This window comes from Vibrio sp. B7 (assembly GCF_963888765.1).
Taxonomy (GTDB): domain Bacteria; phylum Pseudomonadota; class Gammaproteobacteria; order Enterobacterales; family Vibrionaceae; genus Vibrio; species Vibrio anguillarum.
Genome location: NZ_CAWPKR010000002.1, coordinates 57672 through 112662 on the forward strand (window position 1 = coordinate 57672; position 54991 = coordinate 112662).

Genomic DNA, 54991 nt, shown 5'->3' on the forward strand with positions numbered 1-54991 from the left:
CCACACCCGCGCAAGTAGAAGCTGCGGTAACGGCGGCAAGAGTCGCATTTATAGAGTGGAAAAAACGTCCTTTTGTTGAGCGTGAGCAATATGTATTAGCCTTCGCTGAAAAAGTGAAACAGTGCAGTGAAGAGCTTGCACAGGTCATCGCCAAAGAGACAGGAAAGCCACTTTGGGAAACGCGTACTGAAGCGGCAGCGGTGGCGGGTAAAATCGCTATATCCATTCGAGCTTATCATGATCGCACTGGTGAAAACACACGCGAAGCAGCGGGTAATCAACTGGTATTGCGTCATCGTCCATTGGGCGTTCTTGCGGTTTTTGGTCCGTATAATTTCCCTGCCCACCTGCCGAATGGTCATATTGTGCCTGCACTTTTAGCGGGTAATACGGTTGTGTTTAAACCTTCAGAGCAGACTCCGTGGACTGGTGAGTTTGTGATGAAATTGTGGCAAGAAGCAGGCCTACCTGCGGGTGTACTTAACCTAGTGCAGGGCGCGAAGGAAACGGGTATTGCGCTTGCTCAGGCCAAAGGCATTGATGGCCTTCTTTTTACTGGCAGCGCCAATACAGGTCATTTACTCCATCGCCAGTTTGCTGGGCAGCCGGGGAAAATGCTGGCTTTAGAAATGGGCGGTAACAACCCAATGGTTATCTCTAAGCAGTATGGCGAGCTTGATGCGGCAGTGTATACCATTATTCAATCCGCATTTTTAAGTGCAGGCCAGCGGTGTACCTGTGCGCGGCGTCTTTATGTTCCAGAGGGAAATGAAGGCGATCGATTGCTTGAAAAGCTGGTCAGTGCCACTCAAAAATTGCGTATTGATCACCCCTTTGCTGAGCCAGCACCTTTTATGGGGCCACAAATATCACAAGCGGCGGCGCAGTTCATTCTTGCTGCTCAGGACAATTTACGCGCCTTGGGTGGCGTCAGCTTGCTGGCCGCGACACCTTTGCAGGCGGCGTTTGTCACTCCGGGCATTATTGATGTCACCGCAGTTAGCCAATTGCCTGATGAAGAGTATTTCGGACCATTGTTACAAGTCGTGCGTTACCAAAGCTTAGAGCAAGCGGTACAACTGGCTAATGAAACTCGCTTTGGTTTATCGGCAGGCTTAGTGTCGACCAATGATGCCGAATGGGACTACTTTGTCGATCATATCCGCGCTGGCATTGTAAATCGTAATCGACAATTAACCGGAGCCAGTGGTGATGCACCGTTTGGTGGGCCGGGAGCGTCGGGAAATTTAAGACCAAGCGCCTATTACGCGGCCGATTACTGCGCATACCCAATGGCATCAATGGAAGGTCGTTCGACTGAACTGCCTGCCACGCTCAGCCCTGGGGTTGAGCTATAGCAGTAAACTTTATCTAAAACCCCATGCCTACTAGCATGGTTTAAACCGAGCACAGACAAGGAGGCGTTATGACGCCAACCGTTTTATTTCAATCATTATGGAATGACTACATTCAGCGCCTTTGCCCTTCTGCCGACAAAGTCCATCACTTGCTTCAAGAAGACGAAGCGTTGATTAATGACCATATTGCGTTGCGAACCTTCAATGTTGCGCCATTAGGTATTGAAACGCTGGCTAAGCCTTTTCTTGCCTTAGGCTACGTTGCCTGTGGTGATTATGTGTTTGAAAGTAAGAAGCTGGTAGCGAAGCACTATGAACACCCTGATCCGACCCAGCCTAAAGTATTCATAAGCGAGCTGAAAGTGGAAGAGTGCTCACCTGTGCTCCAAGCCATTGTGGAGAAGCTGGTACATCAAGTCGATAACAATAAATTAAACAGCAGTGACTTTTTATATGGCGGTCGCCTGTGGCAACTAAGCTACAGCGATTATTTGCAGCTTGCCAATGAGAGTGAATATGCCGCTTGGTTAGCGGCGCATGGCTATGGCGCAAACCATTTCACTGTTAGTGTTAATCAACTGCAGGCGTTTAATGAAGTGAAAGCGGTTAATGATCACTTACGCCAAGCGGGTTTTACCATCAATGAAAATGGTGGAGAAGTGAAAGGTACACCTGATGTGCTGCTTGAGCAGTCGTCGACCATGGCCGATAAAGTACCGGTGCAATTTACGGAAGGGGTGGAGGTGATTCCCGGTGGATTCTATGAATTTGCCAAACGCTATCCAATGGCTAACGGTGAACTCTATAGCGGTTTTGTGGCGGCCTCTGCAGATAAGATATTTGAAAGTACAGACATGCAATAGCCTCTCATCTTTTTACTTTCGTATCGAAATATCGCCAAAGAAAAAGCCACCTGAGTTCCCCAAGGTGGCTTTATGCATTCAGTCTCAATCATTTTGATTGAAATTAACGAGTTCCGTACACCACGATAGTTTTACCGTGGGCAGAAATTAAATTCTGCTCTTCGAGCATCTTCAAAATACGTCCCACAGTTTCACGAGAACAGCCTACAATTTGGCCGATCTCTTGACGGGTGATTTTGATTTGCATGCCATCTGGGTGCGTCATTGCATCAGGTTGTTTCGCTAGGTTGAGTAGCGTTTGTGCAATACGACCCGTCACGTCTAGGAAGGCTAAATCACCCACTTTTTGACTGGTGACTTGTAGACGTCGAGAAATTTGTGCAGACAGACGCATTAAGATGTCTGGGTTCACTTGGATAAGCTGACGGAATTTCTTAAATGAAATTTCCGCAACTTCACAAGGAGATTTTGCACGAACCCAAGCAGTACGCTCTTGGTCTTCTTCGAATAGACCAAGTTCACCGATAAAGTCACCTTGGTTTAGGTAAGAGAGGATCATCTCTTTACCTTCTTCGTCTTTAATCAATACCGCTACCGAGCCTTTGACGATGTAGTACAGCGTCTCTGCTTTTTCGCCCGCATGAATCAACGTGCTTTTCGATGGGTATTTATGAATATGACAGTGTGAAAGAAACCACTCTAGTGTTGGATCGGTTTGAGGTTTACCTAGAACCATAATATCTCACTTCCTCTGCAGGGTACGCTTGCCGCTTTCCATATTGTAGCTAAGCCTAAAATAAGCTTACTAGGATAAGAGCACTTTCCAAATGCTGCAAGCTAACTTGTGTTTCGGTTAAGGATAGTATCCTTTTTCAGAAACGATTTCTTGATTTTAATCGTGTCAGTGGCATGATTTTTTAAGCAAAAATGTGCACATGATCACGGTATGAAAAGTAACCGTCAACTTGTCCGATCACTTAGCCAATTTTACCTGTTTCAATCAATTGCTGCAGGATCGGTCTGACGATCAATTCCATCGCAAAACTCATCTTGCCACCCGGTACCACAATGGTGTTGTGGCGCGACATAAAAGAGCCATCAATCATGGCGAGCAAATAGGGGAAATCAACATTCTTTATGCCGCGCAGGCGGATCACGACGAAGCTTTCATCCAAACTAGGGATGCCCTTGGCGTTAAGTGGGTTTGAAGTATCAACCGTCGGTACCCGTTGGAAGTTGATGTGAGTTCGTGAGAATTGGGGGGTGATGTAATTGAGGTAATCATCCATCGAACGGACGATGGAATCCATCACCGCTTCACGTGAATGGCCTCGATCACGAGTATCACGCACGTACTTTTGTATCCACTCAAGGTTAACGATTGGCACCATGCCTATCAAAAAATCGACATGCTGCGCGACGTTTACATCGCCATCGACTACACCGCCATGCAGACCTTCGTAAAACATCACATCCGAGTTTTCCGGTAAATCTTGCCAAGGAGTAAAGGTGCCGGGCATTTGATTGTAGGGCACAGCTTCGTCAAAAGAGTGTAGATAGCGGCGAACTTGGCCTGTGCCTAATTTCCCATATTGGCGGAAAAATTCTTCCAATGCAGGAAAATCATTGGCTTGTGGACCAAAGTAACTGATGTGCTTCCCTTGTTCGCGCGCTTTACGAATTTCCACATCCATTTCTGGCCGTGTAAAACGATGGAAGCTATCCCCTTCAACCCATGCTGGTTTAATGTTCATCATATTGAACATTTTGCGAAAGGCTTCTGAGGTCGTAGTTGTACCGGCACCGGACGAGCCGGTGACAGCGATAATTGGATGTTTTGCTGACATGACAAACCCTGTCTGTATGTAACGTACTTGTTATCGATGGCTGCAATATAGCACGAAAAGAGTAGATTGTTTTGAGCTGAAATTATTTACGCAATTGAATATCCACACTTTCATGCAACTCAGAATAGACGATGATCGCCTCCCCTGTTGCGAGCTGTTTCTTTATTTGCTCGATTTTTTGCTGCAATGGTACTTCCTGCTCTCCGTAATCAGTACCTTCGCGTAATACAAACGTTTCAATCAAATTATCCAGTGTTTCAGGCGCAATGTGCTGCCAAGGAATAAGCATGACGACCTCTTAAACTGTCATGGAGAAAAGGGTATCGATTTAAAGCGATATGTGATTAATCATGCGTTGCATTGATGGTCAATAGGGTTGCCGTGACGCAGGTTTTCGTAATAAGTTGGAAGTGCTTCTTCGAGCCAAAATTTAGGCTTAAGCGCGCTACCGCTGAGAAAACCGACATGGCCACCTTGGGTAAATAAGCGGTAATGGATGTTCTCTGGTAAGGAAAATTTGGGGATCACGGCATCCGTCATAAAGGGATCATCTTGCGCTTGAATGATTTGTAGCGGCACGCGAATTTGTGTCAGCTTTGAAAGGCCTGAGCACTGCTGGTAGTAATCCTGCGCATCTTGAAAACCATGCAAAGGCGCGGTGATGAGATCGTCAAATTCGTAAAGTTTTTTGATGTGTTTAATTTGATGGTTAGAAATACCTAACTCATTATGCAAAAGATGCTGTTTCTTTAGTGCATTTTTTTTCAATGATGTCAGTAAGTAAGCGCGATAAACCTTTGAAAATCCCTGTTCAATGCGTGTGGAACACGCTGACAGATCGAGCGGAGCGGAGACAACGGTTGCCGCGCTAACGATCGGGTCGTGATTATATTGCGCTAAGTAATTAACCAACATATTGCCGCCAAGAGAAATACCCACCGCCACGATAGGTCGATTCGGGCATTGCTTGCGTATGTATTCGAGCACAAAGCGTGCATCTTCAACTTCACCAGAATGGTAAGCACGTGCCAGATGGTTCGGTTTGCCGCTACAGCCGCGAAAATGCATCATGACCGATAACCACCCCTGCTGTGCGAAGGCGTACATTAAGCCATTGGCATAAGGGCTATGAAAACTGCCTTCTAAGCCATGAAACAAGATAAATAGGGGTTTATTTTGTACTCGCTCTGAGCGCCAATCATCACTCCAAGCAAGGTCTAAAAAATCACCATCAGGTGTAAACAGCGTTTGCCACAGCGGCTCAAAACGTGCGCGTTTGCGCAACAAACGAGGAAGCAGAGTCTGAAGGTGTGGATTTGTTAGTCCAGTAGCAGCGATAAATGGAGTCATAACCATAGCGTATTATTTTTATGAATTGCGACCAGTATACACCGAGCGAGCAATTGATGTAGTTACGGTTTTTGAGAATGGGGCGCCGGGGTTTTAAAAGCGAGATGCAAATGCTCACAGCCAAGCTGGCGACAGTAACGCAGCGTTAATTGTTCACCATGGTTATTCTGCAATGCCAATGCGTTGATACATTCCACGAGGTCAGCTTGCTGCTGCTTTTCAAGCTGCAGCTCAAATTGCAGCGCCTCGCGGTACAGCGTATCTGGCACCATGCTTTTCAAACGTCGTCTTAACTCTCGGTAACTGTGCAGCAGCGCTTCTGAACGGCCGATACATTGAGTGACATTTTGCCAGTCAGCATCGGCAACCGTCACTTGTTGCTCATCAAGCCATTTGAGTAGCAGCAATAAGTTGACGTTGCCGTGGAAGTTATTTTGTAAACTTAAGCACGCCTCTTTCACTTCTCGCACGCTGTAGTATTGCAAACTGAATTGCCATAAGCGTTCTAAGGTCAGTGATAATCGTACGTGCTCTTGGCTCATCTTAGCGACTGAATTCCTGCTCTAGTTGTTCGAGTGTCTCTTGTTCCGACATCCATTCCATTTCGATCGCTTCAAGTGCCGATTTACTGCGAGCTTGAAGCGCAATCACTTCGGTAAGTTTAGCTTTGTTTTCGGCTTCATACAGCGAAGTATCAGACAATTGCGCTTCAGTTTGCGCCAGTGCCGCGTTCAATGTGTCCATTTTCGCTTCGAGTTGTGTCAGTTTTTTGCGAATTGGTGCGGTTTGGATGCGAAATTCCGCTTCTCGGCGCTTTTGATCTTTTTTGGCTGCGGCACTGTTGCTGCTGTCTTTGGCAGGTTGCTGAGATTGAACTTCTCTACGTTCCGCTTTCTGTTGTTCTGTCAGCCACTTGTAGTAGTCGGTCAAATCCCCATCGAAAGGCGCGACTTGACGATCGTGCACCAAGTACAAGTCATCGGTGGTTGCGCGCAGTAGATAGCGATCATGGCTGACGATGACCATCGCGCCTTCAAAGGTTTGCAGGGCAAACGTTAGCGCTTGACGCATATCCAAGTCTAAGTGGTTGGTGGGTTCATCAAGCAGCAGCAAGTTCGGTTTTTGCCACACAATTAGTGCAAGCACTAAGCGAGCCTTTTCACCCCCGGAAAACGGAGCGATTTTTTCTAGCGCTTTGTCGCCTTGGAAACCAAAGCTACCCAGATAATTACGCAGCTCAAGTTCGTTTTTATCTGGGGCGATTTGCATCATGTGCTGCAGAGGGGTCTCTTCTGGATGCAGTGTTTCTAACTGATGCTGGGCAAAGTAACCAATTTTTACACCTTGCGAATAAGTGAGATCGCCGCCTTGCGGTTTTAACTCACTGGAGAGCAATTTAATTAATGTTGATTTACCCGCACCGTTACGCCCGAGTAATCCAATACGGCTTCCTGGTACAAGGTTGAGACGAATTTTTTCTAAAATTAAACGTTCACCATACCCGGCGTAGACTTCGTCCATCATCATGATTGGGTTAGGCAGTGCTGAAGGCTCTCGAAATTCGAAATTAAATGGGTTATCAAATTGAGCTGGCAGCACTTTTTCCATTCGTTCCAACGCTTTGATACGACTTTGTGCTTGGCGAGCTTTGGAGGCCTTGTAGCGGAAACGGTCGATGTAGCTTTGCATGTGCACCATCTGCTTTTGCTGCTTCTGGTACATGGCTTGCTGCAATATCAGTTTTTGCGCCCGTTGATTTTCAAACGATGAGTAGTTTCCGGTGTATTCATTCATGGTTTGATTTTCGATATGGATGATGCGTCCGACGATCGGATCAAGAAAATCGCGGTCATGGGAAATCAAGATCAAGGTGCCGGGATAGTTTTGTAACCAACGTTCAAGCCACATGACGGCGTCCAAATCCAAGTGGTTGGTAGGTTCATCAAGCAGCAGTAAATCCGAGCGGCACAACAGCGCTTGCGCTAAGTTTAAGCGCATCCGCCAACCACCCGAAAATTGCGTTAAACTCCATCCCATCTGTTCTTGGCTAAACCCCAAACCATCAAGCAGTTCAGAAGCGCGGGCGCGAATACTGTATCCGCCGATGGTTTCAATTTTTCCATGCAGCTCTGCAACCAAGGTTCCTTGGTCTGCCTCTTCAGCAACGCTGAGGCGTCGTTCTAATTCACGATATTCACGATCGCCATCGATGACATATTCAATCGCATTGCGATCAAGAGCCGGAGTTTCTTGGGCAACCCAAGCCAGTTCCCAGTGAGCTGGTTTACTGAAGGAGCCAGCGTCAATAGATAGCTCATCTTTGAGTAGGGCAAAGAGCGTTGATTTGCCACAGCCATTTTTGCCTACTAGGCCAACTTTATCGCCCGGCTGGATAGTTGCAGAGGCCTTTTCAAGGAGCGGTTTACCGCCGCGCAGTAATTGAATATCAGAGAAGGTAATCATAAAAATCTATTTTTCATATCGAGACGTTATCGCGTGGAATAGTAGGGGCAATAAGGATAAATGTCGATCATTATGCAAATTGCGTTATTATGCTTAATGACATATTGATAACTATTGGGAGCGCAGACAAAAATGTCCACCACCGTCATGCCTGACCAAATTACACCTAAAATATTGGTGATTTATGCGCATCCTGAGCCATTAAACTCCATCGCCAATCAAACCATGCTGCTCAATATTGCGTCACTTTCCCACGTCACAGTGCATGACTTGTATGCAACCTATCCCGATTTTTTTATCGATGTGCACGCAGAGCAGCAAAAACTACTTGAGCATGATGTGATTGTGTTTCAACACCCTCTTTATATGTATTCCTGCCCAGCGCTACTCAAAGAGTGGTTTGATCGCGTGCTTGCCAAAGGGTTTGCCTTCGGCGGACAGACGGCGTTGCATGGTAAATACTGGCGTAGCGTCATCACCACGGGCGGAAAAAAAGAAGCGTTTGATGAGCGGGGCTACAACAAATACCCACTGGATCAAATTCTCCAACCATTTGAATTAACCGCGGCTCTGTGTTGTATGAACTGGATGGAACCGTTAGTTCTCTACTGGTCACGTAATGTGAGTGATATGGAGCGCTATCAACACGCTGAGCATTATCGACACTGGTTGCAACACCCACTGGCCACACCCACACAAGGAGAGCTTGATGGCGTTAAGCGGTGATTTTTTACAAAGCAGCGTGGTGTTTTTAACCGCGGCTGTGGTAGCCGTACCGATTGCTCAGCGTGCAGGGCTGGGTTCGGTGCTCGGCTATTTGTTAGCGGGTGTAGCCATAGGCCCTTGGGGGCTCGGTTTAATCAGTGATGTGCAAGCCATATTGCACTTTGCTGAATTTGGCGTGGTGCTGCTGTTGTTTCTGATTGGGCTGGAATTAAACCCCAAAAAATTGTGGCAGATGCGTGGGCCGATCCTTGGTTTGGGTGGCGCGCAGGTGGTGGTAAGTACCTTAGTCATCGCCAGTATTGCTTATCTATTAGGCGTTAACTGGCAAAGTAGTTTAGTGATTGGTATGGGCCTTGCGCTCTCTTCGACAGCAATCGCATTACGCGTAATTGAAGAGCAAGGGCTAACGCGCAGTGAAGCTGGCCAGTCTGGTTTTGCGGTACTGCTTTTTCAAGATATCGCTGTCATCCCGATGTTGGCCTTTTTGCCTTTACTGGCAGGCAACGCCGGTGGAAGCTGGTTAGATGTGACTTGGATGTTGGGTGGCATTACCGCTTTGCTGGTCGGGGGGCATTTTCTATTGAGCCCGCTGTTTCGTTATATTGTAACCAGTGGTGTGCGTGAACTTTTTACCGTTGCCGCCTTATTGTTGGTGATTGGGATTGCACTGTTAATGCAGCAGCTTGGCTTGTCAATGGCACTCGGTACTTTCCTTGCTGGCGTGTTGCTGGCAGAAAGTGAATTTCGCCATGAACTTGAGATCGCGATTGAACCGTTTAAAGGGTTATTGCTCGGGCTATTTTTTATTGCCGTTGGAATGGCGGTTAATTTGGGCTTATTGGCGCAAGCGCCGCTGCAAGTGTTGGCGGCTGTATTAGGTCTAGTGGTGCTGAAAGGAGGAATCCTTTATCTCCTCGCACGTTTATCGGGTACGCGTTCTAAAGCACGCAGCAAAATGGCGGCGATCCTCAGCCAAGGCGGCGAGTTCGCGTTCGTGATTTTCACAGCGGCAAGCGCACAGGGTGTGCTATCACCGGATCAAGTGGCCTTTTTGCTCGTTGTGGTCAGTCTGTCGATGGTCACCACACCTTTATTACTGACGATTCAGGACAAATGGTTTGCGCGAAAATTGAACCTCAGCAGTGACGATGAGATGCATTCCGATGTCGTCAATAAACAGCCGCAAATCATCATTGCGGGTTTTGGCCGTTTTGGGCAAATTGTAGGGCGTTTGATGTACGCCAATAAGATTAAAATTACCGTATTAGAAAGCGATGCCAGTCAAATTAAATTATTGAGAGAGTACGGTTATAACGTTTTTTATGGTGATGCAACTCAACTTGAACTGTTGCGCGCCGCGGGTGCAGAAGAAGCTGAGGCGATTGTCATCTGTACTGATGCGCCCGATGAAGTGATGAAAATTGTCGAGCTTTGTCAGCACCATTTCCCGCAGTTAAAGATCTTAGCTCGCGCTCGTAGCCGGGTAGAGGCGTATCAGTTACTCAGCCATGGGGTCGATAAATACTCGCGGGAAACTTTCTTAGGCGCTTTGGACCTCGGCCGACAAGTACTGGTCGAATTGGGCATGCACCCTTACCAAGCCAAGCGCGCCGAAGCACATTTTAGAAAACTCGATAATGCGATGCTCAAAGAGCTGCTACCGCAACATAACCAAGACAAACAACTCGCACTGCGCGCCAAAGAGGCACGTAAAGAGCTGGAAGAAATATTTGGGCGTGAAATGGATAATGATCGCCAATCTCGTCATTATTGGGAAAAATAACGCCAATCAATATTCAGTTGTAGGATGTAACGTGAAACAGAAAAAACGCTTTATTGCCGGTGCAAAGTGCCCAAGTTGTCAGTCACAAGATACTCTGCGCTGGTGGGTTGAAAACAACATAGAGCTCGTTGAGTGTGTCGAGTGCGACTACCATGAACAGCGAAAGCCCAAATCTGTAGAAAAAAGTGAACATGCTCGGCAAGAGATGATCGGGATTTTTAAACCAGAATAATTGAGTTTCTGGAATAGATCTTCATAATACGCCTCATACCGATCGATTTCTTAGGTTTGAAGATGACAACCTAGGAACAAACCTCCTTGGAGTTGTTATGAAAATTGAAAAGAACGTGGTTGTAAGCCTAGCCTACCAATTAGTATTGGAAGATGGTGCAGTCGTAGACCAATCAACAGTTGATGCACCACTAGATTACCTTCACGGTCACAACAATCTAATCACTGGCCTTGAAAATGAGTTAGAAGGAAAAGTTGTGGGCGATAAGTTCACAGCAACTATCGCTCCTGAAGAAGCGTACGGTGAATACAACGATGAGCTTGTACAACGTGTACCTGCTGAAGTTTTCCAAGGCGTTGATGAAATTGAAGTGGGTATGCGTTTTCTAGCGGATACTGACCAAGGCCAAATTCCAGTTGAAATCACGGAAGTGGATGGTGACGAAGTAGTAGTCGATGGTAACCACATGTTGGCTGGCCAAACATTAACGTTTGATGTAGAAGTCGTTGCGATTCGCGCTGCAACTGAAGAAGAGATCCAACATGGTCACATTCACCAAGCTGGTGGCTGTGGACATGGCCACGACCATGACCACGATCATGATCATGAAGGTGGTTGCTGTGGTGGTGAAGGCCATGACCATGGTGAGAAAAAAGAAGGTTGCTGCGGTGGCGGCAGCTGCGGTTCACATTAATCATTTTTTGGTTGGTAGTGCCAAAGTAGGCAGTAATAACCGACTGATACAATGAAATGGAAAGCGTTAATCGTCATGCGATTAGCGCTTTTTTGTTGCTTGTTAATTATTACAGTACTCACTTGCCGCCTACCTGCAACTTCAAGTTATTTGGGTATAGTTAATGTGTAGAACAGAAGTGTATTGCCTCTCAATTTATTAAGTTAAGGAATTCTCATGTCACAACCTTTTGCTATAGCAATTCATGGCGGCGCCGGAACCATCATTCGTCAACAAATGAGCGAATCATTAAAGCGCGATATTTTGAACACGCTAGAAAGTGCTGTCCGAGCGGGGCATCAAGTACTGGCACAAGGTGGTGATGCACTGGATGCGGTGGTTGAGGCTGTGAAAATACTTGAGGACTCTCCGTTGTTTAACGCAGGAAAAGGTTCGGTGTTAACGCATCAAGAGATGGTGGAGATGGACGCTTCCGTCATGCATGGCAAAATGATGGACGCAGGCGCGGTCGCTGGAGTTCGGCACATTAAAAACCCAGTGCAGCTCGCGCGTGATGTAATGAAGCACAGTGATCATGTGTTGTTGATTGGTGAGGGCGCAGAAGCATTTGCTTTTACTCAAGGTCATCAATATACGGAGCAAGATTACTTTTTTACTGAGCGTCGTTATGAACAGTTGCTAGCGATGAAAAGCAGCAATCAATTTGCTTTGTCGGAATCAAAATTCCCAGATGACAAGAAGTTTGGCACTGTTGGCGCTGTTGCCTTGGATAAACAAGGCAACCTTGCTGCGGCTACCAGTACTGGTGGCATCACTAATAAAAAATTTGGTCGCGTCGGAGATTCACCAATTATTGGCGCAGGGACAGTGGCTGAAAATGGCAATGTGGCGGTATCAACAACGGGCATGGGGGAATATTTCATTCGTAAAATGGTTGCCAGTGACGTTGCGGCGCGTATGCGTTATTTAAAAGAAGATGTCCACACCGCGTGTGAAACCATTATTCAGGGTGAACTTAAAACGCTCGGTGGTGAGGGTGGATTGATCGCTATTGATGCGCAAGGCGACATTCATTTTGCAATGAACAGTTCCGGTATGTACCGTGCTTGTGTTGATCGTCAAGGAGAGCTGATCGTAAAAATATATTCGGATGAGTAACTTACGTGCCTAATAACTGAATCATTTATTAAGTTATATTTTTATGACATTTTCGTGTTTAAAAAAGGACTGCAAGGAAAAGGATTCGGTGCTAGAATCCTTTTTTAACTAGCAATCAGACTTGGAAAGATGGGAAATAACGTAGTCGTTCTAGGCACCCAATGGGGTGACGAAGGCAAAGGTAAAATCGTAGACCTTTTAACTGAAGATGCAAAATACGTGGTTCGCTACCAAGGCGGCCATAATGCAGGCCACACTTTGGTCATTGACGGTGAAAAAACCGTTCTTCATTTAATTCCATCCGGCATTCTTCGCAATAAAGTGAAATGCATCATCGGCAACGGTGTTGTGCTTTCACCTGACGCACTAATCAACGAAATGAAGCCTCTAGAAGAGCGTGGTATTCCAGTCCGCGAACGTCTTTTCATTTCTGAAGCTTGCCCACTTATTCTTCCTTACCACATTGCGCTTGACCAAGCTCGTGAAACGGCTCGTGGTAAAAAAGCAATTGGTACGACAGGTCGTGGTATCGGTCCTGCTTATGAAGACAAAGTGGCTCGTCGTGGTTTACGCGTTGGTGACTTGTTCGATATGGCTTCATTTGCAGAAAAGCTAAAAGAAGTGATGGAGTTCCATAACTTCCAACTTGAGCATTTCTACAAAGCTGAACCAGTAAGCTACGAATCTGTACTTGAGCAAGCACAAGGCTATGCTGATTTGTTGACTTCGATGGTGATCGACGTGACCGATGAACTTGATGCAGCGCGTAAGCGTGGCGACAAAATCATGTTCGAAGGTGCACAAGGTACTATGCTTGATATCGACCACGGTACATACCCATACGTAACGTCTTCTAACACGACTGCTGGTGGTGTTGCTGCAGGTTCTGGTTTCGGCCCTCGTCATCTAGGTTATATTCTAGGTATCGCGAAAGCTTACTGTACTCGCGTTGGTGCAGGTCCATTCCCAACCGAATTGGATGATGAAATCGGTAATCACCTAGGCACGAAAGGCCATGAGTTTGGTGCTACAACAGGCCGTAAGCGCCGTTGTGGTTGGTTTGATGCGGTAGCGATGCGTCGCGCTATTCAAATTAACTCAGTCACAGGCTTCTGCTTGACTAAACTTGACGTACTTGATGGTTTAGAAGAGCTAAAAATCTGTACGGGTTACCAAATGCCAGATGGCTCAATTGCTCAAGTATCACCAATGGCAGCTGACGCTTTTGAAGCGGTAACACCTATTTACGAAACTATGCCTGGTTGGTCTGAAAATACCTTCGGTGCTAAATCAATTGATGCCCTGCCACAAGCGGCGCTTGATTACATCAAACGTATTGAAGAGTTGACTGGTGTACCTGTTGACATCGTTTCTACAGGTCCAGATCGTAACGAAACCATTATCAAGGTTCACCCATTTTCAGTTTAATGGTTGATTGATAAACGTTTTTAAAACCGGCTTTCAGAGCCGGTTTTTTTATACCTGTATTGATGATATTTTGTCCTTGGTGTGGCAATAAATGGCCGAATAACGGCAAATTTTGTCTAAAGAGTTTGCCGCACTGGTCGATAAAGTTATCAAGCCCAGCCCTAGATGAAACTGAGGCTATAATTTTAAGGCTATCGATAGACATAAAGAGTGCAGGTATGAAGCTACGAACGGTAGCAGCTTCATTGTTTTTAGCGCTGACCTCATCCTTGAGTCATGCCAACGTGGCGGAAGTGGGTGAGCCAGTCCCTATTTACACCGAAGCTGAACTAATCAAGTTAATTGAGCAAAATAAACATTTAGAGCAAGTCAAGGCCGACAACTGCCAATTGGTAGAAGATATTGTTGCGCGTGCTACTCGCATCAGTCTGCCTTCCTACGAGTTTTTGTATGGAGATATGCTAGCGTGGGGGGTCTGTGTAGATCAAGATGTCGAACTTGGCTTGTACTATATGGAAAATGCAGCTCATCAAGGTTTACCCGCTGCGTTAGAGCAGCTTGGGCGTTATTATTCGCGTGGTACTTTAGTACAGCAGGATAAAGAGCGAGCTATTCCCTATCTGCGTGAAGCCGCTGCGATGGGCAATATTAATGCTCGTATCCATCTAGCTGAGCTTTTGCTGCGTGATTATGGCAGCCCGCTTGATTATGAAGATGCTTATCGCTGGCTTTATAATTCGGTGACTATCGATCAAAGAATACATTCTCGGATCTCTATGCTCCGGCAGGGGTTAGAGCAGCGAATGCCACAAAATGTGGTTGCGCGAGCCAAGCGCAGAGATACGTTTTGGTAGCCTTCATTATTGCTTTTCTTATTTCGCCCACACGGTTGGGCGAAGTCATTTCTGCGCTTTTCGTCTAACGCATTAGCCTATAATAATCAATACGCTGCTGTAGCTTCTGCCGTGAGTCAGTTATACTCTGGCTATCTCTCCTTGCTTTAGCAGGTCTGCCTATGTCTGAAATTATCAATAACGATCCTTTTGCGGATCGAGAATCTAGCAATTACGAAAATCCAATTCCAAGCCGAGAATTCATCCTCGAATTTCTAACCGAAGCCAATGTACCGATGAATCGTAATGATCTTTTTGAGGCATTGGGTTTGTCTGGTGAAGAGCAATACGAAGGGCTACGCCGTCGTTTGCGTGCGATGGAGCGAGATGGCCAATTGGTATTTACTCGTCGCCAATGCTATGCATTGCCAGAAAAACTGGAAATGATCAAAGGTCACGTAATCGGACATAAAGATGGTCATGGGTGGGTTCGTCCTGATGGCAGCGTTGGCAAAGATAACGATGTTTTGCTACCTCATCACCAAATGCGTACCATTATTCATGGCGACTACGTGCTGGTACAACCGACAGGCACGGATAAAAGAGGCCGTAAAGAAGGACGTTTGGTCCGAGTTTTGGAAGAACGTAAAACCCAACTTGTTGGACGTTTCTTCCTCGAAAATGGCTACTCTTATGTCGTGCCCGATGATTCACGCATCACTCAAGACATCTTGATCCCTAATGAGCACAAAGGCGGAGCTCGCATGGGGAACGTGGTGGTGATTGAAATTACCGATCGTGGTGCCAGAGCAAGAGGAATGACAGGCAGAGTTGTTGAGGTACTTGGGGAAAATATGGCTCCCGGTATGGAGACACAAATAGCGATTCGCACTCACCAGATCCCTCATGAGTGGCCGCAAGAAGTATTAAAGCAAGTCGAAAACCTGAGAGAAGAAGTTCCAGAAGAGGCGAAGCAAGGGCGCGTGGATTTGCGTCAATTACCTTTAGTGACTATTGATGGTGAAGACGCGCGTGACTTTGATGACGCGGTTTATTGCGAAGCCAAAAAAGGTGGTGGCTGGCGTCTCTGGGTTGCGATTGCTGACGTAAGTTATTATGTACGCCCCGATACGGCTCTTGATAAAGAAGCGATCAACCGTGGTAACTCAGTTTACTTCCCATCGCAAGTCGTCCCTATGCTACCGGAAGTACTGTCGAACGGTCTTTGTTCACTTAATCCACAAGTCGACCGTCTATGCATGGTGTGCGAGATGACAGTCTCTGCAACGGGCAAAATTTCGGGTTACAAACATTACGAAGCCGTGATGAACTCTCATGCCCGTTTAACTTACAACAAAGTACACGCCATTCTTGAAGGGGATGAAGAGCTACGCGAACGTTATCAAGCCGTGGTTCCTCATCTTGAAGAACTCTATTCGATGTATAAGGTGCTAAAAGCAGCGCGTGATGAGCGTGGCGGTATCGAATTTGAAACGATTGAAACTAAGTTTATCTTTAATGCTGAGCGTAAAATCGACAGCATTGAACCTGTTGTCCGTAATGATGCGCACAAAATAATCGAAGAGTGCATGATCCTCGCTAATATTGCTTCAGCATCGCTGGTGGAAAAAGCGAAAGAGCCCGCTCTGTACCGTATCCATGAATCACCGGGAGAAGAGCGTTTGACCGGCTTTAGGGATTTCTTAGGCGAGCTTGGTTTGAACTTAGCGGGTGGGCTAGAGCCTTCGCCAACCGATTACGCTAACTTAATGAAACAGATTGGTGAGCGCCAAGACAAAGAGTTGATCCAAACCATGTTACTGCGTTCCATGAAGCAGGCTGTGTATAACGCGGATAACTGTGGTCACTTTGGTTTAGCGCTCAAACGCTATGCGCACTTTACTTCACCTATTCGTCGCTACCCTGATCTCCTATTGCACCGCGCAATTAAATATTTGATTGCCAAAGAATCGGGCAATCACACCGACCGTTGGACAACCACAGGTGGTTATCACTACTCTTTTGATGACATGGACTTCTATGGTCAGCAATGTTCAATGACAGAACGCCGTGCTGATGATGCGACGCGCGAAGTATCCGATTGGCTCAAGTGTGAATACATGCAAGATCATGTAGGCGAAGAGCTTGATGGAGTCATAGCCAACGTGACAGGTTTCGGTTTCTTCGTTCGTTTAACTGAGTTGCACATTGATGGATTGGTCCATATTTCAACGCTAGCGAATGACTACTATCAATTTGATCCAGTGGGACAACGATTGATCGGCGAAAGTTTTGGCAACATCTATCGCTTAGGTGACGCCGTTAAAGTCAAAGTGTTATCCGTCAACTTGGATGATCGTCAAATTGACTTTGAAATCGTGGGCACTAGCCGTAAGCTGCGCGGAGAAGGCAAGACAGCGAAGAAACGTGCAACGGATGCACGAGAGAAAGCACGTGGCAAGAAGGTGACGTCAAGTAAAGGAAAGGCTACTCCTTTAGTTGAAGCGACTAAACGCCCAGATGAAAAAAGTAGTGAAGGCTCAAAACCTGAACGAAAAAAAAGCAAAACAACAAAAGCACGCAAAAAGAAACCCGCGGCCAAAGCAAATAAAGCGCGTGCTAGTAAATAACGATCAATGGGTAAATCATGAGTAACGAATGTATTTATGGTATTCACGCGGTCAGCGCTGTACTTGAAAAAGATCCAGCGCGATTGATAGAAGCGTTTGTACTAAAGGGGCGACAAGATGATCGCCTGCTTCCACTGTTAAATGAACTGCAACATTGCGGTGTCTCTATTCAACAGATGGGACGTAAAACATTGGATGACAAGGCTCAAGGGGCGAATCATCAGGGCATCATTGCTCGTGTAAAACCAGCAAAACAGCTTAATGAGCATGATTTAGAAGCAATTATCGCACAGCATGAACAACCGCTATTACTTGTTTTGGATGGTGTTACCGATCCGCATAATCTCGGCGCATGCTTACGTAACGCCGATGCTGCCGGGGTCGCTGCAGTGATCGTCCCAAAAGATAAGTCAGCACCAATGACAGCAACGGTCAGCAAAGTCGCTTGTGGCGCTGCTGAAACTGTGCCTTTAGTACGAGTGACGAATCTTGCACGTACCATGCGCGCCCTTCAAGAACAAGGCGTATGGTTTGTTGGCACTGCCGGTGAGGCGACGCATGACATTTACCAAGCCAAACTGACAGGGCCCCTTGCGATTGTTATGGGCGCTGAAGGGGATGGTATGCGCCGCTTAACGCGCGAAACCTGCGATGATCTGATTAAAATACCGATGGCGGGCACCGTTTCTAGCCTAAACGTATCAGTAGCGGCTGGGATCTGTCTGTTTGAAGCAGTGAGACAGCGCCAAGCTGTATAATTGTGCAACAGGGATAAAAGGATAGGGTAGTGAGTGCTCACCTCATCTTTCTATCCCTTCTATTACTTCCTCAGTGAAAGAAGAAATAGATAGTTTATAAGTTTAATTTCTACACAGCGCTTGCATGTGTAATGGTGATCTGTATAATGCACCGCACTGGTTAAATCCAGTTGTGAACCAATGAGCAGTGAGGAGTAAACTGACCTAGCTGTTAGTTTAGTAACGTATACTCAGCTTATGTTCGCAGTTAATACAATTAGCTCTGTTGCGTTTAGTAATAGATTAAAGTTAATCGAAAATTAACTGACAATGTGCCTAATTTTGGCACTACGGTTTCACATAAATCAATCGGCATTCTCTCGTTTTAACGAGTTTGAGTGGCGATATTGTTTGTGTAATTTTTAATTATTGGAGCTCTGTCTCATGCAGAACCAACGTATCCGTATCCGCCTAAAAGCGTTCGATTACAAACTAATCGATGCTTCTACAGCGGAAATCGTTGAAACAGCTAAGCGTACCGGCGCACAGGTTCGTGGTCCTATTCCACTTCCTACTCGTAAAGAGCGTTTCACTGTTCTTATCTCTCCACACGTCAACAAAGATGCTCGTGATCAGTACGAAATTCGTACTCACAAACGTCTAATCGACATCGTTGAGCCAACAGATAAAACTGTTGATGCACTGATGCGTCTAGATCTAGCTGCTGGCGTTGACGTTCAAATCAGCCTAGGTTAAGGGAGATTAGAAGAATGATTGGTCTAGTCGGACGTAAAGTGGGTATGACCCGCGTATTTACTGAAGAAGGCGTTTCTATCCCAGTAACTGTTGTTGAGGTTGAAGCAAACCGTATTTCTCAAGTGAAAACTCTTGAGACTGACGGCTATGCAGCAATCCAGGTAACTACTGGTACTAAGAAAGCCAACCGTGTAACTAAACCAGAAGCTGGTCACTTTGCGAAAGCAGGTGTAGAAGCTGGTCGCGGTCTTTGGGAATTCCGTTTAGAAAACGGCGAAGAGTTTGAAGTTGGCACTGAGCTAAATGTAGAACTTTTCAACGAAGTTAAAAAAGTAGACGTTACTGGTACATCTAAAGGTAAAGGTTTCCAAGGTGCTGTTAAGCGCTGGAATTTCCGTACCCAAGATATGACTCACGGTAACTCTTTGTCTCACCGTGCACCGGGTTCAATTGGCCAATGTCAAACTCCAGGTCGCGTGTTCAAAGGCAAAAAAATGGCAGGTCACATGGGTGCTGAGCGTGTAACGACTCAAAACCTAGAGATCGTACGTGTTGACGCTGAGCGCAATCTGCTTCTTATTAAAGGTGCAGTACCAGGTGCAACTGGCGCTAACGTGATCGTCAAACCAGCTATTAAAGCATAACGTCTAGGAGTAAGTAATGGAATTGATGGTTAAAGGTGCTAACGCACTAACTGTTTCCGAAACTACTTTCGGACGTGAGTTCAACGAAGCCCTTGTACACCAAGTAGTTGTTGCGTATGCAGCAGGTGCTCGTCAAGGTACTCGTGCTCAAAAGACACGTTCAGAAGTTTCTGGCGGTGGCGCTAAGCCATGGCGTCAAAAAGGTACTGGCCGTGCACGTGCTGGTACAATTCGTAGCCCAATCTGGCGTACAGGTGGTGTTACTTTTGCTGCGAAACCACAAGATCACAGCCAAAAAGTAAACAAAAAAATGTACCGCGGTGCTATGAAGAGCATTCTTTCTGAACTAGTTCGTCAAGAGCGTTTAATCGTTGTTGATAACTTCTCAGTAGAAGCACCAAAAACTAAAGAGCTATTAGCTAAGCTTAAAGAACTTGAGCTTAACGATGTACTCATCGTTACTGGCGAAGTAGACGAGAATCTATTCTTAGCTGCTCGCAACCTATATAAAGTTGACGCACGTGACGTAGCGGGTCTTGACCCAGTTAGCCTAATTGCGTTTGACAAGGTTCTAATGACTGCAGAAGCAGTTAAGCAAGTTGAGGAGATGCTGGCATGATCAGTGAAGAGCGTCTACTAAAAGTTCTACGTGCACCGCACATCTCTGAAAAAGCAACTATGACTGCTGAGAAAGCGAACACTATCGTTTTCAAAGTAGCAAAAGATGCAACTAAGAAAGAGATCAAAGCAGCTGTAGAAAAGCTATTTGAAGTTGAAGTTAAGTCTGTAAATACTCTTATCACTAAGGGTAAGACCAAACGTCAAGGTCTACGCCAAGGTCGCCGCAGCGACGTTAAAAAAGCGTATGTGACTTTGAAAGAAGGTCAAGATCTTGACTTTGTTGGCGGCGCGGAATAACAGGAGTAGTTGAATAATGGCTATTGTTAAATGTAAGCCGACTTCCCCTGGTCGTCGTCACGTCGTTAAAGTTGTTAACGCTGACCTACACAAGGGTAAGCCATACGCACCTCTTCTAGAGAAAAACTCTAAGAATGGTGGTCGTAACAACAACGGTCGTATCACAGTACGTCATATCGGTGGTGGTCATAAGCAACACTATCGTTTGGTTGACTTCAAACGTACTAAAGATGGCATCCCAGCGAAAGTTGAGCGTCTAGAATACGATCCAAACCGTAGCGCAAATATCGCTCTAGTTCTGTACGCAGACGGCGAGCGTCGTTACATTATCGCACCTAAAGGTGTTCAAGCTGGTGATACAATCCAGTCTGGTGTTGATGCGCCAATTAAAGCAGGTAACACTCTGCCAATGCGCAACATCCCAGTGGGTTCTACTATTCACTGTGTTGAACTTAAGCCTGGTAAAGGTGCACAGCTAGCTCGTTCGGCTGGTGCATATGCTCAACTTGTCGCTCGCGACGGTACTTATGCAACTATCCGCCTACGTTCTGGTGAAATGCGCAAAGTACTTTCTGAAGGCCGTGCAACAATCGGTGAAGTTGGTAACTCTGAGCACATGCTACGTGAACTAGGTAAAGCTGGTGCTTCACGCTGGCGCGGCGTACGTCCAACTGTACGTGGTGTAGTAATGAACCCGGTTGACCACCCACACGGTGGTGGTGAAGGCCGCACTTCTGGTGGTCGTCACCCAGTATCTCCTTGGGGTATGCCTACTAAGGGCTTCAAGACTCGTAGCAACAAACGCACCGACAAGTACATCGTACGTCGTCGTAATAAGTAATCTATATAAGAGGATAAGCCATGCCACGTTCTCTCAAGAAAGGTCCATTTATTGACCTACACTTGCTGAAGAAGGTAGAGAAAGCGGTGGAAAGCGGAGACAAAAAGCCTATTAAGACTTGGTCCCGTCGTTCAATGATCATTCCATCAATGATTGGTTTGACCATCGCTGTCCATAATGGTCGTCAGCACGTTCCAGTATTTGTCACTGATGAAATGATCGGTCACAAACTGGGCGAATTCGCACCAACTCGTACTTACCGTGGTCACGCTGCGGATAAGAAAGCTAAGAAGCGCTAAGGAGTAAATGATGGAAGCTATTGCTAAACATAACTTTGCTCGCATTTCTCCTCAGAAAGCTCGCTTAGTTGCAGATCTAATCCGTGGTAAATCTGTGGATCAGGCTCTTGAAATCCTAACTTTCAGCAACAAAAAAGCGGCTGTATTAGTTAAGAAAGTTCTAGAGTCAGCTATCGCTAACGCAGAACACAACGAAGGTGCAGATATCGACGATCTTAATGTCGCTAAAATCTTCGTAGATGAGGGCCCGGTCATGAAGCGTATTATGCCTCGTGCAAAAGGCCGTGCGGATCGTATCTTGAAGCGTTCAAGCCACATCACTGTTGTTGTAGCAGACCGCTAAGAGACTAGGAGAGTAAGCAATGGGTCAGAAAGTACATCCTAATGGTATTCGTCTTGGCATCGTTAAGCCTTGGAATGCTACATGGTTTGCTAACACCAAAGATTTCGCTGACAACCTAGACGGCGACTTCAAGGTACGTCAGTTCCTTACTAAGGAACTTTCAAAAGCGTCTCTATCACGCATCGTTATCGAGCGTCCTGCTAAGAGCATTCGTGTGACTATCCACACTGCTCGCCCAGGCGTTGTTATCGGTAAGAAAGGTGAAGACGTTGAGAAGCTACGCGCAGCTGTAGCTAAAATTGCAGGTGTACCAGCGCAAATTAACATCGCTGAAGTACGTAAGCCTGAGCTAGACGGCCAATTAGTGGCTGATAGCATCGCGTCTCAACTAGAGCGTCGCGTTATGTTCCGTCGTGCTATGAAGCGTGCGGTACAAAATGCTATGCGTCTAGGCGCTAAAGGTATCAAAGTGGAAGTAAGCGGTCGTCTTGGCGGCGCTGAAATTGCACGTTCTGAGTGGTACCGTGAAGGCCGTGTGCCTCTACACACTCTACGTGCTGACATTGATTACGCAACTTCTTCGGCTCACACTCAATACGGTGTGATCGGCGTTAAAGTTTGGATCTTCAAGGGTGAAATCCTTGGTGGTATGCCAGCTGCAAACGCTGTTGAGCCAAAGGCTGACAAGCCTAAGAAGCAGCGTAAAGGCCGTAAGTAAGGAGTCGACTGATGCTACAACCTAAACGCACTAAGTTCCGTAAGGTTCATACTGGTCGCAACCGCGGTCTAGCTAAAGGTACTGACGTAAGCTTCGGTACATTTGGTCTTAAAGCCGTTGGACGTGGTCGTCTAACTGCTCGTCAGATCGAAGCGGCACGTCGTGCAATGACACGTCACGTTAAGCGTCAAGGTAAAATCTGGATCCGTGTGTTCCCAGATAAGCCAATCACTGAAAAACCACTAGAAGTTCGTCAAGGTAAGGGTAAAGGTAACGTTGAGTACTGGGTAGCCCAAATCCAACCTGGTAAGGTTATGTACGAAATGGACGGTGTACCTGAAGAATTGGCACGTGAAGCGTTCCGCCTAGCGGCTCGTAAACTGCCATTCAAAACTACATTCGTAATTAAACAGGTGATGTGATGAAAGCACTAGATCTACGCGCAAAAAGCGCTGAAGAGCTTAACGCTGAGCTACTGAATTTGCTACGTGAACAGTTCAACTTGCGCATGCAAGCTGCAACTGGTCAACTACAGCAAACTCATACTTTGAAAGCTGTACGCCGTGATATCGCACGCGTTAAAACTGTTTTGACTGAGAAGGCAGGCGAATAATGAGCGACAAAATTCGTACTCAACTAGGTCGTGTTATTAGTGACAAGATGGATAAATCTATCACTGTTGCTATCGAGCGCATGGTGAAACACCCAATTTACGGTAAATTCGTAAAGCGTACGACTAAAGTACACGCACATGACGAAAACAACGAGTGTGGCCTAGGCGATACCGTTGAGATTCGTGAGTGTCGTCCTCTGTCTAAGACTAAGTCTTGGACATTGGTTAAAGTTATAGAAAAAGCGAAGATGTAATCATCGTTATTCTATGATTTTAAACGGCTCCAAAGTTTTTTTGGAGCCGTTTATTTTTTGTCTACCCAATCTTAGGAAAGGGTGGTACAATTCGCGTCCCTTTTAAAGAGGCAGCCCGACCCGAGAGGGTCTAGTTTTAATATTTAGCGGAGCACTAACAATGATCCAAATGCAAAGTACACTTGATGCAGCTGATAACTCAGGCGCGCGCAAGGTAATGTGTATTAAGGTTCTGGGTGGCTCTCACCGCCGTTATGCACATATCGGTGACATCATCAAAGTTACAGTGAAGGAAGCAATTCCTCGCGGTAAAGTTAAAAAAGGTGATGTACTGAAGGCGGTGGTAGTTCGCACCCGTAAAGGCGTACGTCGTCCAGACGGTTCTGTCATTCGCTTCGACCGTAATGCTTGCGTATTGTTGAACAATAATACAGAGCAACCTATCGGTACACGTATCTTTGGTCCAGTGACTCGTGAACTTCGCAATGCGAAATTTATGAAAATCGTGTCACTAGCACCTGAAGTTCTGTAAGGAGCGGCACACATGGCAGCTAAAATCCGTCGTAATGACGAAGTAATCGTTCTTGCTGGTAAAGATAAAGGCAAGAAAGGTAAAGTAACTAAGGTTCTCGTAACTGGTAAAGTTATCGTTGAAGGTATCAACCTTGTTAAGAAACACCAAAAGCCGGTTCCGGCTCTAGGTCAACAAGGTGGCATCGTTGAACAAGAAGCAGCTATTGATGCTTCTAACGTTGCAATCTTTAACGCAGCAACTGGTAAAGCGGACCGTATCGGTTTCCGTTTTGAAGACGGCAAAAAAGTTCGTTTCTTCAAATCTAACGGTGAAATCGTTTCTAACTAATTAGAAGTAATTTGGAGTTCTACTATGGCGAAACTGCATGATTACTACAAGTCGTCTGTAGTGACTGAACTGACCAAACAGTTCGGTTACACAAGCGTCATGCAAGTCCCTAGGATTGATAAAATCACCCTAAACATGGGCGTTGGTGAAGCTATCAACGATAAGAAACTATTAGAAAATGCAGCAGCTGATATGGCTACGATCTCTGGTCAAAAACCACTGATCACTAAAGCTCGTAAATCTGTTGCAGGTTTCAAAATTCGTGAAGGCTACCCAATTGGTTGTAAAGTAACCTTGCGTGGCGAACGTATGTGGGATTTTTTAGAGCGTTTAATCTCTATTGCACTTCCACGTGTACGTGACTTCCGTGGTGTTAGCGCTAAGTCTTTTGACGGACGCGGTAACTACAGCATGGGCGTTCGCGAGCAAATCATCTTCCCAGAAATCGACTACGATAAAGTCGATCGTGTACGCGGTCTTGATATCACTATCACGACTTCTGCTGGTACCGATGAGGAAGGCCGTGCTCTGCTGGCTGCCTTTAACTTCCCATTCCGTAAGTAAGGTGAAGGGTTACTGTTATGGCTAAACAATCAATGAAAGCACGTGAAGTAAAACGTGCAAAGCTAGTAGCTAAGTTCGCAGAAAAGCGTGCGATGCTAAAAGCTACCATCAGCGATGTAAACGCATCTGAAGAAGATCGTTGGAACGCAGTTCTTAAACTGCAAGCTCTTCCACGTGATTCAAGTGCTTCACGTCAGCGCAACCGTTGCAACCAAACTGGTCGTCCACACGGTTTCCTACGTAAGTTCGGTCTAAGCCGCATCAAAGTTCGCGAAGCTTGCATGAAAGGCGAGATTCCTGGACTTCGTAAGGCTAGCTGGTAATTGCCACTTAATCATTTGGAGTAAATCTTATGAGCATGCAAGATCCGATTTCGGATATGCTGACCCGCATTCGTAACGGTCAGGCAGCAAATAAAGTTGCTGTAAAAATGCCTTCTTCAAAGCTTAAAGTTGCAATTGCTGCACTGCTAAAAGCTGAAGGTTATATCGCAGATTTCGCTGTTGAAGGCGAAGTAAAACCTGAGCTAGAAGTTACTCTTAAGTACTTCCAAGCTAAACCAGTAATCGAGCAAATCCAACGTGTTTCACGTCCTGGTCTACGCGTTTATAAGAAAAAAGACGCGTTACCAACAGTGATGGGCGGTATGGGTGTTGCTGTGGTGTCCACTTCCAAGGGTCTGATGTCTGACCGTGCTGCTCGCAAAGCAGGTCTTGGCGGTGAAATCATTTGCTACGTAGCGTAAGGAGTAGGATATGTCTCGTGTTGCTAAAGCACCTGTCGCTATTCCAGCTGGCGTAGAGGTGAAACTAAACGGCCAAGAAATCACTGTAAAAGGTGGTAAAGGTGAGCTGACTCGCGTCCTGAATAAAGGCGTAGTTATTGCACAGGAAGAAAACAACCTTACTTTCGGTCCTCGTGAAGGTGTTGCTAACGCTTGGGCACAAGCAGGTACTGCTCGTGCACTAGTAAACAACATGGTTGTTGGTGTTACTGCAGGCTTTACTAAGAAGCTTGTTCTTAAAGGTGTTGGTTACCGTGCTGCTATTAAAGGCAACTCAGTAAGTCTTACTTTAGGCTTCTCACACCCTGTAGAGCATGAACTACCAGCGGGTATCAATGCTGAATGTCCTAGCCAAACTGAAATTGTCCTAACTGGTTGCGATAAGCAAGTAGTGGGTCAAGTTGCGGCTGACATCCGTTCTTACCGTGAGCCAGAACCTTATAAAGGTAAAGGCGTCCGTTACGCAGATGAAAATGTGCGTAGTAAAGAAGCTAAGAAGAAGTAAGGTAACACTATGGATAAGAAAGCATCTCGCATCCGTCGTGCTACACGCGCACGTCGTAAGATTGCTGAACTGGGTGCAACTCGCCTAGTAGTACACCGTACTCCTCGTCACGTGTACGCTCAGGTTATCGCATCAAACGGCTCTGAGGTTATCGCAGCAGCTTCTACTGTAGAAAAAGCGATCCGTGAGCTAGTTAAGAACACCGGTAACGTAGACGCAGCTAAAGCGGTAGGTAAAGCTATTGCAGAACGCGCTCTTGAAAAAGGCGTATCAGCTGTTGCGTTTGATCGTTCTGGTTTCCAATACCACGGTCGAGTAGCGGCGCTAGCAGAATCTGCTCGCGAAGCTGGTCTGAAATTCTAAGGTAGGGTTGGAAGATGGCTAAAGAACAACAACAAGCTAGTGATTTGCAAGAAAAATTAATCGCAGTTAACCGTGTTTCTAAAACGGTTAAAGGTGGTCGAATCATGAGCTTTACTGCACTAACTGTAGTTGGTGACGGTAATGGTCGCGTAGGTTTCGGATACGGCAAAGCTCGTGAAGTACCTGCAGCGATTCAAAAAGCAATGGAAAAAGCGCGTCGTAACATGGTTACTATCGCTCTTAACGAAGGCACTCTTCACCACGCGGTGAAAGGTCGTCACTCGGGCTCTAAAGTTTACATGCAGCCAGCTGCAGAAGGTACAGGTGTTATCGCCGGTGGTGCGATGCGTGCTGTACTAGAAGTTGCCGGTGTACATAACGTACTTGCGAAAGCGTACGGTTCTACTAACCCAATCAACGTTGTTCGTGCAACAGTTGCTGGTCTAGTAGATGTGAAGTCACCAGAAATGGTTGCAGCTAAACGTGGTCTCACTGTTGAAGCGATTTCGGAGTAAGCACCATGGCAACTATTAAAGTAACTCAAACTAAAAGCTCAATTGGTCGTCTACCAAAGCACAAAGCTACTTTGCGTGGTCTAGGCCTTCGTCGTATCAACCATACAGTAGAACTTGAAGATACACCGTGTGTACGCGGTATGATCAACAAGGTTTACTACATGGTTAAAGTTGAGGAGTAATCAGAATGCGTTTGAATACTCTATCACCGGCTGCTGGTTCTAAGCACGCTCCTAAGCGTCTAGGCCGTGGTATCGGTTCTGGCCTTGGTAAAACAGGTGGCCGCGGTCACAAAGGTCAAAAGTCACGTTCTGGCGGTACAGTTCGTCCAGGTTTTGAAGGCGGTCAAATGCCTCTAAAACAACGTCTACCTAAATTCGGTTTCACTTCTCGTAAGAGCCTAGTGTCTGCTGAAATTCGTCTAGCTGAGCTAGCGAAAGTTACGGGTGACGTGGTCGATCTAAACAGCTTGAAAGCAGCTAACCTAATCACTAAGAACATCGAAAATGTTAAAGTTGTTCTTTCTGGTGAGATTAGCAAAGCAGTGACTGTGAAAGGTCTTCGCGTGACTAAAGGCGCTAAAGCTGCAATCGAAGCTGCAGGCGGTAAAATCGAGGAATAATCTCGAGGAACGAGGTACAGATGGCTAAGAAACCAGGACAAGATTTTCGTAGTGCTCAGAGCGGCTTAAGTGAGCTAAAGTCGCGCTTATTATTCGTAATTGGTGCACTTTTAGTATTCCGAGCCGGTTCTTTTGTGCCGATTCCTGGTATTGACGCAGCTGTACTTGCCGATTTGTTCGAACAGCAAAAAGGTACCATCGTTGAAATGTTTAACATGTTCTCCGGTGGTGCTCTTTCGCGTGCATCTATCTTAGCATTGGGCATCATGCCGTATATTTCGGCGTCAATTGTTGTCCAATTGCTAACTGTAGTTCATCCAGCGTTAGCCGAACTCAAGAAAGAGGGTGAGGCAGGGCGTCGTAAGATTAGCCAATATACGCGTTATGGCACGCTTGTACTTGCAATATTCCAAGCTATTGGTATCGCAACAGGCTTACCAAACATGGTCAACAATCTGGTTGTTATCGACCAAACCATGTTTACCCTGATTGCTACCGTGAGTTTAGTAACTGGCACCATGTTCTTAATGTGGTTAGGTGAACAAATTACTGAGCGTGGAATAGGAAATGGTATTTCCATTTTGATTTTTGCAGGTATTGTTGCTGGATTGCCTTCGGCAATCGGACAAACGATTGAGCAAGCGCGTCAAGGTGAATTGCATGTGCTTCTTCTGTTGTTAATTGCGGTACTTTCTTTTGCTGTGATTTATTTCGTTGTTTTCATGGAACGTGGTCAGCGTCGTATTGTCGTTAACTATGCAAAGCGTCAACAAGGTCGTAAAGTGTTTGCAGCGCAAAGTACTCACTTGCCATTGAAAATTAATATGGCGGGTGTAATACCTGCAATTTTTGCATCGAGTATTATTTTGTTCCCAGGAACATTAGCTCAGTGGTTTGGTCAAAATGGTGAGAGCAGCACATTCGGTTGGTTAACTGATGTGTCTTTGGCTCTTAGCCCGGGTCAACCTCTGTACGTTATGCTTTATGCAGCAGCGATTATTTTCTTCTGTTTCTTTTACACAGCGTTGGTGTTTAACCCTCGTGAAACAGCGGATAACTTGAAGAAGTCCGGTGCGTTCGTACCCGGCATCCGCCCAGGTGAGCAGACAGCGAGATACATTGATAAAGTAATGACCAGACTAACCTTAGCGGGTGCTCTCTATATTACCTTTATCTGTCTGATTCCCGAGTTCATGATGGTCGCGTGGAACGTACGTTTCTACTTCGGCGGCACATCACTACTTATCGTAGTGGTTGTGATTATGGACTTTATGGCACAGGTACAGACTCATATGATGTCCCAACAGTATGATTCTGTGTTGAAAAAAGCAAATCTGAAGGGCTACGGCCGTTAATTCAGATTTCACTTACGGAGTTTAGCAATGAAAGTTCGTGCTTCCGTTAAAAAAATCTGTCGTAACTGTAAAGTAATCAAGCGTAACGGCGTCGTTCGCGTGATTTGCAGTGAGCCAAAGCACAAGCAGCGCCAAGGCTAATTAGCAGAAATTTTTACTTGAAATATAAAGGTCGGTCGAGTATATTCCTCGGCCTACCTTTTGTGTGCAAAAGAAGTAGTATGCCGCAGCGTATCCTCGACGGGCTTTGCTGCGGATAATTTCTTATATAAGTACTAGGAGTGAATAGTGGCCCGTATAGCAGGCATTAACATTCCTGATCAGAAGCATGCTGTAATTGCATTAACTGCAATCTACGGCATCGGCAAGACCCGTTCGAAAGCTATCTTAGCTGATTTGGGTATTGCTGAAAGTGTTAAGATCAGTGAACTAACTGAAGAGCAGATCGATCTACTGCGTGATGGTGTAGCTAAATACACTGTAGAGGGTGATCTTCGTCGTGAAGTTTCCATGAACATCAAGCGTCTTATGGACCTTGGCTGTTACCGTGGTCTTCGTCATCGTCGCAGTCTACCACTACGTGGACAGCGTACTAAAACCAACGCTCGTACCCGTAAGGGTCCGCGTAAACCGATCAAGAAATAGTCGGAAGGGTATAGAGTACAATGGCAAAACAACCAACTCGCGCACGTAAGCGTGTACGCAAGCAAGTTGCTGATGGCGTAGCGCACATCCATGCATCTTTCAATAACACAATCGTAACTATCACAGACCGTCAAGGTAATGCTCTAGCTTGGGCAACTGCTGGTGGTTCTGGTTTCCGCGGTTCTCGTAAGTCTACTCCGTTCGCTGCACAGGTTGCTGCTGAGCGTTGTGCTGAAATGGCTAAAGAATACGGCCTTAAGAACCTAGAGGTTATGGTTAAGGGTCCAGGTCCAGGTCGTGAATCAACTGTTCGCGCACTGAACGCTGCTGGTTTCCGTATCACTAACATTGTTGATGCGACACCAATCCCTCATAACGGTTGTCGTCCACCTAAGAAACGCCGCGTATAACGTTTCTAGGAAGATTGGAGAAAGATCATGGCAAGATATTTGGGTCCTAAGCTGAAGCTTAGCCGCCGCGAAGGTACTGACTTGTTCCTTAAGTCAGGCATTCGTGCGATTGATACCAAGTGTAAAATTGACAACGCACCAGGTGTACACGGCGCTCGTCGCGGTCGTCTATCTGAGTACGGTGTTCAGCTTCGTGAGAAGCAAAAAGTTCGTCGTATTTATGGCGTTCTAGAAAAACAATTCCGTAACTACTACAAAGAAGCTGCACGTCTTAAAGGCAATACTGGTGAAAACCTACTTCAGCTTCTTGAAGGTCGTCTTGATAACGTAGTTTACCGCATGGGCTTTGGCGCTACTCGCGCAGAAGCACGTCAGCTAGTAAGCCACAAAGCTATCCTAGTTAACGGTAAAGTTGTAAACGTTCCTTCTTTCAATGTTGCGGTTAACGACGTTGTTGCAATCCGTGAGAAAGCTAAAAAGCAATCTCGCATTAAAGCAGCTCTAGAAGTTGCTGAACAACGCGAAAAACCAACTTGGATTGAAGTAGATGGCGGCCAAATGGAAGGTACATTCAAGCGTATGCCTGAGCGTTCTGACCTGTCAGCTGACATCAACGAACAATTGATCGTCGAGCTTTACTCTAAGTAAGGTTAAACTAAAGAGAGGACACAATGCAGGGTTCTGTAACAGAATTTCTTAAGCCACGTCTTGTTGATATCGAACAGATTAGCACGACACACGCAAAAGTAACTCTTGAGCCGTTAGAGCGTGGTTTCGGCCATACTCTGGGTAATGCACTTCGCCGTATTCTTCTATCTTCAATGCCAGGTTGTGCTGTAACTGAAGTGGAGATTGAAGGCGTACTACACGAGTACAGCACCAAAGAAGGCATTCAAGAAGATATCCTTGAGATCCTTCTGAACCTAAAAGGTTTGGCTGTTCGCGTTGCCGAAGGCAAAGATGAAGTGTTCATTACGCTGAACAAATCAGGCTCGGGCCCTGTTGTTGCAGGTGACATCACCCATGATGGTGATGTAGAGATCACTAACCCTGAGCACGTGATTTGTCATCTAACGGATGACAACGCTGAGATCGCTATGCGTATCAAAGTAGAACGTGGTCGTGGTTATGTTCCAGCTTCAGCTCGTATCCATACTGAAGAAGATGAGCGTCCAATCGGTCGTCTACTTGTAGATGCTACTTACAGCCCAGTAGACAAAATTGCCTACTCTGTGGAAGCCGCTCGCGTAGAACAACGTACTGATTTAGATAAGCTCGTTATCGATATGGAAACGAACGGTACTCTAGAACCTGAGGAAGCAATCCGTCGTGCAGCAACTATTCTTGCTGAACAATTGGATGCGTTCGTAGATCTTCGTGATGTACGTGTACCTGAGGAGAAGGAAGAGAAGCCAGAATTCGATCCAATCCTACTGCGTCCTGTAGACGATCTTGAACTAACAGTTCGCTCTGCTAACTGTTTGAAAGCAGAAGCGATTCACTACATCGGTGATCTAGTACAGCGCACTGAGGTTGAGCTACTTAAAACGCCAAACCTTGGTAAGAAATCTCTTACAGAGATTAAAGACGTGCTTGCATCACGTGGTCTATCTTTGGGCATGCGCCTAGAGAACTGGCCGCCAGCGTCTATCGCTGAAGATTAATCGATACTAGTTAGAAGGATTAGGTCATGCGCCATCGTAAGAGTGGTCGTCAACTCAACCGCAACAGCAGTCATCGCAAAGCGATGTTCAGCAACATGGCTAGCTCTCTAGTACGTCATGAAGTTATCAAGACTACTTTGCCAAAAGCAAAAGAGCTACGTCGCGTCGTTGAGCCTTTGATTACACTAGCTAAGACTGACAGTGTTGCAAACCGTCGTCTAGCATTTGCTCGCACTCGTGATAACGAAGTTGTGGCAAAACTATTTAACGAACTAGGTCCACGTTTTGCAGCTCGCCAAGGCGGCTACACACGTATCCTAAAGTGCGGTTTCCGTACTGGTGATAAAGCTCCAATGGCATACATTGAGCTTGTCGATCGCCCAGAAGTAGCTGTAGAAGCTGCTGCTGAGTAATCAGTTCGTATAATTAAAAAAGCCGAGTAGTAATACTCGGCTTTTTTGTATGCGTAGATTTTATCTTTGAACACGGGCTAACCAGATAAGTATGCGTAGTGTCGTTTTTGATAGATGCTAAGTAAGAAATACTAATAAAAAAAGGTCAGCGAATGCCAACCTTCTCACTATCAATTCTATTTATAGAATATCGAGTAGCTCTACTTCAAATACTAGAGCTGCAAAAGGAGGAATTGCAGCGCCAGCGCCACGCTCACCGTAGGCAAGATTTTGTGGAATATAGAGTTTCCATTTTGAACCCACAGGCATCAGTTGTAGTGCTTCTACCCAACCTTTGATTACACCTGTTACTGGGAATTCAGCTGGTTGACCGCGAGATACAGAGCTATCAAATACTGTACCGTCAGTCAATTCACCGTGGTAATGAACACGTACTTGCTTGTCAGATGTCGGGATATCCCCCGTACCTTCTGTAAGAATTTCGTACTGTAGACCAGATTCAAGAACGGTCACTTCAGGGCGTAGTGCGTTATCTGTTAAGAATACTTCACCGTCGGCTGCGGCTGCTTTGGCAGCTTCTTGGCGTAGAGATTCCGCACGCATGTGCAACTCTTGCAGTGCATTATTGATTTCATCAATTTCAATTGATGGCATGTCGCCTACTAATGCGGTTGCGATACCTGCGGCGATGGCGTCAACGCTAAGTCCTTCTAGACCACTACCCGCAAGTTGTTGGCCCATTTGTAGACCGATACCGTAGCTTGCTTTTTGCTCTACAGTGTCAAATTTTACTTCAGACATAAACAGTCACTCTTTTTATGTAAATAAACAAGTGCCAAAGGATATCAGTTTCAAGCATGGGATGAAATGCTAATGGGAAATATCCAATATTGAACCTTCAGGTTGTGACAAATCGCAGATCCCAAAGAAAAATGTTCAAGATTGTGTCAACGTTTACGTTATCGCCACCTTGGCTCTATACTGATCCCTCTTGAGTTTTTATACTGTAGCTCGACAGAAAAGGAGACGGGTTAAGATGAATCGTCGTCACAAGAAGAAACCGCAAACTGATTATTTAGCGTTTATCCAACAGAAGTGGCATGCATTCGATTGGCGTGGCCTTATTTTACGTGTTCGCACAGTTTGGCTGGCGCTGCCTAAGCTTCACCAGCGCGCTTTATTAGCGATCGTTCCAGTAGTGTGTTTGCTCATTATTATTCCTTTTCCTGAGCGAACAGAGCAGGTCGCTCTACCGAAAAGTAGTGAGCGTGTGGAAATCAGCATTAATACGGTTGGGTTGAGTGAACAAAAAACGCCTCTACAAACCGATCGTAAATCTGAGTTCTGGCGAGAGTACACGGTTAAAAACGGGGACACTTTGTCGCAGGTTTTTCGGGCAAATGATTTACCGATGTCTGATCTTAATGCCTTAGTCAAAATTGAAGGCAGTGACAAACCGCTCAGCCAAATTACCCAAGGCCAATTAGTTCGCTTCAAACTCGCGGCTGATGGGCAGCTCGATATCCTACAACTTGAGAAAAACGATCAATCAGTGATGTTTTTCAGGCGCTCAGATGGCGGATTTGGCCGTAGTAAATAACACGCTTTGATCAAGGGGGTTACTTACTTGCTGAGCTGCATGTCGATATGCGGGATATCATCTTCTAGATATATCGCCGACGTTTGTTGAAAACCATAACTTTGATAGAAGCTAGCAAGATAGTGCTGTGCACCAATTTCAATATCTTGATTGGGCCACAGCTTCTGGCATTCGGCTAATGCTTGCTGCATTAATTGGTGTCCAAGGCCATTTCCTCTCGCTTCTTTTTGGGTTGCAATGCGACCAATGCTGACACTTGGGTAGCTAATCCCCGCAGGGAGTAAGCGCGCGCAGGCAACAATCTGCTGATTCTGTTCACCAATTAAATGAAAAACACCCGGCTGAATATCCTTATTATCCAATTCAGGGTAAGGACAGGTTTGTTCGACCACAAAGACATCGACGCGCAGTTTAAGTAGCGCATAAAGTTGATGAGTGGTTAATTGTGAGAATGAAAGACAGTGCCAAGTAATCATCGTAGTGCCCCTTTAAAAATGGATGTTGTTACTTTATCAAGCTTAAGTGCATGATTCATTAACAAAGGTTAAGAGTGAGCTACAAACTTGATGAATGATAAATAAAGATTCACTAGCCACACGAGGTTAAATAACGATAATAGGCGTTTAATTTTCGTCTAACGAAAGGACGGTCTCTTGAGTAATCTCTCTTTTTCAACGGTAAATCTACAACCAGAACTTCTTTCTAACCTCGATACTTTGGGATACACCAAGATGACGCCGATTCAGGCGTTAAGCTTGCCAACCATTTTGGCGGGTAAGGATGTGATTGGCCAAGGAAAAACAGGCTCAGGAAAAACAGCAGCGTTTGGTTTAGGCGTATTATCTAACCTCAATGTTAAGCGTTTTCGCGTTCAAGCTTTGGTGCTATGCCCAACGCGGGAGTTAGCCGATCAAGTCGCAACGGATATTCGCACACTCGGCCGCGCCATTCATAATATTAAAGTGCTCACCTTGTGTGGCGGCATGCCAATGGGGCCACAAATTGGTTCGTTAGAGCACGGTGCACATATTTTGGTTGGTACTCCGGGGCGTATTCTTGACCATTTAGACAAAGGTCGTATCGATCTCTCTGAACTCAATACGTTAGTGCTTGATGAAGCGGACCGAATGCTCGAAATGGGTTTCCAAGAAGCGCTGGATGCGATCATCAATGAAACGCCAACCAGCCGTCAAACATTGCTGTTTAGTGCTACGTTCCCAAATCAAATCAAACAAATTGCGCAGCGGATTATGCGTGAGCCTGAAATGGTCAAAGTTGAATCCACCCATGATACGTCCAGCATTCAGCAATATTTTTATAAAGTAGAGGGAACAGAGGCGCGTGATCGCGCGTTAGAACTGCTGCTTTTACACCATCAGCCTGAATCTGCCGTGGTGTTCTGTAATACAAAGAAAGAAGTACAAAGTGTTGCTGAAGATCTACATCACAAGGGCTTTAGTGTGGTGGAACTGCATGGTGATTTAGAGCAGCGTGACCGTGACCAAGCTTTGGTGCAGTTTGCTAATAAAAGTATCTCCATTTTAGTTGCAACCGATGTGGCGGCACGTGGCCTTGATGTCGATAACTTAGATGCGGTATTTAACTTTGAGTTATCACGTGATCCTGAAGTGCACGTGCACCGCATTGGGCGTACTGGCCGAGCGGGCAGTAAAGGTTTAGCTTTTAGTTTCTTCAGTGACAGTGAAATGCACCGAGTGGCGATGATTGATGAATATATGGATATGCCCATCGAACCTGCTAAATTGCCTGATGCCAGTGCGTTAAACAACGCGCCTTATCAAGCCAATATGGTCACTATCCAGATTGATGGCGGTAAAAAGCAGAAAGTACGCCCGGGAGATATTCTAGGGGCGTTGACCAGTAACGACGGTATTGACGGTCAATATGTCGGTAAAATTAACATGTTACCGATGCGCAGCTACGTTGCAGTCCATAAATCGGTGGCGAAAAAAGCACTGAAGAAAATGGAAAGCGGTAAGATGAAAGGACGCCAATTTAGAGCACGCCTTCTAAAATAAGCCCCTTCATTTAGAATTAAAGCCAGCGAACAACTCGCTGGCTTTTGCGTTTATGAGGGCTTTGAACTGAAAGGTGTCGAATCCAAATAAGCGCTGGCCTGCTCCTTACCCATGTATTTTGCCAGTGTATGCAGTGGAACTTGTTTCAAGTTCACCACAATTAAGCCATCTAACGCATTGTTAAACGCGGGGTCGACATTAAAACAGACGAGCTTGCCATTCATCCCTAAATATTGGCGCAGCAATACAGGAAGGCCCTTGCCATTTTCCATTTTTGCTAACACTTTCGACAGCAGAGAAATGCTTGCCAAAGAGGAGAGCAAGTTGGTTTGCCAAAATGTGTTCCCATTGCTCCGTAGTGGAGTGGAAGGTGAAACCAAGGTTGCCTTTTCATGATCATAATGATGAATAGAGAGTGTGGCGGCCATTAATTGTCGCGCGGTGTGGCTGTAATCGTTGCTAATGCTTACTGGGCCAAACAAGTGCGTGTATTGTGGATGACGCGCGACAAACGCAGCAATACCTTTCCACAGCATTAACAGTGAGTTGAGGTTGCGCTGGTATTTCGAGGAAACCACCGAGCGGCCTAGCTCAATACTGGTATCTAGTGTGTTGATGAAGGCTTCATCATACTGAAATAAGCTACGGGAATAGAGCCCTGCTAACCCTTGCTTCGCTATCAGTTCATCCACTAACCCCAATCGATAAGCTCCAACAATTTGACGGTCTTTCTTGTGCCAAACAAAGAGCTGGTAGTAATGGCGATCATACTCATCAAGATCACAAGCTAAGCCGCTTCCTTCACCTACGGCGCGAAAACTCTCTTCACGAATTCGACCAATCTCTTGCAGTATGTGGGGTAACTGCTCGCTTGCGGCGCAATAGACAATCCAATCACCTTGCTCTAAGAGCTTGCTTTCGCTTGGCAGCGCGGCGATATCTTGCTCGAGTTTCTCTGCGGTAAGCGAATCAATAATAGGGAGGGGCGATGTCACTAATTCTGGTGAGGATGGCGTTGCGGAAGGTGTTGCACTCATTAAATAGGTATTGAGACGCAGATAATGAACAATGTCTCGTTCCTGTTCAAATGCTTTCACTTCAGAATAGGGGATGGGATTGCCGATGGAAATCTCAATGTTGTGCGCCTGCTTATTCAGTAGCTCGCGGCCGAGCAATGCCGTTCGCAGTAGTGGATGAATTCGCCCCGCTTGATAAAACAGAGTGCTATTTTTACCATTAATAAAGATCGGGACGGTGGTGGCTTGGGCGCGTTTAACAAATTTGGCGACGGATTGACTCCATTCGATATCCGACAGTGTTTGCGATCCTTTGGGGTAAGTAGATACCTCACCAGCAGGGAAGATAATCAATAAGCCACCTTGAGCCAAATGAAGATTCGCATCTCGAATGGCTTGCGCATTGGTGCTGCGAGCACTTTTGCTATTGAACACATCGACACCGATAAAGAGTTCACTAATTTCAGGCAGGCGCTTTAGCAACTGATTCGCCAGCACTTTAATATCGGTGCGTACTGAACCAATTAAATCGGCTAATATCACCCCTTCAATTGCGCCCAGCGGGTGGTTAGCGACGATCACCACCGGCCCTGTTTGTGGAATGTTATCGATGCTGCCCAAAGCAAGGCGATATTCGATATTGAGTGCCGCTAGCGTGTAGCGCATAAACTCAAAGCAAGAGGGTTTGGCAGGACGCTGCTGATACAGTTTATCCAGTGTTGCAAGCCCAGAGGCCCATTCAACAATCGATTCTGCGACGCCAAATGGGGTGTGCCGCGGTAAACGAAAAGGACTGGCTAGCATAATCACACTCCTTTATTCAGCCACTGGTGCAATAAACCATCACCGTTTTTGAGATCACGTCGCACCAAAAAAGCCGCACACAACCAAACAAGACAAGCCATCGCAAATAGCAGGCCGCTATCATTGCCGACCACTTCTCCTACTTGGTTAAACTCTGGCATCACAATGCCAAGAGGCGTAAATAAATGAAAGAAAATCGCACCACTCATAATGCCGACGCTCATCAGTGCACCAAGGCCATGCCAGCGGCTAAACAGCAAAATAGAGGCTATCAGTTCAGCCGTTCCGATTAAATACCCGCCATATACAGCAAACCAACCGAGGCCAGACCACGCACCTAAGGTGCCAAAAATATAGTTGGTTTCGTAAGAGCCGGAAAACTTAAAGACAAGCGATTGAATAAAAACAAACGCAATCAAGAGTGAGGGGAGATGCTGGCTAGCTTTAAACGTCATGGTGTGGCTCCTACTACTTAATTAAATTGGGCCAATTTTTATCGGCCTGTTGGATGTGCACCGCTTGGTTGGCATCCCATAATGTTTTGATCTTTTTGTCGTAATTGAGATAGAGCTTGCCGTCGACAATCGCCCATTGATTGGGATCTCCCGGAGCAAAATCATTCTTTTCAGAGACGGCCCAAGCGCAGTAGCCGCCATATTGCGGCGCATATTGGTTAGGGTTATTCAGAAACAGTTCAAGGTTCTCTTTTGAAGAAAAATACCACTGCGCATTTTTATAAAGGGTCGAAAAATCGGAGGAGCCTTTTACTGGCTCTCCTTCGGTGAAGTAGGCGACGGTGTCATAGCCACTCAGCGCTTTATTGCTCAGAAAGCTGGTGTAAATTTCATCCTCAGCGAGGCTCACGTTGCTGACAAGTAGTAGTAATAGTCCTAGTAAACGTTTCATTGTTGATTCCTCATAAATTGGCGACCCAAGGCGTGGTTTTGTCGATCTCATCACGCTGCTGGTGGAGTGATGTCTCACTGAGCTGTAAGCAAGGTGAACCTGAGATATAGGTCATATACTGCTGCTGTTGTGTGACGCGTAAATAGGTAAAGCTAACGGTGTGCGCATCTTGACGATGCATACAGGGTGCCCAATGTGGATGGGCGACATGGTGGTGGGCGTGAAACTTTAGTCGCTGTTGCACACTATCTTCCTCGGCGATTAAAGCTTGATAGAGCTGCGAGCGGTAGTGTTGCACCTGTTCTAAATCGACACTGGATGAAAATAGAGGCGATTGCGTCACCGCGATTTGGCTCTGTTCACCATTCCACGCCAGAGCCATTACATTGCCTTGTACATCAGTTAAATTAGGGTCGAAAGCAAGCAAAGTGAATGGTGCAAATTGCTGAAGATTAAGCTGTGTAAACGCTTGGATAACCTTCTCGACACTGACTTGACTGGATAAATGCTTCAGCAATTGACCGCGGCTCACTAAGCGTTCGGCATCGGCTCCTTGGGGGATTTTACCTTGGTAATTATTGAGCAAGCACAAAGCCAAACCGCATTCATTAAGGCTGATCCAACTGCCTCCACCGGCAGGATCAATCGGCATCAACACTTCAACACCAGCTTGCGTGTATTGTTTAGGTGGCAACGCTAATGGGCGGTTTTTTTGTTCATCACGGTTAAAAAACAGATGATAGCCGTGTTTGTCGAGTAACCAAGAAACTGAGCACATGTTATTACCCCCGAATGAAGGAGGCCGTGGCTGGCGCTAAGCCGAAAGCGGCATCGGTTTCTACATGCAGCAAATGAGCGACCACTTTAGCCATCGCAAAATGGTGCTGTGCATGCAAAGTGGCGAAGCTTAGCTCTCGCTCCCATGTTGATGATAAAGAGCACACTTGCGTTTCCTGCAATGAGGTTTCAACAAGTACCGTAACGGATTTTTGGAGTGAGGCCGAGCACTGCGTTAACCATTGAATTAAATACTCAATTTCGGCCAAGGCCGCAGCACGGGACGTCTCAACGAGGTGGCCCCGGCGGCGTTGGTTGTAATCAATAGTGCTAGTTGAGTTAGCCAGCGCATGAAACAGATCTAACCAATGACGAAAATGTTGCCCCACTGAACTGGCGACAATTGGTGTGGCTAAGTGGGTGTAGTGCCTATCTTCTAACTGTTCGAGAAACTGGTGCGCTTGTTCCAGTGTTTCAATGCCGCCTTGGATCACGGGGGCATAATTAGGCTGCGATGCGCTTTGTTGTGAACTTGTGGTGATTGCAAACATATTTCTATCCCTATGATTGTTCTTATGGATAAGGTTAATCCGTGCTTGGGTAGTGTTCGGTTAAGGCCTTTTCTTTGCGCCAAGCGTTCAGCAGTTCAGCCATTTTGGGTGTTTGATGGCCTAACTTTCGCTGCTGCGCGCCAATGTCGAATAAGATTCGGTACTGCCTAAGTAAGGTTGAGAAGATCTCACGCAGCGGTGTTTCTCTATCCCAAATATGAGCGGCTTCACTGCTTGCGCCATTGATTTCCAAAATCGTGAACTGTTCTCCAGCCATCAATTGGTGAATATTGGCAAACTTGATATCGAGCCGCCCATAATGAAACCCGTCAACATTGTTAAAAATCTCATCCAGTTTGTTGGTGAGAGCGCGAGTAATGTAACGGTTACCATTGCGGAAAATCGATCCGCGACTATGGCTGCCCGCAAAGGCGAGTTGAAACTCCAGCCCTGCTTCAAGAACCTGATCGAGCTTCTCAAGGTGGCGAGGAAAATAGAGGTGAGGGAGTTGCCCTGCGCGTGGGCAGCGTTCAATTAACTGCTTTAAAGTGTGAATGCCATCCCCAGTGACAAACGGGGCATACTTAAGTGTGATGGAAATAATGTTGCCTTGAGCCTCACCGGGATAGCGCACATAAAATACGCCAGCTTCAGCTTGATACGGCGCTTTTTGTTGCAGTAAAAAACGGGCATTAATCGGGAATGATTGGATGTAGTCACTCAGTTGTTGTTCATTTTGCAGCAGTTTTACGCCAACGCCGCGGCAGCCTAAATCTGGTTTAGCGACAAGAGGGAAATCCAACGATGCTTGTTGCATTGCAGACAGAGCCTGTGCTGTTTGCTGCTGAGCGGTTTGATGGCTTTTCGTTCGGGTGATAAAGGGCGATATCCACTGCTGAGCGTATTCACCGGCTAGATTAAGAATGTCGTGTTTTGACTCTCCAACCATGCCGCTGAGCTTGATGCCGGGGTTTGCAATTAAGGGTAAGCCCCAGTTGCCATAACGTAGCCCTTGCAGCAGGCTTTGAATCACCACCGGAGTGTAGAAAAACCAACTGGGCAGAAATTCATAAGGAGAAATGCTGCGTTTGGTGTCTTGCTCTAAAAGCGGCATACCCGCGTTGATTTTGCCATGTGCAATGCAAGGTATTTCTAATTTGGCGTTCATGACAATCCTTTAGAAAATGATTTGTTGAGAAGACGATTAGTGAGCATTAATAGCCCAATCGCGATAGGAATAATGATCCATTGATAATGAGAGGGCTGTTGCCAAACCTGACTCCCTAGGTAATAAAGCGTTGAAAAAACGATCAGTGTCCACAGTGCAGTGGCCGTCAGTACGGAGCACAGAAATAGCGCCAATGGAATAGAAAAAAAGCCGCTCAAAGTAAAACCCACCGTTCTTAGGCCGGGGACAAAGCGAATAATAAACAGATTTAAAAAAGTATGATGGTGCAGCTTGCGACGGACGGTTCGAAAATGTTTATTGGTCAGCGCTTGATAACGAAGCGGACGAACGCGTTGTGCCACTTGGCCTAAGTAATACAAACCGAGATCGCCACTGACAATGCCGACAAAAATAGCCAACAACGCCAAGCCAGGGGGCATGAGATTTTGCAAAGCCAGTGTGGCGGCGGTGACAATAGCGACATCCTCTAACAAATAGGAAAGCAAAATTACGCCGATGAATAGTAAAGTCAGTGAATGACTTTCGGCTGTTAGAAAGGTTTGAATGTCGATAGCAAGCGCCACACTTCCTCCTTAGCAAATTATGATCAAGTATAGAATAAGGCGCTGATTGCGCTTTTATTCTCATTACGAGGACAAAGACCTGCCAAAGAATAGAAAAATTGCATATTTGATGATTTTTTATAATTAAATTTAATCAAACTAATGTTTGAAAATTAAACAGAGGTTGTAACGAGCCTTAAATGAAGCGTGGATAGTCAAGAACCATCAAGATCAGAGTTAGGTTTGTCGAGCGGGAAATAAAAAACGCAGCGAAAGGCTGCGTTTGTGGGGTGAAAGCGCCTTAACTCATAGGCCTCTTTCAATCGATTTGAGTGGGGGTTTATTGGGTAAGGTCAATCTTGTAAACCGCAAAACCAACCTCATCGTTTTCCACCAAAGTCATTGGGTATTGGCCTTTCTCTTTGATGAACTGTGCTGCTTTCTCGCTTGGAGAGGTTTCAAAACGAATATCTAACGCGGTATTGGTTTTAATCGGAGCAAACGACCAGTTGTTATCAGCACTTGGCGTAACTTGACCTTTTTCTTTACTCACGCGCGAAATGTAGTTGGCGACGGCCGTGCGGTTTTCGTCGGGTGAGTCAAAGGCAACAAATTGTGCGCCCGTGCCTGCAAATTTATTACTATAAGCGCGGTAGTTATTGGTGGCGACAATAAAGGTCTGTTTTACATCGATAGGTTTACCTTGATAAGTTAAGCCTACAATGCGCTCAGCATCTTTATGCGCCACTTTACAATCACCATCGTATTTGGCGGGTTGAGTCACATCGATTTGGTAATTCACCCCATCCATCACATCAAAGTTATACGTGCGGAAATCAGCCCAATTGATCAAGGATTGTGGTTGAGTGCTGTGCGGATCAATCTGATTAAACTGCCCCGCACTGCATTCCAACCATTCCTTCACTTCTTTACCCGTCATTTTCAGCGCGACTAATGTATTAGGGTAAAGATAGAGATCCGCTGCGTTACGAAATGTCAGTTGGCCAGCTTCGACTTCAGTGAAACCGGCAGGATCATCTTTACGGCCACCGACTTTGAAAGGGGCTGCGGCCGATAACACCGGCAAACCATCAAGATCAGGGTCGCCTTGAATAAAGCGTTCCACATAATCTTTTTGTGCAAGGTTAACGATTTGCACGGTTGGGTCATCTTGTACCAAGGCTAAAAAGCTGTACATCACATCATTTGCTTGGCCAATCGGTTGATTCACGAAATCTCGCGTGCCTTTGTGGTCTGACTCTAAGGCTTTCACTATGCCTGTATCGGCTGCTGCCAATGATTTCTTATTGGCTTTATCGAAGATTGGGCGAGCTTGGGATTGACCATTCACGACTGACCATTGGCCATCTTTGCTTTGCAAAGTCAGATCCATCACACCAACATGGCTACCCCAGCGCCCCGGCATGACAGCGGTTACGCCATTAATGGTGCCTTTAGTTACATCTGCTCCTGGCAGTTTGGCAAAATCTTGGCTAGGGAATACCGCGTGAGAGTGACCAAAAGCAATCGCGTCAATGCCTTCTACTTGGGTGAGGTAGTAAACCGAGTTTTCTGCACCAACGGAATATGGGTTAGCTGAGACACCAGAGTGCGGGATTGCCACGATCACATCGGCACCCTCTTTCTTCATCTGCGGGATCAGCTCCTCGGCTGTTTGCTTGATGTCTTTGGCAAACACTTTGCCATCCAGATTTTTCTTATCCCACACCATGATTTGTGGTGGGACAAAACCAATGTAACCCACTTTAATTTGGTGCTCTTTGCCATCGGTATCTTTGAACGTGTGCGTTTTAATGAGATAGGGATTGAAGAGGTGTTTGCCCGTTTGTTGGTCATAGACGTTGGCATTGACATACGGGAATGCGGCGTCGTTAATACTCTCCTTTAAAAAGGACAAACCGTAGTTAAATTCATGGTTACCAATGTTACCCACATCGTAGCCGAGCTGATTCATCGCTTTGTAAACTGGGTGAACCTCACCAACCTTGATGCCTTTGGCGGCCATATAGTCGCCCATTGGGCTACCTTGGAGTAAATCACCGTTATCGACCAAAATGCTGTTTTCGACTTCGCTGCGCGCTTGCTTCACTAACGTCGCCGCACGGGATAAACCAATCTGGTTCGATGGCTTGTCTTTGTAGTAATCGTAATCCATCACATTGGTGTGAATATCGGTCGTTTCGACGATACGCAGTTTAATGGTGTCCGCCATTGCTGGGCCAGCCATTGCTAACATACCGCTCAAAATCGCGATGGAGAGAGGTTTCACTGCCACTTTCATTGTGTACTCCAGTTAGGGGTAGGGAACAAATAACTCGTCTAATGTAACAAAATCTTATGAAACGATGATTTCAATGAATATCAATTTGTGATGTTACGCGTTAACTCACCGGCATTCTGTCGAGAAGATCTCATCATTGATTGGCTTTTAATCAGAGAGATAGTCACTTCTTATTCGGAATTATCCATTCCCTTATCAGCTTTTGATATAAAAAATGAAATTTTAGAATTTCAGGTAATATGAAGAGCCCGCCATAATGCATCCATGAATTAAGTTATGGATAACAACAATGAGTACGACGGAAACCATTTCTCAGTTGCCAATCAAAGGGCCGCGCTTAGTCGCGGTCAACAATGATGCTTTGGCAAGTAGCGCTCCATCGTACGTCAAAAGCCAATTGACCTGCGGTGAAGTGGCTTTGATTGGTGCAGGGCCGGGCGACCCAGAACTGCTGACGCTCAAAGCGTTGAGCTTTCTACAACAAGCTGACGTGGTGTTGTACGACTACCTAGTGTCTGATGAAATTATGGCGCTGGTGCCGAGCGATACCATCTTAGTCTGCGTGGGTAAGCGCGCTGGACACCATAGTGTTCCTCAAGAAAAAACCAATCAATTGCTGATCGATTTTGCGCAGCAAGGTTACAAAGTCGTGCGCATTAAAGGCGGCGATCCGTTTATGTTTGGCCGCGGTGGTGAAGAGTTGGAAGTGCTGTTTGATGCGGGGGTGAAATTTCAGGTGATCCCCGGTATTACAGCGGCGGCAGGCGCAACGGCCTATGCGGGCATTCCACTGACTCATCGCGATTATGCGCAATCCGCTCTGTTTGTCACTGGTCACCTTAAAGCGGAAAACGATGACATGGATTGGTCAACACTGGCACGTGGTAATCAAACCTTAGTCATTTACATGGGCTTGATGAAGTCGAGTTATATCCAGCAGCAGTTGATTGAACATGGACGCCAAGCCAACACACCAATCGCGATTATTGAACGCGGTACTCAGCGTTCGCAAAAAGTCTTCAAAGGGCAGCTCAGTGACTTATCACAACTGGCGGTGCAGGCACAGGCTCCGGCCTTGATTGTGGTGGGCGAAGTGGTGGCGCTGTCGGAAAAACTGCATTGGTTTGGTGAACAACCCGCGCAGCAAAACCAAGTGAATTACGCCTGATTGCAAGGCAAGTCAGTTATTTCCAACTCAATACTCAAACCAATTTCTCATTGCACAAGGCTCGCAATGCGAGCGAAAAGGAAGCATGCAGATGGATCAACAACGCTTAACCCATTTACAACAGCTCGAAGCCGAAAGTATTCATATTTTACGTGAAGTGGCCGCTGAATTTGATAATCCAGTAATGATGTATTCGATTGGTAAAGACTCTTCGGTGATGCTGCATTTAGCGCGCAAGGCTTTTTATCCGGGGAAAATTCCCTTCCCACTACTGCATGTGGACACCGATTGGAAATTTCGTGAAATGATCGAATTTCGTGATCGTATGGCGCACAAGTATGGTTTTGAGCTTTTGGTACACAAAAACCCAGAAGGGATCTCGATGGGGATCAGCCCTTTTGAGCATGGTTCTTCAAAGCATACCGACATCATGAAAACCCAAGGTTTAAAACAAGCGTTGAACCAATATGGTTTTGATGCCGCTTTTGGTGGTGCGCGTCGTGATGAAGAGAAATCACGCGCGAAAGAGCGTGTTTATTCTTTTCGTGACAAGAACCACACGTGGGATCCGAAGAACCAGCGTCCGGAGCTATGGAAAACCTACAACGGCCAAATCAATAAAGGTGAGAGCATTCGTGTTTTCCCATTGTCGAACTGGACTGAATTGGATATTTGGCAATACATCTATTTGGAAAACATCGAGATCGTACCGCTGTATTTATCGGACATTCGCCCAGTTGTCGAACGCGATGGGATGCTGATCATGGTTGATGATGAGCGGATGAAGCTGCAACCTGGAGAAGAAGTACAGCACAAGAGTGTGCGTTTTCGCACGTTAGGTTGTTATCCACTCACTGGCGCAATTGAATCAGAGGCCAATACGCTAACGGGCATCATTGAAGAGATGCTGGTGGCCACTTCCAGTGAACGACAAGGCCGCGCGATCGACCACGATCAATCAGGATCGATGGAATTGAAAAAACGCCAAGGTTATTTCTAAGCCTCTAAGGAAAGATTATGAATAGTGCAGTTCAGGCTCAGCTTTCTGAGATCGGTATTGAAGCTTATCTCACGCAACACCAGCACAAATCGTTACTGAGATTTCTGACTTGTGGCTCAGTTGATGATGGAAAAAGTACCTTGATTGGTCGTTTGCTTCATGACACAAAACAGATTTATGAAGATCAACTGGCCGCCGTCCATTCCGATAGCCAGCGTGTTGGCACGACGGGCGAGCGCCCCGATTTAGCTCTGTTAGTTGATGGCCTGCAAGCGGAACGTGAGCAAGGGATCACCATTGACGTGGCGTATCGCTATTTCTCTACTCAAAAGCGCAAATTCATCATTGCCGATACTCCGGGGCATGAGCAGTACACGCGCAATATGGCGACGGGCGCATCCACTTGCGATCTCGCGGTGATTTTGATCGATGCCCGTAAAGGCATTTTGGATCAAACACGTCGCCACTCATTCATTGCCAATCTGTTAGGTTTGAAGCATTTTGTGGTGGCGGTGAATAAGATGGATTTGGTCGATTACTCACAAGATCGTTTTGAGCAGATCCGTCAAGACTACGTGGAATTTTCAAAGCATCTGCAAGGTGATACTGATATTCAGATCATCCCGCTTTCTGCTCTGGAAGGGGACAACGTGGTCGAAGCAAGTCAACATATGCGTTGGTATCAAGGCCCATCACTGCTGGAGCTGCTTGAAACGGTGGACGTAGATCAGCAAAAAGGAGCTGGTGAGTTTCGTTTTCCAGTGCAGTATGTGAACCGACCGAATCTCGATTTTCGCGGTTTTGCTGGCACGATTGCAGCGGGCAGCATCAGCGTTGGAGATGCAATCACCGCACTTCCGTCCGGAAAAACATCCACCGTGGCACGTATTGTTACTTTCGATGGAGATTTGCCGCAAGCGCAAGCAGGCCAAGCGGTGACGTTAACGCTCAGCGATGAAATTGACATCAGCCGTGGTGATCTTATTGTGCTGCAAGGAGCGCAGGTTGAATCAACTAACCATCTATTAGCCGATGTGGTCTGGATGACAGAACAACCGCTCAAAGCCGGGCGTGAATACAACATCAAAATTGCAGGTAAGAAAACCGTCGGCCAGTTGCAAGCGGTGCGTCACCAGTACGATATTAATAATTTATCGACTTATCACAGTGAAGAGTTGCCGCTCAATGGCATTGGCTTGTGTGAATGGTCGCTAACAGAGTCGATCGCGCTGGATAAATACTTAGACAGTGCCAATACTGGTGGTTTTATCATCATCGATCGCCTGACGAATGTGACGGTGGGAGCGGGCTTAGTTCGAGATAGTTTGCAAAACATCGCTCATGCTCAAAGCGCCCATTCTGCGTTTGAAGTTGAATTGAATGCCTTGATCCGCAAGCACTTTCCACACTGGGAAGCCAAAGATCTTCGTCAGTTACTCAAGGCTTAACTGTGGTGATTCAGTGGGAGGGATTGCCGCTTACAGCGTCCCTCTATTGGCTAGTTTGAGGCAACAAAGGATTGAGTAATGAGTACGAATTTGGCCAATAAAGATGAAAATGTTGTCTGGCATCAGCATACGGTGGATAAGTCGTTCCGCGCCAACTTAAAACAACAACAGCCAGCAGTATTGTGGTTTACGGGGCTGTCAGGGGCGGGAAAATCAACCATTGCTGGTGCGTTGGAACAGCGTTTAGCTCAACTCGGGTATCACACCTATTTACTCGATGGGGATAATGTACGCCACGGCTTGTGCAGCGACCTTGGGTTCTCAGAGCAAGATCGGCGAGAAAATATTCGCCGTATTGGTGAACTCGCGAAGCTGATGGCCGATGCTGGGTTAATCGTGTTATCAGCATTCATTTCACCGCATCGCGCTGAGCGTCAATTAGTGCGCGATATGCTGCCACAAGGTGAATTCATCGAAGTGTTTGTCAATACCAAGTTGGACGTGTGCGAGCAGCGCGACCCGAAGGGGCTGTATAAAAAAGCGCGCGCTGGTGAAATCAGTAATTTTACGGGCATTGACTCTGAGTATGAGTCGCCGCAAAGCCCTGAGATCAATCTTGCAGCTGGCGAAAAAAGCATTGATGAGCTGGTGGAAATTTGCCTAACAGCGCTGCAAGTGCGAGCGATTATTGCCTAATGTAGAAGAGGGCTCATCAGCTTGAGCCCTTTATTTTTGAGGCTAGACAGCGTGATGAAAAGAGCTGCTGGCAACTTCGGTGTGTACAGTGAATTTCTGGCTAAGCACCGCCAACATCTGATCGTAGTACTGCATATTCGGTTTATTACCCAGTAGCTTACACAGCTCATTGCCAGTGGGACTGAAACGGTAATAGAGCAGCCTTACCCCTTTACTCATCGATTGCAGTGACAGATTCTTGCCTTGATAGGTCAACAGCAGTGCCGGTTCAAGTTCAATTTCTCCAGATTCCAGTTCAGTGGCATGCAATAAGCCAAGCTCGATCAGTACCAACAGGCTCGAATAGGGTAATTGGAAACTACCCATATTGATGACAAATGTGTTGATGCGTTTTCCTAAACTAAAAATACCGTTAGTAGCACGAATGCCGACCAACAGCTTGCGGCTGTTATCGCTACCAAAACAGCAGGCTAACGCTGAGGCTTTTTGGAGTATCTGCGCCTCTTTCGGTGTCATGTCTTGTAATACTTGCAGTGCTTTCATTGAGGTTGAACCGGGGTTGGTCACCTCGCGTTTGAGTACTTGCGCCCAAAGTCGCTGCATCGAAGAGTTGTGGATGTCTTGCGCCATATCGAAAAAACGGTGTAACCAATCTTGATCAGGCTCTCCCGCGGTCTCATTTTTACAAGAGACATGCGCCAGTTTGACGATCTGCTCTAGGTTTTTTTGTCGCTGCTCTTTACGTTGCTGTTCTCTAAATAAGGCGCGATCAAGCGATGTTTTTTCTGGCGGATCCGTTTGTAGCAGCGCATCTAAGCCGTGATATTGAGCAATATTCAAAATGCGACTACCACTGTCTTTGATATAGCTCGATTTTTTTTCGTGGCTTTGACCTGAGTTGGCTTGATGTTCAATCACTACAGGGTTGTTGGTATCTGCCATTTTATGTCCGCTTCAATCACCCATTTCATTCATAGATTAAAATGTAACGTGTAACGCATTTTCCATCTAGGAAAAACATTCGTTCTAGATCATAAATTTGCGCTATCCCTAATGATAATAACTTGTTAAAATTGTTATCGGAATTTGTGGGGCGCTTATGAAGTGTTGGAAAGAAAATAGACTGAAAAAGCACCTATCGATTACTTTACTATTGTTGATATATGTCGCTTTGCTAGCGTATTTATCTAAATATATCGTTTAGTTTAGATGAATCAATAGGTTGCCATTTTGTTAACTACATGTCGTCGTATTCTTCGATCGCAGTGCCTTCGATCACATACGCTGTTTCGGCCAGATCGTGGCTAACACTTTCGGTTTTCAGTGTCCCAATCAGATAAATTACATCCCAGAGCTGCTGGATTGGAGCACCTTGCGGATATTTCACATAAATAATTTGGTTTGGTGGCGGTGGCGGCACGTGAATGCATGCGCCAAAGTAGGGCACCAGTAGAAACTCAGTAACGTTATTGGCGTCACCTTCCAGTGGGATCACAAAGCCGGGTATTTTGACCACGCTGCCATTAAGCTCTTTTCTAACTCCGCCGATTTTTGATTGTGCAGCCGTCATTTCGCCATCATGGTTCAATGCTGGCATGCCATCGGCGTTGAATTGGTTACGTTCGTTCTCGGGGATCAGATCGATCCAATCGAGCGTCAGTACTTGTTCATTACTCTGTGCGTACATCGGTAACAAGCCTGATAGCAGCAGCGTGCTGATAAGCAGTAGTTTTTTCATCGTTAAGTCCTAAATTCGAATGGTCATTCCATCGCTAAGTGATTGTCTATAGGCGCGTAGAGCTGGGATAACACCAATAATAATGCCAGCCAGCTGTACATAAGCTAATAATTGCCACTCATAGCTGCTTAAGGTGCTGAGTGTGATTTGAATGCCATAATGCTGCGCAATAAAAGGTTGCGCCAGTGCGAGCAGTGAATATAACCCCGCTAATCCAACGCAGATGCCAATAAAGGTCAGCGTCGTCGCTTCGCTGATAAGCAGAGCAAAAATATGTTTAGGTTGTGCGCCCATGGCGCGCAGAATCGCCATTTCACGGCGTCTTTCCTGCAAGCTTGTCAGTAAGCTGCTGAGCATACCAAGTAACCCTGCCGCCACCACAAATACCGACACCGCCATTAAAGCTTGTTCTGCTATCGACATCATACCCCACAGTTCTTGCAGAGCGACGCCGGGCATAATGGCGCTCAAGGGTTCTTGGCGATAGTTATTGATTTCACGTTGCAGTGCAAAGGTTTGAATTCTCGATTTTAAACCGATCAACATGGCGGTGATCTGCTTGGGTTGAAAGTTGTGTTGTTCAAGCTGCTCTTTGGATGGCGAATTGCCTAAATGCGCACCCGATTCCCAACCCACGTGAATGGCTTCAATTGCTTCTAATGAAACATGTACCGTTTTGTCTACGGGCGTTCCCGTTGGCGCTAAAATGCCCACCACTTTGAAGGGGAGGTTGTCGTGGCGGCTAAAACCCACATCGCTTATCCCATGCGCAATAATGATGTCACTGCCAATATGGTAACCTAAGGTTTCGGCGACATCTGAACCCAATACCGTTTCAAATAAACCATGAAACTCAGTGCCTTGAGAGAAGGTGAGTGGTTGCTTACTTCCATATTTGAAATGCTCGAAATAATGGTGATTGGTGCCCATAACGCGAAACCCTTGGTGTGAGTCACCCAAGGAAATGGGGATCGCCCACTTGACGCTGCGATGCTCACTGAAGGCTTGGTAGCTTTTCCAGTCGATATTATTGGTGGCATTGCCAATTCTAAATACCGAATAGAGCAGCAAGTTGACTTGTCCAGAGCGGCCACCGACGATTAGATCCGTCCCTGAAATGGTGTTGGCAAAGCTCTCTTTGGCTTGAGTTCGAATGCGTTCAACCCCCATTAACAGAATGACTGAAATGGCAACCGTCAGAATGGAGAGTAGCGCTGTGGTTTTGCGGTTAAGTACGCTTTTCCACGCCAGATTGGTAATTACATTCATGCTGTCACTCCTGCCTGATTCAATTGAGGGAGGTAAACTGCGCGGTCAAATAAAGCTTCTAAGGTGGGATCGTGGCTCACAAACACCAGTGTTGAACCTGCCCGATTCGCCTCTTCCAATAGCAGTTCGATAAACGCGAGTCGATTGTCGTGATCCAGCGCCGAGGTTGGCTCATCAGCGATGATCAGCTTGGGTTCGCCAATCAGTGCTCTCGCCGCTGCTACACGCTGCTGCTGGCCAATACTCAGTTCGATAACCGGTTTAGTCAGTAGTTCAGGTGCAAGATGTAGGCGAGTGAGTAACTGTTTTGCTTTCTCAATCAGATCGCCTGCCACATTCTGCTTGCGAGTGCTGGAAAAATGGCAAGGTAGCGTAACGTTTTCAATCACTGAGAGATAAGGCAATAAATTAAATTGTTGGAAAATGTAGCCAATGTGATCGGCTCGAAAACGATCCCGTTGACGAGAAGTTAACGTCGACAGGTTGGTGCCTAAAATAGAGACCTCCCCTCGTTGTGCTTGGTTGATCCCAGTCAGTAAGCTCAGCAAGGTCGATTTGCCACAACCACTTGGCCCTTTAATAAAAAGGTGCTCTCCACGTTTTACACAAAGATCTTGGATAGATAAGGCTGGTTGTGAGCTATTCGGCCAACGAAATTCGACCTCTTTCAATTCAATGACAGACGTCAGCGATAGAATATGCAAATCACTCATTGTGAATTCCTTTAACGACAGTGAACCTAGAGTAAGTATGTGCTTACTCTAGGTTGTTGCTTATACGCCTTAAAACGTAATGCGAGTGCTGTTTGTTTTTAACTCAGAGGCAGATTGTGCTTTGTCTGTCAGTACATTGGCAGAGATAGTTTGGGTATTTGGGAACAAGTTAAACCATTGCGTGTCGAGGTACTGCAATTGCGGCATGTTATCGCAGTGATATTGGTACTGAATCGTGAATTCACCGTGACCACCGTGCTCGCCTTCATCATGCACATCTTTTTTATGGTCATGGTGTGCGTGTTGAGCATCTTTATCTTGATGTTTATCATCATGTTTTTCATGATGGTCGTGGTCGTGGTCGTGGTCGTGGTCGTGGTCGTGGTCGTGGTCGTGGTCGTGGTCGTGGTCGTGGTCGTGGTCGTGGTCGTGGTGCTCACCATTTAACGTATGCGCGATACGACTTTCTTCTAAATGGCACTTGGCCGGAGCGGGCAGTTGGAAAATGCCATCGGCGTGGCTGAACTGCTCAAGGACTTTATTTAAGCGCTGTTGTTGTTCATCATTTTGTGGTGCATGTTCAAAGCCGACTACATCAGCGCCGGGGGCGGTGATTTCAATCAGTAAATCTTGCCCATCTTGAGCAATATTGAACTCGACGTGGCCATGTACATGGGCCTCATGTTGGCGAAACTCTTCATTTGCCAGTGCTGGCGTGCTTAAAATTAGGCCGATAGAGAGAGCGAGTTTACGTTGGATAAACATTGGGTGATTCCTTTTAAACATCAAAATAGCCCTTAGCGCGTTGGCTTTGGGTAACAAATCATAAATAACTAGATAAGACGTCTAAAAGTGAGGAGGCGAGCGAGCAAGATAAGCGTAATGAACTGAGGGGCGACGCTGAGTTTTTTCTACTGATGATCGAATTTCGCTGCCACTAATGACAGGAAGGATAGGCAGCGCACTGCTTAGACCATTTTGAAAGCCAGAAAAAAGTTGGCAATGATGCTGCGCGTGATGTGCAGGATTAGTATCGAGGTGATGATCTACATAAGCGACATTCAACCATAGCATCAGTAGCATGGCACATAATGCAATGCTTTGAGCTTGGTAATGGGGGCAACGTAGACGGGTAAACATCAAACCAATACAGTAGTAAAATGATAATTGTTATAATATAACAATATTGTGAGAATAAAGCGTACTCTTATTTTTATAAAAGCACCTTTCACCACGATATGTTTAGCAAAGGCAGCCGTGTTATCGGCCACCTAAGGTTATTATAAATTCTGTTTGATCAAGCCTAAAACCGTTTGAATTTCCTCATCACTCAATGCACCTTCTTTAACAAACAGTACGTTACCTTGCTTGTCTTGAACGATGATCGCTGATGATTCCTCTTTTAAATCCCACGCTTTGGCTACATTTCCCGCTTCATCTAGCACCATGGAAGACCACGGAAACTCTTTCTTGCTGTCTTGAGCGGAAGATTTGACAAACGATCCTGTGCCCCAAATCGCATCATCTTGGTTGATGATCGAGGTGGTTTGATAACTTTCTGCGGGAAATTGTGCGGCCGTAATGGCGGCCATCAATGGTGCATTTAACGCTTTAGCACTGCTGCGACCAGCAATGGCTTGAATGACGCGCACTTTGCCTAGCAGTTGGCTGGTATCCCAAGTTTGAAAGGCCGTTTTATCATCTTGTAGGATGATTTCACCATATTTTTCCACTGAAACATCAGCAACTTGCTGACCTTGGGTAATGTTGTGTGCCATGGCAAGCGCTGGACAGCAGGCCATTAGAATGGCGATCACTCGTTTATTTTTCATTGTAGGGGTCCCTTTTAGTTGAGCAACAAAGGTATAGCATAGAATCAATAAAACCACGAAAAGAGGCCATGAAGCGGCTAACAAAATGCTAACAAAGCCTCAATTATACACGCTTTATTCGCTGAGCTGGGGCGGGAAGCAGATGCCTGTTCCTCCTAACCCACAATAACCATTCGGATTTTTAGCTAAATATTGTTGATGATAGCTTTCGGCGTAGTAGTAAGGACCAGCGGGTGCAATTTCGGTGGTAATTAAGGCTCGTTGACTGGCTGACAACGCCTGCTGGTATCGCTGCTTTGAGGCTTGTGCTATTTGCTGTTGTTGTTCTGAATAGGTATAGATGGCGGAGCGATACTGAGTGCCTTTATCGTTACCTTGACGCATGCCTTGGGTCGGATCGTGCTTTTCCCAAAAATGACTTAATAGCTTTTCTAATGGCAAGCGCAGTGGATCAAAGATTACGCGTACCACTTCAGTATGGCCAGTTTCACCACTGCATACTTCTTCGTAAGTTGGGTTTGGGGTAAAGCCGCCGGCATAGCCTACTGAAGTCGACACCACACCATCGAGTTGCCAAAATAAGCGTTCAGCGCCCCAAAAACAGCCCATACCAATCACTATTTGTTGCTGATGCTCATTAGGCTGCTCAGTGATGTTGCTGTGGTTAACGTAATGAATTTCCTCCACTGACATAGGGGTTTCTCGTCCTTTCAGTGCTGTTTGTGCGCTGACCATTGTTTGTTTATTGAGCATGAGCTTTCCTTTTGTGTACCGATTTTTGGCTTTATTTATTGTTGTTGAGCCACTGTTTCACATTCAGCCCGAATAATTGACTGATTTCATACAGACGGAGCTTGCTATTGGCGGTATGATTTCCATCTATTAACGATCTGTTTACTCAACTGTTCCTTTAATTAAGCATGAGACGAAAATCATTACCAGTTCTATTCACGATGCTACTTATTTCCACTTCGGCGTACGCCAAGGTGGCGTTAACCATTAATGGTTTAGAGGGTGAATTAGAAAACAACGTTGAAGCCTATTTATCGTCGATTCCAGAGAGCGACTATTCAACGCATCTTCGTTTTCAATCTCGTTTAGAGAAAAGCATGACGGAAGCGCTTGTCGCGCTGGGTTACTACCATCCTCAATTTGAGTTTGTGGTGGTGAGCGATGAGCAAGAGCTGATGGTCAATATCAATCCTGGACCG

General features: G+C 46.1%; 70 protein-coding genes (2 of these 70 only partly in view). 46 read left to right on the forward strand and 24 right to left on the reverse strand.

Features of this window, described 5'->3' with window-relative positions; translation table 11 throughout:
- Both astD and AACV32_RS01130 read left to right on the forward strand, forming a co-directional pair.
- Positions 1-1358: the 3' portion of a succinylglutamate-semialdehyde dehydrogenase gene (astD, locus tag AACV32_RS01125; RefSeq protein WP_170895580.1), read on the forward strand. Its footprint begins 100 nt before the window's first position; the window shows 1358 of its 1458 coding nt (coding positions 101-1458); the start codon falls outside the window, past its left edge; the stop codon is at positions 1356-1358.
- 68 nt (positions 1359-1426) lie between these two features.
- Positions 1427-2221, forward strand: a complete 795-nt coding sequence (locus tag AACV32_RS01130) for a DUF1338 domain-containing protein (protein ID WP_170895581.1) — start codon at positions 1427-1429, stop codon at positions 2219-2221.
- Positions 2222-2324: 103 nt separating this feature from the next.
- Here the strand turns inward: AACV32_RS01130 and crp are convergent, their stop codons facing one another.
- The 6 genes from crp to AACV32_RS01160 form a co-directional block, all read right to left on the reverse strand.
- Entirely contained in the window at positions 2325-2957 is a 633-nt protein-coding gene (gene crp, locus AACV32_RS01135; RefSeq protein ID WP_010318741.1) for a cAMP-activated global transcriptional regulator CRP, read from the reverse strand.
- A gap of 241 nt (positions 2958-3198) precedes the next feature.
- Positions 3199-4068 (reverse strand): phosphoribulokinase, encoded by an 870-nt coding sequence (locus AACV32_RS01140; protein ID WP_010318742.1) that lies wholly within the window; start codon positions 4066-4068, stop codon positions 3199-3201.
- 82 nt (positions 4069-4150) lie between these two features.
- Entirely contained in the window at positions 4151-4357 is a 207-nt protein-coding gene (locus AACV32_RS01145) for a YheU family protein (protein ID WP_010318743.1), read from the reverse strand.
- Positions 4358-4416: 59 nt separating this feature from the next.
- Complete coding sequence (locus tag AACV32_RS01150) at positions 4417-5424, reverse strand: hydrolase (protein ID WP_170888839.1); 1008 nt, start codon at positions 5422-5424, stop codon at positions 4417-4419.
- Positions 5425-5480: 56 nt separating this feature from the next.
- A complete protein-coding gene (locus tag AACV32_RS01155) occupies positions 5481-5960 on the reverse strand; it encodes a TIGR02444 family protein (RefSeq protein WP_010318745.1) in 480 nt (159 codons plus the stop codon).
- A 1-nt stretch (position 5961) separates the two neighbouring features.
- Positions 5962-7881: an ABC transporter ATP-binding protein gene (locus AACV32_RS01160; protein ID WP_170895582.1), complete on the reverse strand. Its 1920-nt coding sequence runs from the start codon at positions 7879-7881 to the stop codon at positions 5962-5964.
- A 132-nt stretch (positions 7882-8013) separates the two neighbouring features.
- On the opposite strand from AACV32_RS01160, the gene kefG reads away from it, so the two are divergent.
- The 37 genes from kefG to rplQ all read left to right on the forward strand — a co-directional run bounded on the left by kefG (position 8014) and on the right by rplQ (position 32190).
- Positions 8014-8607, forward strand: coding sequence for a glutathione-regulated potassium-efflux system ancillary protein KefG (gene kefG / locus AACV32_RS01165; RefSeq protein WP_170895583.1), 594 nt, complete (start codon positions 8014-8016; stop codon positions 8605-8607).
- The gene (gene kefB, locus AACV32_RS01170; protein WP_017046742.1) at positions 8591-10390 is read left to right on the forward strand and encodes a glutathione-regulated potassium-efflux system protein KefB; all 1800 of its coding nucleotides are present in this window, start codon (positions 8591-8593) and stop codon (positions 10388-10390) included. The genes kefG and kefB overlap by 17 nt, the downstream gene beginning before the upstream one ends.
- Positions 10391-10421: 31 nt before the next feature.
- Positions 10422-10622: a YheV family putative zinc ribbon protein gene (locus tag AACV32_RS01175; RefSeq protein WP_010318749.1), complete on the forward strand. Its 201-nt coding sequence runs from the start codon at positions 10422-10424 to the stop codon at positions 10620-10622.
- A 97-nt stretch (positions 10623-10719) separates the two neighbouring features.
- On the forward strand, positions 10720-11316 hold the full coding sequence (gene slyD, locus AACV32_RS01180) for a peptidylprolyl isomerase (RefSeq protein WP_013855912.1): 597 nt from the start codon (positions 10720-10722) through the stop codon (positions 11314-11316).
- A gap of 216 nt (positions 11317-11532) precedes the next feature.
- Complete coding sequence (locus AACV32_RS01185) at positions 11533-12474, forward strand: isoaspartyl peptidase/L-asparaginase family protein (protein WP_170895584.1); 942 nt, start codon at positions 11533-11535, stop codon at positions 12472-12474.
- 129 nt (positions 12475-12603) lie between these two features.
- Positions 12604-13902, forward strand: a complete 1299-nt coding sequence (locus tag AACV32_RS01190) for an adenylosuccinate synthase (RefSeq protein WP_013855915.1) — start codon at positions 12604-12606, stop codon at positions 13900-13902.
- 218 nt (positions 13903-14120) lie between these two features.
- On the forward strand, positions 14121-14756 hold the full coding sequence (gene motX / locus AACV32_RS01195) for a flagellar protein MotX (RefSeq protein ID WP_013855917.1): 636 nt from the start codon (positions 14121-14123) through the stop codon (positions 14754-14756).
- A 161-nt stretch (positions 14757-14917) separates the two neighbouring features.
- On the forward strand, positions 14918-17365 hold the full coding sequence (rnr, locus tag AACV32_RS01200; protein ID WP_017046740.1) for a ribonuclease R: 2448 nt from the start codon (positions 14918-14920) through the stop codon (positions 17363-17365).
- Between the two features lie 17 nt (positions 17366-17382).
- Positions 17383-18123, forward strand: coding sequence for a 23S rRNA (guanosine(2251)-2'-O)-methyltransferase RlmB (gene rlmB, locus AACV32_RS01205; protein WP_017042851.1), 741 nt, complete (start codon positions 17383-17385; stop codon positions 18121-18123).
- Positions 18124-18546: 423 nt separating this feature from the next.
- Positions 18547-18858 carry a 30S ribosomal protein S10 gene (gene rpsJ, locus AACV32_RS01210; protein WP_001181007.1) on the forward strand — a complete coding sequence of 104 codons (312 nt, stop codon included), beginning with the start codon at positions 18547-18549 and terminating at the stop codon, positions 18856-18858.
- Positions 18859-18872: 14 nt separating this feature from the next.
- Complete coding sequence (gene rplC / locus AACV32_RS01215; protein ID WP_013855921.1) at positions 18873-19502, forward strand: 50S ribosomal protein L3; 630 nt, start codon at positions 18873-18875, stop codon at positions 19500-19502.
- A gap of 16 nt (positions 19503-19518) precedes the next feature.
- Positions 19519-20121, forward strand: a complete 603-nt coding sequence (gene rplD / locus AACV32_RS01220; RefSeq protein ID WP_010318759.1) for a 50S ribosomal protein L4 — start codon at positions 19519-19521, stop codon at positions 20119-20121.
- On the forward strand, positions 20118-20420 hold the full coding sequence (gene rplW, locus AACV32_RS01225; RefSeq protein ID WP_010318760.1) for a 50S ribosomal protein L23: 303 nt from the start codon (positions 20118-20120) through the stop codon (positions 20418-20420). Before rplD ends, rplW begins: the two co-directional genes overlap by 4 nt.
- A gap of 16 nt (positions 20421-20436) precedes the next feature.
- Positions 20437-21261 carry a 50S ribosomal protein L2 gene (gene rplB / locus AACV32_RS01230; RefSeq protein ID WP_013855922.1) on the forward strand — a complete coding sequence of 275 codons (825 nt, stop codon included), beginning with the start codon at positions 20437-20439 and terminating at the stop codon, positions 21259-21261.
- A gap of 20 nt (positions 21262-21281) precedes the next feature.
- Complete coding sequence (gene rpsS, locus AACV32_RS01235) at positions 21282-21560, forward strand: 30S ribosomal protein S19 (RefSeq protein WP_010318762.1); 279 nt, start codon at positions 21282-21284, stop codon at positions 21558-21560.
- A gap of 10 nt (positions 21561-21570) precedes the next feature.
- A complete protein-coding gene (gene rplV, locus AACV32_RS01240) occupies positions 21571-21903 on the forward strand; it encodes a 50S ribosomal protein L22 (protein ID WP_026027327.1) in 333 nt (110 codons plus the stop codon).
- Positions 21904-21922: 19 nt separating this feature from the next.
- Positions 21923-22621 (forward strand): 30S ribosomal protein S3, encoded by a 699-nt coding sequence (gene rpsC, locus AACV32_RS01245; protein WP_010318764.1) that lies wholly within the window; start codon positions 21923-21925, stop codon positions 22619-22621.
- A gap of 11 nt (positions 22622-22632) precedes the next feature.
- On the forward strand, positions 22633-23043 hold the full coding sequence (rplP, locus tag AACV32_RS01250; RefSeq protein ID WP_010318765.1) for a 50S ribosomal protein L16: 411 nt from the start codon (positions 22633-22635) through the stop codon (positions 23041-23043).
- Positions 23043-23234, forward strand: a complete 192-nt coding sequence (gene rpmC, locus AACV32_RS01255) for a 50S ribosomal protein L29 (RefSeq protein ID WP_010318766.1) — start codon at positions 23043-23045, stop codon at positions 23232-23234. Before rplP ends, rpmC begins: the two co-directional genes overlap by 1 nt.
- A complete protein-coding gene (rpsQ, locus tag AACV32_RS01260) occupies positions 23234-23488 on the forward strand; it encodes a 30S ribosomal protein S17 (protein WP_013855925.1) in 255 nt (84 codons plus the stop codon). The genes rpmC and rpsQ overlap by 1 nt, the downstream gene beginning before the upstream one ends.
- A 160-nt stretch (positions 23489-23648) precedes the next feature.
- Positions 23649-24020: a 50S ribosomal protein L14 gene (gene rplN, locus AACV32_RS01265; RefSeq protein ID WP_010318768.1), complete on the forward strand. Its 372-nt coding sequence runs from the start codon at positions 23649-23651 to the stop codon at positions 24018-24020.
- Between the two features lie 12 nt (positions 24021-24032).
- Positions 24033-24350: a 50S ribosomal protein L24 gene (gene rplX / locus AACV32_RS01270; protein ID WP_010318769.1), complete on the forward strand. Its 318-nt coding sequence runs from the start codon at positions 24033-24035 to the stop codon at positions 24348-24350.
- 24 nt (positions 24351-24374) lie between these two features.
- Complete coding sequence (gene rplE / locus AACV32_RS01275) at positions 24375-24914, forward strand: 50S ribosomal protein L5 (protein WP_010318770.1); 540 nt, start codon at positions 24375-24377, stop codon at positions 24912-24914.
- Positions 24915-24931: 17 nt separating this feature from the next.
- Entirely contained in the window at positions 24932-25237 is a 306-nt protein-coding gene (rpsN, locus tag AACV32_RS01280) for a 30S ribosomal protein S14 (protein WP_010318771.1), read from the forward strand.
- 29 nt (positions 25238-25266) lie between these two features.
- Entirely contained in the window at positions 25267-25659 is a 393-nt protein-coding gene (gene rpsH / locus AACV32_RS01285; RefSeq protein ID WP_010318772.1) for a 30S ribosomal protein S8, read from the forward strand.
- A gap of 10 nt (positions 25660-25669) precedes the next feature.
- Positions 25670-26203 (forward strand): 50S ribosomal protein L6, encoded by a 534-nt coding sequence (gene rplF, locus AACV32_RS01290; RefSeq protein ID WP_010318773.1) that lies wholly within the window; start codon positions 25670-25672, stop codon positions 26201-26203.
- Between the two features lie 9 nt (positions 26204-26212).
- Positions 26213-26566 (forward strand): 50S ribosomal protein L18, encoded by a 354-nt coding sequence (gene rplR / locus AACV32_RS01295; protein ID WP_013855926.1) that lies wholly within the window; start codon positions 26213-26215, stop codon positions 26564-26566.
- Between the two features lie 14 nt (positions 26567-26580).
- Positions 26581-27081: a 30S ribosomal protein S5 gene (gene rpsE, locus AACV32_RS01300; protein WP_010318775.1), complete on the forward strand. Its 501-nt coding sequence runs from the start codon at positions 26581-26583 to the stop codon at positions 27079-27081.
- 5 nt (positions 27082-27086) lie between these two features.
- On the forward strand, positions 27087-27263 hold the full coding sequence (gene rpmD, locus AACV32_RS01305) for a 50S ribosomal protein L30 (RefSeq protein ID WP_004398455.1): 177 nt from the start codon (positions 27087-27089) through the stop codon (positions 27261-27263).
- 5 nt (positions 27264-27268) lie between these two features.
- A complete protein-coding gene (gene rplO, locus AACV32_RS01310) occupies positions 27269-27703 on the forward strand; it encodes a 50S ribosomal protein L15 (protein ID WP_010318777.1) in 435 nt (144 codons plus the stop codon).
- A 20-nt stretch (positions 27704-27723) separates the two neighbouring features.
- Positions 27724-29058, forward strand: coding sequence for a preprotein translocase subunit SecY (gene secY / locus AACV32_RS01315; protein ID WP_017046739.1), 1335 nt, complete (start codon positions 27724-27726; stop codon positions 29056-29058).
- Between the two features lie 27 nt (positions 29059-29085).
- The gene (rpmJ, locus tag AACV32_RS01320; RefSeq protein WP_000868186.1) at positions 29086-29199 is read left to right on the forward strand and encodes a 50S ribosomal protein L36; all 114 of its coding nucleotides are present in this window, start codon (positions 29086-29088) and stop codon (positions 29197-29199) included.
- Positions 29200-29346: 147 nt separating this feature from the next.
- Positions 29347-29703 carry a 30S ribosomal protein S13 gene (gene rpsM, locus AACV32_RS01325; protein WP_010318779.1) on the forward strand — a complete coding sequence of 119 codons (357 nt, stop codon included), beginning with the start codon at positions 29347-29349 and terminating at the stop codon, positions 29701-29703.
- 20 nt (positions 29704-29723) lie between these two features.
- Positions 29724-30113, forward strand: coding sequence for a 30S ribosomal protein S11 (gene rpsK / locus AACV32_RS01330; RefSeq protein WP_001118870.1), 390 nt, complete (start codon positions 29724-29726; stop codon positions 30111-30113).
- Between the two features lie 27 nt (positions 30114-30140).
- Positions 30141-30761 carry a 30S ribosomal protein S4 gene (rpsD, locus tag AACV32_RS01335; RefSeq protein WP_013855928.1) on the forward strand — a complete coding sequence of 207 codons (621 nt, stop codon included), beginning with the start codon at positions 30141-30143 and terminating at the stop codon, positions 30759-30761.
- A 23-nt stretch (positions 30762-30784) separates the two neighbouring features.
- Positions 30785-31777, forward strand: a complete 993-nt coding sequence (locus AACV32_RS01340; protein ID WP_010318781.1) for a DNA-directed RNA polymerase subunit alpha — start codon at positions 30785-30787, stop codon at positions 31775-31777.
- A gap of 26 nt (positions 31778-31803) precedes the next feature.
- A complete protein-coding gene (rplQ, locus tag AACV32_RS01345; protein ID WP_017042856.1) occupies positions 31804-32190 on the forward strand; it encodes a 50S ribosomal protein L17 in 387 nt (128 codons plus the stop codon).
- Between the two features lie 180 nt (positions 32191-32370).
- On the opposite strand, the gene AACV32_RS01350 is transcribed toward rplQ, so the two are convergent.
- Positions 32371-32991 (reverse strand): FKBP-type peptidyl-prolyl cis-trans isomerase, encoded by a 621-nt coding sequence (locus tag AACV32_RS01350; protein WP_017049195.1) that lies wholly within the window; start codon positions 32989-32991, stop codon positions 32371-32373.
- 235 nt (positions 32992-33226) lie between these two features.
- Here AACV32_RS01350 and AACV32_RS01355 point away from each other — a divergent pair, with 235 nt between their 5' ends.
- Positions 33227-33790, forward strand: a complete 564-nt coding sequence (locus tag AACV32_RS01355) for a LysM-like peptidoglycan-binding domain-containing protein (RefSeq protein WP_026028414.1) — start codon at positions 33227-33229, stop codon at positions 33788-33790.
- Positions 33791-33813: 23 nt separating this feature from the next.
- On the opposite strand, the gene AACV32_RS01360 is transcribed toward AACV32_RS01355, so the two are convergent.
- Positions 33814-34266 carry a GNAT family N-acetyltransferase gene (locus tag AACV32_RS01360; RefSeq protein WP_017049193.1) on the reverse strand — a complete coding sequence of 151 codons (453 nt, stop codon included), beginning with the start codon at positions 34264-34266 and terminating at the stop codon, positions 33814-33816.
- 177 nt (positions 34267-34443) lie between these two features.
- Here AACV32_RS01360 and dbpA point away from each other — a divergent pair, with 177 nt between their 5' ends.
- Positions 34444-35829 (forward strand): ATP-dependent RNA helicase DbpA, encoded by a 1386-nt coding sequence (gene dbpA / locus AACV32_RS01365; protein ID WP_017042859.1) that lies wholly within the window; start codon positions 34444-34446, stop codon positions 35827-35829.
- Between the two features lie 50 nt (positions 35830-35879).
- Here the strand turns inward: dbpA and AACV32_RS01370 are convergent, their stop codons facing one another.
- The 8 genes from AACV32_RS01370 to cpdB form a co-directional block, all read right to left on the reverse strand.
- Positions 35880-37649 (reverse strand): lysophospholipid acyltransferase family protein, encoded by a 1770-nt coding sequence (locus AACV32_RS01370; RefSeq protein ID WP_170895585.1) that lies wholly within the window; start codon positions 37647-37649, stop codon positions 35880-35882.
- Between the two features lie 2 nt (positions 37650-37651).
- Positions 37652-38104, reverse strand: a complete 453-nt coding sequence (locus AACV32_RS01375; RefSeq protein ID WP_013855934.1) for a hypothetical protein — start codon at positions 38102-38104, stop codon at positions 37652-37654.
- Between the two features lie 13 nt (positions 38105-38117).
- Positions 38118-38555: a YHS domain-containing (seleno)protein gene (locus AACV32_RS01380; protein WP_017049191.1), complete on the reverse strand. Its 438-nt coding sequence runs from the start codon at positions 38553-38555 to the stop codon at positions 38118-38120.
- Between the two features lie 10 nt (positions 38556-38565).
- Positions 38566-39333, reverse strand: coding sequence for an NRDE family protein (locus AACV32_RS01385; protein WP_170895586.1), 768 nt, complete (start codon positions 39331-39333; stop codon positions 38566-38568).
- A 4-nt stretch (positions 39334-39337) separates the two neighbouring features.
- Positions 39338-39883 (reverse strand): hypothetical protein, encoded by a 546-nt coding sequence (locus AACV32_RS01390; protein WP_170895587.1) that lies wholly within the window; start codon positions 39881-39883, stop codon positions 39338-39340.
- Between the two features lie 34 nt (positions 39884-39917).
- Complete coding sequence (locus tag AACV32_RS01395) at positions 39918-41051, reverse strand: hypothetical protein (protein ID WP_017049188.1); 1134 nt, start codon at positions 41049-41051, stop codon at positions 39918-39920.
- Positions 41048-41635 carry a DedA family protein gene (locus tag AACV32_RS01400; protein ID WP_017049187.1) on the reverse strand — a complete coding sequence of 196 codons (588 nt, stop codon included), beginning with the start codon at positions 41633-41635 and terminating at the stop codon, positions 41048-41050. The genes AACV32_RS01395 and AACV32_RS01400 overlap by 4 nt, the downstream gene beginning before the upstream one ends.
- Positions 41636-41954: 319 nt before the next feature.
- Positions 41955-43916, reverse strand: a complete 1962-nt coding sequence (gene cpdB / locus AACV32_RS01405; protein WP_017049186.1) for a 2',3'-cyclic-nucleotide 2'-phosphodiesterase — start codon at positions 43914-43916, stop codon at positions 41955-41957.
- Positions 43917-44205: 289 nt separating this feature from the next.
- Here cpdB and cobA point away from each other — a divergent pair, with 289 nt between their 5' ends.
- The 4 genes from cobA to cysC all read left to right on the forward strand — a co-directional run bounded on the left by cobA (position 44206) and on the right by cysC (position 48228).
- Entirely contained in the window at positions 44206-45084 is an 879-nt protein-coding gene (gene cobA / locus AACV32_RS01410) for a uroporphyrinogen-III C-methyltransferase (RefSeq protein WP_013855941.1), read from the forward strand.
- Positions 45085-45175: 91 nt separating this feature from the next.
- Positions 45176-46084 carry a sulfate adenylyltransferase subunit CysD gene (cysD, locus tag AACV32_RS01415; protein WP_026028412.1) on the forward strand — a complete coding sequence of 303 codons (909 nt, stop codon included), beginning with the start codon at positions 45176-45178 and terminating at the stop codon, positions 46082-46084.
- Positions 46085-46101: 17 nt separating this feature from the next.
- A complete protein-coding gene (gene cysN / locus AACV32_RS01420) occupies positions 46102-47532 on the forward strand; it encodes a sulfate adenylyltransferase subunit CysN (protein WP_017049184.1) in 1431 nt (476 codons plus the stop codon).
- 78 nt (positions 47533-47610) lie between these two features.
- Entirely contained in the window at positions 47611-48228 is a 618-nt protein-coding gene (cysC, locus tag AACV32_RS01425; RefSeq protein WP_017046725.1) for an adenylyl-sulfate kinase, read from the forward strand.
- A gap of 42 nt (positions 48229-48270) precedes the next feature.
- Here the strand turns inward: cysC and AACV32_RS01430 are convergent, their stop codons facing one another.
- From AACV32_RS01430 to msrA, 8 genes are all read right to left on the reverse strand, one after another.
- Positions 48271-49170 (reverse strand): TIGR03899 family protein, encoded by a 900-nt coding sequence (locus AACV32_RS01430; RefSeq protein ID WP_017049183.1) that lies wholly within the window; start codon positions 49168-49170, stop codon positions 48271-48273.
- Positions 49171-49465: 295 nt separating this feature from the next.
- The gene (locus tag AACV32_RS01435; protein ID WP_013855946.1) at positions 49466-49966 is read right to left on the reverse strand and encodes a DUF3299 domain-containing protein; all 501 of its coding nucleotides are present in this window, start codon (positions 49964-49966) and stop codon (positions 49466-49468) included.
- 9 nt (positions 49967-49975) lie between these two features.
- A complete protein-coding gene (locus AACV32_RS01440) occupies positions 49976-51235 on the reverse strand; it encodes an ABC transporter permease (RefSeq protein WP_017049181.1) in 1260 nt (419 codons plus the stop codon).
- Positions 51232-51948: an ABC transporter ATP-binding protein gene (locus AACV32_RS01445; protein WP_013855948.1), complete on the reverse strand. Its 717-nt coding sequence runs from the start codon at positions 51946-51948 to the stop codon at positions 51232-51234. The genes AACV32_RS01440 and AACV32_RS01445 overlap by 4 nt, the downstream gene beginning before the upstream one ends.
- Before the next feature lie 69 nt (positions 51949-52017).
- A complete protein-coding gene (gene zrgA, locus AACV32_RS01450; RefSeq protein ID WP_170895588.1) occupies positions 52018-52713 on the reverse strand; it encodes a zinc uptake protein ZrgA in 696 nt (231 codons plus the stop codon).
- An 81-nt stretch (positions 52714-52794) separates the two neighbouring features.
- A complete protein-coding gene (locus tag AACV32_RS01455) occupies positions 52795-53088 on the reverse strand; it encodes a DUF2607 family protein (protein WP_094127443.1) in 294 nt (97 codons plus the stop codon).
- A gap of 140 nt (positions 53089-53228) precedes the next feature.
- The gene (locus AACV32_RS01460; RefSeq protein ID WP_170895589.1) at positions 53229-53780 is read right to left on the reverse strand and encodes a YtfJ family protein; all 552 of its coding nucleotides are present in this window, start codon (positions 53778-53780) and stop codon (positions 53229-53231) included.
- Positions 53781-53894: 114 nt separating this feature from the next.
- Entirely contained in the window at positions 53895-54533 is a 639-nt protein-coding gene (gene msrA, locus AACV32_RS01465; protein ID WP_170895590.1) for a peptide-methionine (S)-S-oxide reductase MsrA, read from the reverse strand.
- A gap of 167 nt (positions 54534-54700) precedes the next feature.
- On the opposite strand from msrA, the gene tamA reads away from it, so the two are divergent.
- Positions 54701-54991: the beginning of an autotransporter assembly complex protein TamA gene (tamA, locus tag AACV32_RS01470; RefSeq protein ID WP_013855954.1), read on the forward strand. The gene runs 1422 nt beyond the window's last position; the window shows 291 of its 1713 coding nt (coding positions 1-291); the start codon lies at positions 54701-54703; its stop codon lies beyond the right edge, outside the window.

What these genes read in the sequence shown, in the direction of transcription:
- AACV32_RS01130 (WP_170895581.1), top strand. Translation starts at nt 1,427, where the DNA reads ATGACGCCAACCGTTTTATTTCAATCATTATGGAATGACTACATTCAG.
- crp (WP_010318741.1), bottom strand. Translation starts at nt 2,957, where the DNA reads ATGGTTCTAGGTAAACCTCAAACCGATCCAACACTAGAGTGGTTTCTT.
- AACV32_RS01140 (WP_010318742.1), bottom strand. Translation starts at nt 4,068, where the DNA reads ATGTCAGCAAAACATCCAATTATCGCTGTCACCGGCTCGTCCGGTGCC.
- AACV32_RS01145 (WP_010318743.1), bottom strand. Translation starts at nt 4,357, where the DNA reads ATGCTTATTCCTTGGCAGCACATTGCGCCTGAAACACTGGATAATTTG.
- AACV32_RS01150 (WP_170888839.1), bottom strand. Translation starts at nt 5,424, where the DNA reads ATGGTTATGACTCCATTTATCGCTGCTACTGGACTAACAAATCCACAC.
- AACV32_RS01155 (WP_010318745.1), bottom strand. Translation starts at nt 5,960, where the DNA reads ATGAGCCAAGAGCACGTACGATTATCACTGACCTTAGAACGCTTATGG.
- AACV32_RS01160 (WP_170895582.1), bottom strand. Translation starts at nt 7,881, where the DNA reads ATGATTACCTTCTCTGATATTCAATTACTGCGCGGCGGTAAACCGCTC.
- kefG (WP_170895583.1), top strand. Translation starts at nt 8,014, where the DNA reads ATGTCCACCACCGTCATGCCTGACCAAATTACACCTAAAATATTGGTG.
- kefB (WP_017046742.1), top strand. Translation starts at nt 8,591, where the DNA reads ATGGCGTTAAGCGGTGATTTTTTACAAAGCAGCGTGGTGTTTTTAACC.
- slyD (WP_013855912.1), top strand. Translation starts at nt 10,720, where the DNA reads ATGAAAATTGAAAAGAACGTGGTTGTAAGCCTAGCCTACCAATTAGTA.
- AACV32_RS01185 (WP_170895584.1), top strand. Translation starts at nt 11,533, where the DNA reads ATGTCACAACCTTTTGCTATAGCAATTCATGGCGGCGCCGGAACCATC.
- AACV32_RS01190 (WP_013855915.1), top strand. Translation starts at nt 12,604, where the DNA reads ATGGGAAATAACGTAGTCGTTCTAGGCACCCAATGGGGTGACGAAGGC.
- motX (WP_013855917.1), top strand. Translation starts at nt 14,121, where the DNA reads ATGAAGCTACGAACGGTAGCAGCTTCATTGTTTTTAGCGCTGACCTCA.
- rnr (WP_017046740.1), top strand. Translation starts at nt 14,918, where the DNA reads ATGTCTGAAATTATCAATAACGATCCTTTTGCGGATCGAGAATCTAGC.
- rlmB (WP_017042851.1), top strand. Translation starts at nt 17,383, where the DNA reads ATGAGTAACGAATGTATTTATGGTATTCACGCGGTCAGCGCTGTACTT.
- rpsJ (WP_001181007.1), top strand. Translation starts at nt 18,547, where the DNA reads ATGCAGAACCAACGTATCCGTATCCGCCTAAAAGCGTTCGATTACAAA.
- rplC (WP_013855921.1), top strand. Translation starts at nt 18,873, where the DNA reads ATGATTGGTCTAGTCGGACGTAAAGTGGGTATGACCCGCGTATTTACT.
- rplD (WP_010318759.1), top strand. Translation starts at nt 19,519, where the DNA reads ATGGAATTGATGGTTAAAGGTGCTAACGCACTAACTGTTTCCGAAACT.
- rplW (WP_010318760.1), top strand. Translation starts at nt 20,118, where the DNA reads ATGATCAGTGAAGAGCGTCTACTAAAAGTTCTACGTGCACCGCACATC.
- rplB (WP_013855922.1), top strand. Translation starts at nt 20,437, where the DNA reads ATGGCTATTGTTAAATGTAAGCCGACTTCCCCTGGTCGTCGTCACGTC.
- rpsS (WP_010318762.1), top strand. Translation starts at nt 21,282, where the DNA reads ATGCCACGTTCTCTCAAGAAAGGTCCATTTATTGACCTACACTTGCTG.
- rplV (WP_026027327.1), top strand. Translation starts at nt 21,571, where the DNA reads ATGGAAGCTATTGCTAAACATAACTTTGCTCGCATTTCTCCTCAGAAA.
- rpsC (WP_010318764.1), top strand. Translation starts at nt 21,923, where the DNA reads ATGGGTCAGAAAGTACATCCTAATGGTATTCGTCTTGGCATCGTTAAG.
- rplP (WP_010318765.1), top strand. Translation starts at nt 22,633, where the DNA reads ATGCTACAACCTAAACGCACTAAGTTCCGTAAGGTTCATACTGGTCGC.
- rpmC (WP_010318766.1), top strand. Translation starts at nt 23,043, where the DNA reads ATGAAAGCACTAGATCTACGCGCAAAAAGCGCTGAAGAGCTTAACGCT.
- rpsQ (WP_013855925.1), top strand. Translation starts at nt 23,234, where the DNA reads ATGAGCGACAAAATTCGTACTCAACTAGGTCGTGTTATTAGTGACAAG.
- rplN (WP_010318768.1), top strand. Translation starts at nt 23,649, where the DNA reads ATGATCCAAATGCAAAGTACACTTGATGCAGCTGATAACTCAGGCGCG.
- rplX (WP_010318769.1), top strand. Translation starts at nt 24,033, where the DNA reads ATGGCAGCTAAAATCCGTCGTAATGACGAAGTAATCGTTCTTGCTGGT.
- rplE (WP_010318770.1), top strand. Translation starts at nt 24,375, where the DNA reads ATGGCGAAACTGCATGATTACTACAAGTCGTCTGTAGTGACTGAACTG.
- rpsN (WP_010318771.1), top strand. Translation starts at nt 24,932, where the DNA reads ATGGCTAAACAATCAATGAAAGCACGTGAAGTAAAACGTGCAAAGCTA.
- rpsH (WP_010318772.1), top strand. Translation starts at nt 25,267, where the DNA reads ATGAGCATGCAAGATCCGATTTCGGATATGCTGACCCGCATTCGTAAC.
- rplF (WP_010318773.1), top strand. Translation starts at nt 25,670, where the DNA reads ATGTCTCGTGTTGCTAAAGCACCTGTCGCTATTCCAGCTGGCGTAGAG.
- rplR (WP_013855926.1), top strand. Translation starts at nt 26,213, where the DNA reads ATGGATAAGAAAGCATCTCGCATCCGTCGTGCTACACGCGCACGTCGT.
- rpsE (WP_010318775.1), top strand. Translation starts at nt 26,581, where the DNA reads ATGGCTAAAGAACAACAACAAGCTAGTGATTTGCAAGAAAAATTAATC.
- rpmD (WP_004398455.1), top strand. Translation starts at nt 27,087, where the DNA reads ATGGCAACTATTAAAGTAACTCAAACTAAAAGCTCAATTGGTCGTCTA.
- rplO (WP_010318777.1), top strand. Translation starts at nt 27,269, where the DNA reads ATGCGTTTGAATACTCTATCACCGGCTGCTGGTTCTAAGCACGCTCCT.
- secY (WP_017046739.1), top strand. Translation starts at nt 27,724, where the DNA reads ATGGCTAAGAAACCAGGACAAGATTTTCGTAGTGCTCAGAGCGGCTTA.
- rpmJ (WP_000868186.1), top strand. Translation starts at nt 29,086, where the DNA reads ATGAAAGTTCGTGCTTCCGTTAAAAAAATCTGTCGTAACTGTAAAGTA.
- rpsK (WP_001118870.1), top strand. Translation starts at nt 29,724, where the DNA reads ATGGCAAAACAACCAACTCGCGCACGTAAGCGTGTACGCAAGCAAGTT.
- rpsD (WP_013855928.1), top strand. Translation starts at nt 30,141, where the DNA reads ATGGCAAGATATTTGGGTCCTAAGCTGAAGCTTAGCCGCCGCGAAGGT.
- AACV32_RS01340 (WP_010318781.1), top strand. Translation starts at nt 30,785, where the DNA reads ATGCAGGGTTCTGTAACAGAATTTCTTAAGCCACGTCTTGTTGATATC.
- rplQ (WP_017042856.1), top strand. Translation starts at nt 31,804, where the DNA reads ATGCGCCATCGTAAGAGTGGTCGTCAACTCAACCGCAACAGCAGTCAT.
- AACV32_RS01350 (WP_017049195.1), bottom strand. Translation starts at nt 32,991, where the DNA reads ATGTCTGAAGTAAAATTTGACACTGTAGAGCAAAAAGCAAGCTACGGT.
- AACV32_RS01355 (WP_026028414.1), top strand. Translation starts at nt 33,227, where the DNA reads ATGAATCGTCGTCACAAGAAGAAACCGCAAACTGATTATTTAGCGTTT.
- AACV32_RS01360 (WP_017049193.1), bottom strand. Translation starts at nt 34,266, where the DNA reads ATGATTACTTGGCACTGTCTTTCATTCTCACAATTAACCACTCATCAA.
- AACV32_RS01370 (WP_170895585.1), bottom strand. Translation starts at nt 37,649, where the DNA reads ATGCTAGCCAGTCCTTTTCGTTTACCGCGGCACACCCCATTTGGCGTC.
- AACV32_RS01375 (WP_013855934.1), bottom strand. Translation starts at nt 38,104, where the DNA reads ATGACGTTTAAAGCTAGCCAGCATCTCCCCTCACTCTTGATTGCGTTT.
- AACV32_RS01380 (WP_017049191.1), bottom strand. Translation starts at nt 38,555, where the DNA reads ATGAAACGTTTACTAGGACTATTACTACTACTTGTCAGCAACGTGAGC.
- AACV32_RS01385 (WP_170895586.1), bottom strand. Translation starts at nt 39,333, where the DNA reads ATGTGCTCAGTTTCTTGGTTACTCGACAAACACGGCTATCATCTGTTT.
- AACV32_RS01390 (WP_170895587.1), bottom strand. Translation starts at nt 39,883, where the DNA reads ATGTTTGCAATCACCACAAGTTCACAACAAAGCGCATCGCAGCCTAAT.
- AACV32_RS01395 (WP_017049188.1), bottom strand. Translation starts at nt 41,051, where the DNA reads ATGAACGCCAAATTAGAAATACCTTGCATTGCACATGGCAAAATCAAC.
- cpdB (WP_017049186.1), bottom strand. Translation starts at nt 43,916, where the DNA reads ATGAAAGTGGCAGTGAAACCTCTCTCCATCGCGATTTTGAGCGGTATG.
- cobA (WP_013855941.1), top strand. Translation starts at nt 44,206, where the DNA reads ATGAGTACGACGGAAACCATTTCTCAGTTGCCAATCAAAGGGCCGCGC.
- cysD (WP_026028412.1), top strand. Translation starts at nt 45,176, where the DNA reads ATGGATCAACAACGCTTAACCCATTTACAACAGCTCGAAGCCGAAAGT.
- cysN (WP_017049184.1), top strand. Translation starts at nt 46,102, where the DNA reads ATGAATAGTGCAGTTCAGGCTCAGCTTTCTGAGATCGGTATTGAAGCT.
- cysC (WP_017046725.1), top strand. Translation starts at nt 47,611, where the DNA reads ATGAGTACGAATTTGGCCAATAAAGATGAAAATGTTGTCTGGCATCAG.
- AACV32_RS01430 (WP_017049183.1), bottom strand. Translation starts at nt 49,170, where the DNA reads ATGGCAGATACCAACAACCCTGTAGTGATTGAACATCAAGCCAACTCA.
- AACV32_RS01435 (WP_013855946.1), bottom strand. Translation starts at nt 49,966, where the DNA reads ATGAAAAAACTACTGCTTATCAGCACGCTGCTGCTATCAGGCTTGTTA.
- AACV32_RS01440 (WP_017049181.1), bottom strand. Translation starts at nt 51,235, where the DNA reads ATGAATGTAATTACCAATCTGGCGTGGAAAAGCGTACTTAACCGCAAA.
- AACV32_RS01445 (WP_013855948.1), bottom strand. Translation starts at nt 51,948, where the DNA reads ATGAGTGATTTGCATATTCTATCGCTGACGTCTGTCATTGAATTGAAA.
- zrgA (WP_170895588.1), bottom strand. Translation starts at nt 52,713, where the DNA reads ATGTTTATCCAACGTAAACTCGCTCTCTCTATCGGCCTAATTTTAAGC.
- AACV32_RS01455 (WP_094127443.1), bottom strand. Translation starts at nt 53,088, where the DNA reads ATGTTTACCCGTCTACGTTGCCCCCATTACCAAGCTCAAAGCATTGCA.
- AACV32_RS01460 (WP_170895589.1), bottom strand. Translation starts at nt 53,780, where the DNA reads ATGAAAAATAAACGAGTGATCGCCATTCTAATGGCCTGCTGTCCAGCG.
- msrA (WP_170895590.1), bottom strand. Translation starts at nt 54,533, where the DNA reads ATGCTCAATAAACAAACAATGGTCAGCGCACAAACAGCACTGAAAGGA.